The organism is Pseudomonas neuropathica (assembly GCF_015461835.1).
In the GTDB taxonomy this organism is placed as follows: domain Bacteria; phylum Pseudomonadota; class Gammaproteobacteria; order Pseudomonadales; family Pseudomonadaceae; genus Aquipseudomonas; species Aquipseudomonas neuropathica.
The window spans coordinates 114,899-172,569 of the sequence record NZ_JACOPX010000015.1 but is presented as its reverse complement, the minus strand read 5'-3'; the positions used below and the strand labels follow the sequence as shown (position 1 = coordinate 172,569).

Annotated in this window: 51 protein-coding genes and 2 pseudogenes (2 of these 53 running past the window's edge); 15 read left to right on the top strand and 38 right to left on the bottom strand. The window is 60.4% G+C overall.

All coding sequences use genetic code 11. The features are described from left to right. The 23 genes and pseudogenes from H8F23_RS22080 to H8F23_RS21970 all read right to left on the bottom strand — a co-directional run. Positions 1-358, bottom strand: the beginning of a protein-coding gene (locus tag H8F23_RS22080; protein WP_228759326.1) for a type VI secretion system Vgr family protein. The gene continues 2,123 nt to the left of window position 1, outside the view; 358 of the gene's 2,481 nt are visible here — the first part of the coding sequence; it begins with the start codon at positions 356-358; its stop codon lies off the left edge, out of view. A gap of 28 nt (positions 359-386) precedes the next feature. Beyond that, entirely contained in the window at positions 387-1,388 is a 1,002-nt protein-coding gene (locus H8F23_RS22075) for a serine/threonine-protein kinase (protein ID WP_095119789.1), read from the bottom strand. After that, positions 1,385-2,113 carry a PP2C family protein-serine/threonine phosphatase gene (locus tag H8F23_RS22070; protein WP_038359322.1) on the bottom strand — a complete coding sequence of 243 codons (729 nt, stop codon included), beginning with the start codon at positions 2,111-2,113 and terminating at the stop codon, positions 1,385-1,387. Before H8F23_RS22070 ends, H8F23_RS22075 begins: the two co-directional genes overlap by 4 nt. Then, positions 2,113-5,652, bottom strand: coding sequence for a type VI secretion system membrane subunit TssM (tssM, locus tag H8F23_RS22065; RefSeq protein WP_194935769.1), 3,540 nt, complete (start codon positions 5,650-5,652; stop codon positions 2,113-2,115). Before tssM ends, H8F23_RS22070 begins: the two co-directional genes overlap by 1 nt. Positions 5,653-5,665: 13 nt before the next feature. Beyond that, on the bottom strand, positions 5,666-6,541 hold the full coding sequence (gene icmH, locus H8F23_RS22060; protein ID WP_016985783.1) for a type IVB secretion system protein IcmH/DotU: 876 nt from the start codon (positions 6,539-6,541) through the stop codon (positions 5,666-5,668). A gap of 5 nt (positions 6,542-6,546) precedes the next feature. Further along, positions 6,547-7,878, bottom strand: a complete 1,332-nt coding sequence (tssK, locus tag H8F23_RS22055) for a type VI secretion system baseplate subunit TssK (protein ID WP_007920300.1) — start codon at positions 7,876-7,878, stop codon at positions 6,547-6,549. Positions 7,879-7,880: 2 nt separating this feature from the next. Further along, positions 7,881-8,381 carry a type VI secretion system lipoprotein TssJ gene (gene tssJ / locus H8F23_RS22050; RefSeq protein ID WP_095119786.1) on the bottom strand — a complete coding sequence of 167 codons (501 nt, stop codon included), beginning with the start codon at positions 8,379-8,381 and terminating at the stop codon, positions 7,881-7,883. Between the two features lie 5 nt (positions 8,382-8,386). Then, on the bottom strand, positions 8,387-9,583 hold the full coding sequence (tagH, locus tag H8F23_RS22045) for a type VI secretion system-associated FHA domain protein TagH (RefSeq protein WP_007920298.1): 1,197 nt from the start codon (positions 9,581-9,583) through the stop codon (positions 8,387-8,389). A gap of 18 nt (positions 9,584-9,601) precedes the next feature. Continuing rightward, the gene (locus tag H8F23_RS22040) at positions 9,602-9,742 is read right to left on the bottom strand and encodes a type VI secretion protein (RefSeq protein ID WP_194935768.1); all 141 of its coding nucleotides are present in this window, start codon (positions 9,740-9,742) and stop codon (positions 9,602-9,604) included. 93 nt (positions 9,743-9,835) lie between these two features. Then, on the bottom strand, positions 9,836-11,356 hold the full coding sequence (locus H8F23_RS22035) for a sigma-54 interaction domain-containing protein (RefSeq protein WP_016985781.1): 1,521 nt from the start codon (positions 11,354-11,356) through the stop codon (positions 9,836-9,838). Between the two features lie 10 nt (positions 11,357-11,366). Continuing rightward, positions 11,367-14,024, bottom strand: a complete 2,658-nt coding sequence (gene tssH / locus H8F23_RS22030; protein WP_194935767.1) for a type VI secretion system ATPase TssH — start codon at positions 14,022-14,024, stop codon at positions 11,367-11,369. A gap of 11 nt (positions 14,025-14,035) precedes the next feature. Continuing rightward, complete coding sequence (gene tssG, locus H8F23_RS22025; RefSeq protein ID WP_016985779.1) at positions 14,036-15,043, bottom strand: type VI secretion system baseplate subunit TssG; 1,008 nt, start codon at positions 15,041-15,043, stop codon at positions 14,036-14,038. Beyond that, on the bottom strand, positions 15,007-16,794 hold the full coding sequence (tssF, locus tag H8F23_RS22020; RefSeq protein WP_194935766.1) for a type VI secretion system baseplate subunit TssF: 1,788 nt from the start codon (positions 16,792-16,794) through the stop codon (positions 15,007-15,009). The genes tssG and tssF overlap by 37 nt, the downstream gene beginning before the upstream one ends. Before the next feature lie 27 nt (positions 16,795-16,821). Beyond that, complete coding sequence (locus H8F23_RS22015; protein ID WP_194935765.1) at positions 16,822-17,274, bottom strand: hypothetical protein; 453 nt, start codon at positions 17,272-17,274, stop codon at positions 16,822-16,824. 40 nt (positions 17,275-17,314) lie between these two features. Then, positions 17,315-17,692, bottom strand: a complete 378-nt coding sequence (locus H8F23_RS22010) for a hypothetical protein (RefSeq protein ID WP_194935764.1) — start codon at positions 17,690-17,692, stop codon at positions 17,315-17,317. Positions 17,693-17,797: 105 nt separating this feature from the next. Then, a pseudogene (locus H8F23_RS22005) lies at positions 17,798-18,073 on the bottom strand (PAAR domain-containing protein); the annotation flags it as partial. A gap of 11 nt (positions 18,074-18,084) precedes the next feature. After that, positions 18,085-18,492 (bottom strand): type VI secretion system baseplate subunit TssE, encoded by a 408-nt coding sequence (gene tssE, locus H8F23_RS22000; protein ID WP_007920274.1) that lies wholly within the window; start codon positions 18,490-18,492, stop codon positions 18,085-18,087. A 9-nt stretch (positions 18,493-18,501) separates the two neighbouring features. Next, the gene (gene tssC, locus H8F23_RS21995; protein ID WP_016772499.1) at positions 18,502-19,977 is read right to left on the bottom strand and encodes a type VI secretion system contractile sheath large subunit; all 1,476 of its coding nucleotides are present in this window, start codon (positions 19,975-19,977) and stop codon (positions 18,502-18,504) included. A gap of 25 nt (positions 19,978-20,002) precedes the next feature. Continuing rightward, positions 20,003-20,506: a type VI secretion system contractile sheath small subunit gene (gene tssB / locus H8F23_RS21990; protein ID WP_003229587.1), complete on the bottom strand. Its 504-nt coding sequence runs from the start codon at positions 20,504-20,506 to the stop codon at positions 20,003-20,005. Positions 20,507-20,538: 32 nt separating this feature from the next. Continuing rightward, positions 20,539-22,101 (bottom strand): type VI secretion system protein TssA, encoded by a 1,563-nt coding sequence (tssA, locus tag H8F23_RS21985; protein WP_007920270.1) that lies wholly within the window; start codon positions 22,099-22,101, stop codon positions 20,539-20,541. A 639-nt stretch (positions 22,102-22,740) separates the two neighbouring features. Next, entirely contained in the window at positions 22,741-23,016 is a 276-nt protein-coding gene (locus H8F23_RS21980) for an HU family DNA-binding protein (protein ID WP_003213368.1), read from the bottom strand. 190 nt (positions 23,017-23,206) lie between these two features. After that, entirely contained in the window at positions 23,207-24,355 is a 1,149-nt protein-coding gene (locus H8F23_RS21975) for an NAD(P)/FAD-dependent oxidoreductase (RefSeq protein ID WP_194935763.1), read from the bottom strand. Positions 24,356-24,376: 21 nt separating this feature from the next. Beyond that, positions 24,377-24,544, bottom strand: a complete 168-nt coding sequence (locus H8F23_RS21970) for a rubredoxin (protein ID WP_003177199.1) — start codon at positions 24,542-24,544, stop codon at positions 24,377-24,379. Positions 24,545-24,745: 201 nt separating this feature from the next. Here H8F23_RS21970 and H8F23_RS21965 point away from each other — a divergent pair, with 201 nt between their 5' ends. Both H8F23_RS21965 and ubiA read left to right on the top strand, forming a co-directional pair. Further along, positions 24,746-25,306: a chorismate--pyruvate lyase family protein gene (locus tag H8F23_RS21965; protein WP_194935762.1), complete on the top strand. Its 561-nt coding sequence runs from the start codon at positions 24,746-24,748 to the stop codon at positions 25,304-25,306. Then, on the top strand, positions 25,306-26,196 hold the full coding sequence (gene ubiA / locus H8F23_RS21960) for a 4-hydroxybenzoate octaprenyltransferase (protein ID WP_194935761.1): 891 nt from the start codon (positions 25,306-25,308) through the stop codon (positions 26,194-26,196). Before H8F23_RS21965 ends, ubiA begins: the two co-directional genes overlap by 1 nt. Before the next feature lie 8 nt (positions 26,197-26,204). On the opposite strand, the pseudogene H8F23_RS29335 reads toward ubiA, so the two are convergent. Together H8F23_RS29335 and H8F23_RS21955 are read right to left on the bottom strand one after the other, a co-directional pair. Beyond that, a pseudogene (locus H8F23_RS29335) lies at positions 26,205-26,297 on the bottom strand (metal ABC transporter ATP-binding protein); the annotation flags it as partial. A gap of 14 nt (positions 26,298-26,311) precedes the next feature. Then, complete coding sequence (locus H8F23_RS21955; RefSeq protein WP_077575084.1) at positions 26,312-26,695, bottom strand: COG4315 family predicted lipoprotein; 384 nt, start codon at positions 26,693-26,695, stop codon at positions 26,312-26,314. A 151-nt stretch (positions 26,696-26,846) separates the two neighbouring features. Between H8F23_RS21955 and phoB the strand changes: the two genes are divergently transcribed. The 3 genes from phoB (at position 26,847) to H8F23_RS21940 (ending at position 30,360) form a co-directional block, all read left to right on the top strand. Beyond that, positions 26,847-27,536, top strand: a complete 690-nt coding sequence (phoB, locus tag H8F23_RS21950) for a phosphate regulon transcriptional regulator PhoB (protein ID WP_007896474.1) — start codon at positions 26,847-26,849, stop codon at positions 27,534-27,536. Between the two features lie 74 nt (positions 27,537-27,610). Beyond that, positions 27,611-28,897, top strand: coding sequence for a phosphate regulon sensor histidine kinase PhoR (gene phoR / locus H8F23_RS21945; RefSeq protein WP_267464111.1), 1,287 nt, complete (start codon positions 27,611-27,613; stop codon positions 28,895-28,897). Between the two features lie 122 nt (positions 28,898-29,019). Then, a complete protein-coding gene (locus tag H8F23_RS21940; protein WP_007920256.1) occupies positions 29,020-30,360 on the top strand; it encodes a hemolysin family protein in 1,341 nt (446 codons plus the stop codon). Between the two features lie 116 nt (positions 30,361-30,476). Here H8F23_RS21940 and H8F23_RS21935 read toward each other — a convergent pair whose 3' ends face one another. The 7 genes from H8F23_RS21935 to H8F23_RS21905 all read right to left on the bottom strand — a co-directional run bounded on the left by H8F23_RS21935 (position 30,477) and on the right by H8F23_RS21905 (position 39,608). Beyond that, a complete protein-coding gene (locus tag H8F23_RS21935; RefSeq protein ID WP_194935759.1) occupies positions 30,477-31,373 on the bottom strand; it encodes a peptidoglycan DD-metalloendopeptidase family protein in 897 nt (298 codons plus the stop codon). Positions 31,374-31,560: 187 nt separating this feature from the next. Continuing rightward, entirely contained in the window at positions 31,561-32,520 is a 960-nt protein-coding gene (locus H8F23_RS21930; RefSeq protein ID WP_186620216.1) for a response regulator, read from the bottom strand. 177 nt (positions 32,521-32,697) lie between these two features. Continuing rightward, entirely contained in the window at positions 32,698-33,459 is a 762-nt protein-coding gene (phoU, locus tag H8F23_RS21925) for a phosphate signaling complex protein PhoU (protein WP_007954334.1), read from the bottom strand. Between the two features lie 70 nt (positions 33,460-33,529). After that, positions 33,530-34,363, bottom strand: a complete 834-nt coding sequence (gene pstB / locus H8F23_RS21920) for a phosphate ABC transporter ATP-binding protein PstB (RefSeq protein WP_097089455.1) — start codon at positions 34,361-34,363, stop codon at positions 33,530-33,532. A 100-nt stretch (positions 34,364-34,463) separates the two neighbouring features. Beyond that, positions 34,464-36,134, bottom strand: a complete 1,671-nt coding sequence (pstA, locus tag H8F23_RS21915; RefSeq protein ID WP_194935758.1) for a phosphate ABC transporter permease PstA — start codon at positions 36,132-36,134, stop codon at positions 34,464-34,466. Positions 36,135-36,150: 16 nt separating this feature from the next. Continuing rightward, positions 36,151-38,184: an ABC transporter permease subunit gene (locus H8F23_RS21910; protein WP_175559543.1), complete on the bottom strand. Its 2,034-nt coding sequence runs from the start codon at positions 38,182-38,184 to the stop codon at positions 36,151-36,153. Positions 38,185-38,606: 422 nt separating this feature from the next. Continuing rightward, positions 38,607-39,608, bottom strand: a complete 1,002-nt coding sequence (locus H8F23_RS21905; protein WP_194935757.1) for a phosphate ABC transporter substrate-binding protein PstS — start codon at positions 39,606-39,608, stop codon at positions 38,607-38,609. Positions 39,609-39,796: 188 nt separating this feature from the next. Here H8F23_RS21905 and H8F23_RS21900 point away from each other — a divergent pair, with 188 nt between their 5' ends. Then, positions 39,797-40,855 carry a helix-turn-helix domain-containing protein gene (locus tag H8F23_RS21900; protein WP_194935756.1) on the top strand — a complete coding sequence of 353 codons (1,059 nt, stop codon included), beginning with the start codon at positions 39,797-39,799 and terminating at the stop codon, positions 40,853-40,855. Further along, entirely contained in the window at positions 40,852-41,337 is a 486-nt protein-coding gene (locus tag H8F23_RS21895) for a PIN domain-containing protein (RefSeq protein WP_194935755.1), read from the top strand. The genes H8F23_RS21900 and H8F23_RS21895 overlap by 4 nt, the downstream gene beginning before the upstream one ends. Before the next feature lie 12 nt (positions 41,338-41,349). On the opposite strand, the gene H8F23_RS21890 is transcribed toward H8F23_RS21895, so the two are convergent. Further along, a complete protein-coding gene (locus H8F23_RS21890) occupies positions 41,350-42,648 on the bottom strand; it encodes an MFS transporter (protein ID WP_194935754.1) in 1,299 nt (432 codons plus the stop codon). Positions 42,649-43,024: 376 nt separating this feature from the next. Here H8F23_RS21890 and H8F23_RS21885 point away from each other — a divergent pair, with 376 nt between their 5' ends. Then, the gene (locus tag H8F23_RS21885; RefSeq protein ID WP_003229628.1) at positions 43,025-43,429 is read left to right on the top strand and encodes an acyl-CoA thioesterase; all 405 of its coding nucleotides are present in this window, start codon (positions 43,025-43,027) and stop codon (positions 43,427-43,429) included. Between the two features lie 57 nt (positions 43,430-43,486). Beyond that, positions 43,487-44,386 carry a D-hexose-6-phosphate mutarotase gene (locus H8F23_RS21880; protein ID WP_194935753.1) on the top strand — a complete coding sequence of 300 codons (900 nt, stop codon included), beginning with the start codon at positions 43,487-43,489 and terminating at the stop codon, positions 44,384-44,386. Between the two features lie 124 nt (positions 44,387-44,510). On the opposite strand, the gene H8F23_RS21875 is transcribed toward H8F23_RS21880, so the two are convergent. From H8F23_RS21875 to H8F23_RS21855, 5 genes are all read right to left on the bottom strand, one after another. Then, positions 44,511-45,047, bottom strand: coding sequence for a DUF3299 domain-containing protein (locus H8F23_RS21875; protein ID WP_007920225.1), 537 nt, complete (start codon positions 45,045-45,047; stop codon positions 44,511-44,513). A 93-nt stretch (positions 45,048-45,140) separates the two neighbouring features. Beyond that, entirely contained in the window at positions 45,141-45,386 is a 246-nt protein-coding gene (locus H8F23_RS21870) for a GlsB/YeaQ/YmgE family stress response membrane protein (protein ID WP_003229635.1), read from the bottom strand. 110 nt (positions 45,387-45,496) lie between these two features. Beyond that, the gene (locus H8F23_RS21865; protein ID WP_194935752.1) at positions 45,497-46,579 is read right to left on the bottom strand and encodes a 5-(carboxyamino)imidazole ribonucleotide synthase; all 1,083 of its coding nucleotides are present in this window, start codon (positions 46,577-46,579) and stop codon (positions 45,497-45,499) included. Positions 46,580-46,589: 10 nt separating this feature from the next. Continuing rightward, entirely contained in the window at positions 46,590-47,081 is a 492-nt protein-coding gene (purE, locus tag H8F23_RS21860) for a 5-(carboxyamino)imidazole ribonucleotide mutase (protein WP_007954291.1), read from the bottom strand. A 331-nt stretch (positions 47,082-47,412) separates the two neighbouring features. Then, positions 47,413-48,321 (bottom strand): LysR substrate-binding domain-containing protein, encoded by a 909-nt coding sequence (locus H8F23_RS21855; RefSeq protein ID WP_194935751.1) that lies wholly within the window; start codon positions 48,319-48,321, stop codon positions 47,413-47,415. 180 nt (positions 48,322-48,501) lie between these two features. On the opposite strand from H8F23_RS21855, the gene aspA reads away from it, so the two are divergent. The 6 genes from aspA to H8F23_RS21825 all read left to right on the top strand — a co-directional run. Continuing rightward, entirely contained in the window at positions 48,502-49,926 is a 1,425-nt protein-coding gene (gene aspA / locus H8F23_RS21850) for an aspartate ammonia-lyase (RefSeq protein ID WP_194935750.1), read from the top strand. A gap of 484 nt (positions 49,927-50,410) precedes the next feature. Then, on the top strand, positions 50,411-51,859 hold the full coding sequence (locus tag H8F23_RS21845) for an alanine/glycine:cation symporter family protein (protein ID WP_194935749.1): 1,449 nt from the start codon (positions 50,411-50,413) through the stop codon (positions 51,857-51,859). Between the two features lie 171 nt (positions 51,860-52,030). Then, on the top strand, positions 52,031-53,035 hold the full coding sequence (locus H8F23_RS21840) for an asparaginase (RefSeq protein ID WP_194935748.1): 1,005 nt from the start codon (positions 52,031-52,033) through the stop codon (positions 53,033-53,035). Positions 53,036-53,202: 167 nt separating this feature from the next. Further along, positions 53,203-54,195 (top strand): AraC family transcriptional regulator, encoded by a 993-nt coding sequence (locus tag H8F23_RS21835; protein ID WP_194935747.1) that lies wholly within the window; start codon positions 53,203-53,205, stop codon positions 54,193-54,195. 127 nt (positions 54,196-54,322) lie between these two features. Beyond that, entirely contained in the window at positions 54,323-55,348 is a 1,026-nt protein-coding gene (locus H8F23_RS21830; RefSeq protein WP_194935746.1) for a histone deacetylase family protein, read from the top strand. Between the two features lie 155 nt (positions 55,349-55,503). Then, positions 55,504-57,671: the beginning of a dermonecrotic toxin domain-containing protein gene (locus H8F23_RS21825; protein WP_194935745.1), read on the top strand. Its footprint extends 2,428 nt past the window's final position; 2,168 of the gene's 4,596 nt are visible here — the first part of the coding sequence; its start codon is at positions 55,504-55,506; its stop codon lies beyond the right edge, outside the window.

Genomic DNA, 57,671 nt, shown 5'->3' with positions numbered 1-57,671 from the left:
GCGCGATGATTTTCGGCGCTGACATCTGCTGGTAGATGCGCTGGTTGGTGCGGTGATGCAGGTATTGCAGTTGCGGCACCATCGACACTTTGTAGCGGGTCAGGCGCTTGCCGGCATCGCCTTGGGCAACGCGGTAGATCTGCCCGTGGATGCCCGAGCCTTGTGGATCAAATGCGAGAAACGCCTGCTTATGCAGGAGCTGTTCGAGGTCCAGATCCGGGTTTTCGCTGACCAATTCCAAGTCGAAACGATACGGCTGGCTGATGCCTTCGGTGCCGGTGAACGACAGCACTTGCAGGTCGCCGACGTAGTCTTCGACCTTGAGGCTGAAGTGGGTTTCGTTAGCTGGGTTGAACATAAAGTGCTCCCTGTTCGAATGTCATCCGTTACGCCCGAAGTCGCAGACGTTGCAGCCAGGACGAAGTGGCGCCCAAGGCGTCACGCAATTGTTGGGCAGTGATGCTGCGTTCTGCCGGGTCGAAGCTCAGCGCGGTTCGCAGCGCTGGCCAGCCGTGTTTCGGTAAGTTCGCCGGTGCTTGCAGCTCGCGCTCCAGATGCTCGTCGCGGGCCTGGGTCGAGGGCAAGCGGCGGAACGGGTGTTTGCCGCCCGCCAGTTCATAGATCACGCAGGCCACGCCGTACACGTCCGCGCTGGCCGACAACGGTTGGCCCTCAAGCAGTTCGGGGGCGGCGTAGCCCGGGGTCCAGGCGTTGAAGCGTTCGCGGCTCAGGTGCGGCAGGCCGGGCATCACGCCCTCCTCTGCCTGACCGAGGCCGAAATCGAACAGGCGCAAGCCGTCTTCGCTGAGCATGACGTTGCTCGGTTTCATGTCACCGTGCAGCACGCCGCGACCGTGGGCGTAGGCCAGCGTGTCGAGCAGCGGCAGGACGATGTCGCGCAGCTCTTGCCACGGCAGGCCGAGGGGCCGCTCGCAGAGCAATTTGTCCAGGGTCAGGCCACGCATGTATTCCATGGTGATGAAGGCCCGCTGGCAATCGGTGTCGACTTCAAAAGTGTGTGCACGCACGACGTTGTCGTGGCGCAGGCGCCGGGTCAGGGCGAACTCGCTGTAGAGCAAGGCACTGGCGTCCGGCGATTCGGCAAATTCTTCGCTGAGGATTTTCAGCGCGATGTAAGGATCGGGATCACCGAACTGTTCGTGCAGCAGATCCCGCGCCCGGTAAACGGCGCCCATGCCACCGGCCCCGAGCAGGCGCTCGAGGTGGTAGCGACCGGCGAGTACGTCCGGCAGTGCACCGATGCTGGCCTTGGTCGGCGCCAGCAAAGGTTCTGCCTTGTTTTCCTTGGCGAAGGCGAAGTAGGTCAGGTTGTTGGCCTGTTCTTCGCTCATCAGCAAGTCATCGACTGAGGATTCGATTTCAGTCATTGGCGGATCACCACGGCTGTCAGGTTGTCGCGCGCGGCGCCACGCAGGGCACCGTCGAACAAACGTTCCAGCGCCACGTGCGGCGCGCTGAGGCTGAGGGCGTTGCCGAGGGCATCGCTGCTCAGGCCCTGATACAAACCATCGCTGCAGAGCAAAAACGCATCACCCGGATAGACCTCAAGTTCGAGGACATCCAGGGTCAGTTGTTCGGCGGCGCCGACGGCTCGGGTCAAGGCCTGAGCCGCCGGGTGTGCCGCCGCTTGTTCGACGCTCATTTGTTGCTCGTCGATCAATTGCTGTTGCAGCGAATGATCCTTGGACAGCTGATACAGCCGCTGCCCGCGCCACATGTAACAACGGCTATCACCGGCCCAGATGCAGGCCGCGCGATTACCTTCCACCAGCAGCGCCACGACGGTGCTGCCCATGATGCTGTCGTGGCGTCCGGCGGTCACCGTCAACTCCTGCCCCAAGCGCCGGTTCAACCAGTGCAGGCACTGGCGAATGGCTTTGAGGCGTTCGTCGAAGTCCTCGTGTTGCGGCAGTTCAGCCAGGCTGGCGACGATCAACTGGCTGGCGATGTCGCCACCCTGATGACCGCCCATGCCGTCCGCGACCACCCACAGCCCCTGCTGTGGCGAGTCGAGGAAGGCATCTTCGTTGCGCGCCCGCACCTTGCCCGGGTCGGTCCGCGCCGCGCTGCGCCAGGCACTGGCCACCAGCATCAGAGCTGCACCGGCATACGGAAGGTGCGCAGTACGCCCATGTCGAACGGGTTCGGCGTGCGCTGGCTGGTCAGCAGGTAGTTGGCGCGCAGGCCACCTACGTCGGCTTTCAGCACCAGCACGTCGCGACCGCTCAGGTACTCGGTCTGCATCAGGTCGAACAGGCGGAACAGCGACCATGGGCCGGAGTTCTTCTCGATGCCGATCGGGCGCCCGGCCATTTTGTCCATGACCAGACTGGTGCGACCGTCTTCAGCATCGGTCGGCCATTTGAACGACATTGGCAGGATCGGACCGTGGCGGTATTCCATGGTCTTGTCGCCGAACTTGAACTCGGAACGGCTGACCGCCGGATCGAGGGTGTACGGCTCCAGTTTGAACTGCACGGTCGGCTCGGCCGGGTTGATCGAGAAGAAGCTCTGCCGAATCGTCAGCGCCGCCGCCATCTGGTCCAGATACATTTTCGACACCGGCAGGCTGTGACCGTCGACGCTGCGCATGCGGTAGTTGCCCGGATCGCCGCTGACGAACGGACGCAGGTAGCTGTCGAAGAAGCGGTCGACGGTACCTTGAGCGCGGAAGAACTCACGGAAATCGCTGATCGCTACGTCGCTGGTGCTGCTGGCGCTGAACGGATAACGCTTGCTGATGGTTTTGCCATACACGCTGTACAGCTCGTTCTGATAACGGCCGTTCAGGTACTGGTAAGCATCGTTAAGCACCAGACGCCACGAGTCTTCGGCCAGCACGTTGAACCACACGCTGAGCGGACGCGGCAGACGACCGGAGGCATTGCGCAGGTTGGTCAGCGCATCACGCTGGCCGCTCATGCGGGTTTTCGCCATTTCGAACGCGGCTTGTTCCGGCGTGCTGGAACGGGCCAGACCGGCCAGTTGCAGTTGCAGGTCGTTGAGCGCGCTCAGTGCAGGCGTGAGGTCCGCCGCCGGGCCGTTGTTGTCATCGAGCAAACGATGCAGCGGTTCGAAGCGGCGTTGCAGCGACTTCTTCGCGGTGTCCGGCAGGGTCTTCGCCACGTTCAGGGCCGAAGCCTTGTCCGCCACGGCAGAGGCCAGTTTGCCGACTTTACCCAGTTTGCCTTTCTGCCCGGCCAGTGCATCAGCAGCGTCGCCAGCTTCTTCGACAGGATCTGCAGCGGCCTGGAAGCGGGTGTTCTCACGCACTTCGGTGAGCAACGCCAGTACCGGCGAGTTGGCCGAAGTCAGGCCCGCCAGTTGCTCAGCGCCTTCACCGGCGTCGCTGATTGGCGGCAGGGCCACCTGGCCTACGGCTTCACTCCAATAGTTGGCGTAGTCGCGGAAGTACAACTGCTCCAGCTCGACCATCAGACGACGCAAGTCCATGTCGCTGATGCCGGCGCCCTCGCCCAGTACCCAGTTGTCACGCAGGATGTCGGTGACCAGCGCCGAACCCTGTACCGAGAAATACTGCTGATAACCGGTTTGCGTGTAGAACCCCGGGATCACGTATTCGGTGCCGATAAACAGCGAGCCTTGTGGGCCGAGGTGTTGGCTGAAACGATAGTCCGGCAGGTTGCGCGCCTGCTCGCGGAGCATGCGGTAAACCACGGTGGCCAGTGATTCGCTGCGCAATACCTGACGCGCCTGAGTGACCAATTGGTCGTTCAGCGGGTAGATAAACGGCTGCTTCAGCAGGCGATCGAGGTGCGCACTCAAACCGTTCTGTACGGCGGTGTTGCCGGTATAGCGCGTCGACCAGTCAGTAGCGACCCAGTCCTTGAGCCACGCGGCATCGCGACGATCCTTCATGTTCAACATCAGGTACGCGCGCAGGCTGTTGAGCAGGCGGTCGCGGTCCTTCATGTTGGCGCGGATCTGCCCTTCGAGCATGGTCGCCACTCGTGGCAGCAGTTGCTTTTCAAGCTCGCGCTCGTAAGCCTCTTTGACCACTGGATTGACGTCTTCACCCTGATACAGACCGCCGCGCTCGTGATACGACACGTCGCCCTTCTTCGGGAACACCTGCGTCGCGGCGTAGCTGGTATCGAGGGTTTTCAGCACGCCCATGGCGTCATCACGCGGCGACAAAGCCGTGCGCTGCTGCGTCCAGTTCTGCGCCAGGTTGCGCAGGTTTTCCAGACGCTCGTAGTTGGCCGAGAAACCGCCCGCCCAAAGCATACCGAACAGTGCCAGCGAGGCCAGTGCACCGACGTACAGCGCACGCTGGCCCCAATGGATGCGGCTGCGTTCGCGCTTGTCCAGACCGGCCAGATCGGCCTCTGGGAAAATCACCTGGCTGAACAAGTGATGGATGAACCGCGAACGACCGCTGCGCAGGGTCGGCAGCACGCCGGCGCTCATGCCGAGGCTGGCGCCGATGCCGGCGGTGGTCGCATCCATCTCTTGAGTCAGGTGCGGCGCGCTGGTCAGGTAGAAACCACGCAGTTGCGTGGCCCGCTGATAGCGGTTGCCGGTGAACGCCATGTCGACGAACAGGCACAGGCGCTCGCCGATCTGCCCCAGTTGATGCGGGAAGTCGAGGATGCGGCCACGGCGCTGAGTGTCGCGCTCGGAGTGCATGCGCATGATCACTTGGCTGTTGAGGCGACGCAGCAGCTCTTCGAACTCGTTGCGCAGCACAGCAACGTCAGTGCCGACCTGATCCTTGCGGAAACTGGTGCCGAGCACTTGATCGCTTTCTTCGCGGGTCAGTTGATCGAAGAACTCGTCGAAGCCGAGCAGCTTGTCAGCCTTGCTCAGGACCAGATACACCGGCACGTCGACGTGCAGTTTCTGATGCACGTCCTGCAGGCGACCACGTACCTGGCGCGCCAGGGTATCGATGTCCTGTTCGCTGCCGCCGAGCAGGGTTTCCACCGGAATGGTCACCAACACGCCGTTCAACGGACGCCCGCGACGACGCTTGCGCAGCAGCTCCAGCAAGGTGGTCCAGGCGCTGCCGTCGACTTCTGCGTCAGGCTGGGTCATGTAGCGCCCGGCGGTGTCGATCAGCACACCGTGGTCGGCGAAGTACCAGTCGCAATGACGGGTGCCGAGGGTGTCGCGGGTCAGCTTGCGGTCGATCTTGTTGATCGGGAATTCCAGACCGGAAAAGTCCAGCAGGCTGGTCTTGCCGGATGCCTGCGGACCGATCAGCAAGTACCACGGCAAGTCACTGCGCCAGCGTTCGCTGCGGCCGCGATACAGGCTCGAGGTCTTCAGGGTTTTCAGCGCGTCTTTGAAGCGCGCCTTCAACTCCTTCTGTTCTTCGTCGATCAGCTCTTCGCGGCGAATGCGGTCCTGGCCGTCCTCGCTTTCTTCCTCGGCTTTCTTGCGGATACCGCTGCGCCAGCTGACGAAGACCATGGTCAGGCCCCAGATCAGGAACAGCACAGCGATGGTCAGCAAGCGAGAGGTCGCGCTCTCCCAGAACTTGTAGTCATCAACCGCCAACAACGGGCCGACGAACCACACCAGCAGCGCCACGAACAGCACCAGCAGCAAGGTCCAGACCCAGGTCTGGCGCAGGAAGGCGCCGACTTTCTTGAAAAACTTTTTCATCACACGTCCCTGTTTACGGCTGCGACTGCGGTTGCACCGCGGCCGGATCAAGCGGCTGATAAGGTTGCAGAACGGTGTCGCGCTGCTCGCCCAAGACCCAGGCGAAGCCCGAATACATCACCACCAGACAGACGAAAGTGAACAACACCACCATCCACGCCGGCACGATGCGCACCAGGTTGCGACGCTGATCGTTCAAGCCTTCCCAGTGCGGCGACAACTCGCGCGGCACGTCGCCACGCAACTGACGGATCTGCCGGTACAAGGCGTCACGGATGCCTTCGAGTTCGAGCATGCCGCGTGCCTGGACGCGGTACTTGCCCTCGAAACCGAGGGACAGGCACAGGTACATCAGCTCGAGCATCGGCAAGTGCTTGACCGGGTTTTTCGACAGTCGATCGAGCAACTGGAAGAACTTCTCGCCACCGAAGGTTTCGTTGTGGAAGCTGCTCAGCAGGCTCATCTGCGACCACTCGCTTTCGTTGCCCCACGGTGTGGTCACGACAGCTTCGTCGACCACGGTGCAGAGCACGTAACGCGCGGCCATCACCTGGCTGCTTTCGGCGCCGTTGTGCAGGGCGCGTACTTCAAACAATTTCAGCCCGGCAGTCAGACGCTCGTTGAGTGCGTACAAGTCTTCGCGGGTTTCGCTGTGCTTGAGGCGCACCACTTCCGAAAGCAGCTCGGACGAGGCCGCCACCAGCGAATTGAGGCTGATATTGAACGCTTCGGCCGGGCGCAGGCGCGCGGCGTAGATCATGCGTTCTTCCAGTTGCTCGAAACGCGGTGGCGCGGCGAAGTCGGTCAGCGGACTCGATGCCGGTCCGTGGCCCTGACGATCGAGCAGGACGGTTTTGTCGTCCTGGTTGTAATCCGTTTCCTTGATCATGTCGGTCAGTTCCTGATGGCCCAGAATTTCAGTTCAAGCTCGGCGAATTCGCCGGACACGTGGAACGCGAACCCGCCGGAGCGCTCGAGTTGTGCCAGGTCTTCGGAACTGAGTTCGAGGATGAAATAGGTTTTGTTCGAGTGGAACGCGATCTGCCGCGGGGCCACCGGCAACGGTTTGACCTTGATCCCCGGCAAGTGCAGGTTGACCAGTTGGCGGATACGCTCCACCGGGCCGACCTTGAGGTGCGCCGGCAAGCGGTGGCGCAGTTCTTCGGAGTCGCAGTTGGCACTGGCTGCCAGCACGAACGACGCCGAGCCGAGCAGTTTGTGGTCGTGCAACGGCGAGACGATGATGCCGTATTGACGTGCTTGCAGGATCAGTTCGATGGCGTGCTGTTCGAGCACCATCGACAGCACCTGACGAATCGCTTCCATCAGTTTGCGGAAGCTGCCGCCCTGATCGGCGTGGGAGTAGCGGCTGTCCAGACGCGGGCGTTTGCTCTCGCCGGAAAAGGTCGCCAGATCGCCGAGCATGGTCAGCAGCGTGCGGTACAACTCTTCCGGGTGCACTTGCTCCAGGCCGAGGTAGTGGCGCAGCAGCAGTTCGGTGCGGTTGATCAGTTGCAGCATCATGAAGTCGCCGACTTCGGCGCCGCCAACCTTGCCGTTGGAGCGAATCCGCTCGGCAATCGTGTCGCCACGGTGGTTGAGCATGCTGATGACTTCTTTCAGGCACGACAGCAGATAGCTGGAAGCGTGGGCCTGAATGTAGGTCGGCACGAAGTCCGGATCGAGGCTGATCACGCCGTCCGGCGTGGTGTCGAGCACGTCGCAGATTTTCAGTTTCACGTAGGCCTGATCGCTCTGCTGCTCGCCGAGCAACAGTTTGAAGTCCGGGCGACCGCAGCTGACCTGGCTGGCGGAATCGTCGCCGGCGTTGGAGTCGGCCACTTCGGCGTCGTACGCGGTGTAACGCGCGAGCACGTCGGACTGCTCCGGACGGCGCGACTCGATGTGGTTGCCGGTGACCAGCGGCAGCGCCAGGTAGATCGGCGTGTTGCCGGTGTTTGGCGGTACGTCCAGCGCCAGCGGCTCAGTGTTGCCACCGAGTTCGAACAGGCTGCCGTCCGGCAGAATCCCCGAGGCTTCACTGATCACCAGTTTGCCCATGTTGAGGAACTGCAAGTCGATCTCCAGATTGAGGAAACCCCAAGTGTAGCCACCGAGCAATTGGGTGCGGGTTTTCATCTGGTGATCGTAATAACGATCGTTGTGCTGGAAGTGCTGCGGACGCAGCAGCATGCCTTCCTGCCAAATGACTTTATGGGTATTCATGATCAGTCATCCGCCTTGGCGAGCACTTGATTGGTGTTGCGGATGCCGGTCTGGTCCAGAGTCAGATCGACTTCGGTGACTTCCAGCGGAGTGATCTGAATGGTGTGGCGCCATTGGGTGTCCGGCAAGTCGCGGTAAGCGGCGAGAACGCCCACATAAAGGCTGCCCTCTTCCACCTTGAGCTTCATCTCCACGGTTTCACCCGGGCGCAGCTCGAGTTCTTCGCTGGCCACCAGATCCGGGTTGAGGGATTCCTTGGCGCGTTCGTAAAGGCTGAAGAAGTCAGCGTTCTCGAAGGTCACCGGGTGCTTGAGTTCGAACAGGCGCACGACGATCGGCGACGGCCGACCGTTGAGGTCCGGGTTGAGCTGATCGCTGCCGGTCAGCTTCAGGTTGATCTTGGTCACTTTCGAGTACGGCGACAGCGACGAGCAACCGGCCAGCAGCACCAGTACGGTGAGCGCAGTCAGCGTCTTGAAAAAAGCGGTCGAGCGGCGAGACATGCGCATCATCCTTGGTGGTCGGTGTGGAGGGTGGAGATCAGGCGGATCTGTTCTTCGTAAGCCTGGGCGAAGTCACGGGCCAGCAGACGCTCGCTCCAGTCATCGTCCTGACGCAGCGCCTGGTGATAGCGGCCGAACGCTCTCCAGCGTCCGCCCGAGGTGGCGATCAACGGCTTGTTGTCACGTTCGAAACGCAGGGTCAGTTGCTCTGGCGAGAAGTGCTCCAGGGTGCCGCGCACGGCGGCGCGGCTGGCGGTCAACAGTGCCACTTGATGCGCCTGCAGATCGCGGAACGCACGGGAGATGGCTTGCTCGGCCGGCAGATGGCCGGGCTTGCTCGGCTGCAACAGAATCTGCAGCGCTTCGCTCGGATCGACGGCGAATTTCAGCGGATTCTTGTTGGTGCCTTGCACGGTGGTCTGGGCCAGACGCAGTTCGTTTTTCAGCTCGGAACGGGTGCGCAGGCTCTGCTGCAATCCGCCGATGCTTTGGCGCAGCAAGCGCGCGGCGTTCAGCGCCAAAGCTTCGCGTTCGTCGTGGCTGAGGCCTTTGACATCGACGCCCAGCGCCGCACCGAAGTGCTCCCAGAAACCTTCGCTTTGACGCTCAACGGCTTTCGGTGCCGGAGCGGGCTCAGGTTCGACCGGAGCGGCAATCAGCTCCGGCACCATCAGGCTTTCCATGTCGATGCGCGCGTAGTCGGCACGCTGACGGGAATCCTCAGGCTTGGTATTCGGCGCCAGCAGTTCGTCGATTTCCGAGTACACACGCTCTTGCTGCTCGAGAGCATTGAGCGGGTCGAGATCGAGGAACGCGTCGTCGGGAATGATGCTGCCGGCGGCACGCGGACGGCCGACTTCACCGTCGAACGTCGCCGGGTCACGGACCAAGCGCGCGCGAATCTCGAAGTCACCCAGCACGTAGGTGCTGCCGTGCTCGATGCGCACCGGTTCGCCTTTGTGCAGGCGTGCGCCGCTCTCGCCGTCCTGGACACCGTTGCTGCTGGTGTCGGTGAGGAAGAACGTGCCCTCGCGGTAGCTGACAATCGCGTGGTGATTGGACAGGTGACGCTTGCGGTCAGGGATGATCCAGTCGCAGTCCTCACCTCGCCCGATCACGCCGCCGGCCTGTTTAAAGGTCTTCTGGCACAACTCGGTGGGCACGAACTGCTTGGTGTTCAGCATTTCGAAAACCAATTCCATGTTTGATGCTCCTTGCGGTCACTTGCCGCGATTGACCGCTTGCGGATCACCCAACGGGCGATAGTCGTTGTCGTTGAATTTGTAATTGCCGCTACAGCCGCCAAGGCCGCATAGAACGACGAGGGTCAGCAGGACAGCGTGCCAGTGACGAAAAGACATCAGAGGGTCTCCAGGTGTAGACAAAGCACAAAGCGCCGACCCTTGCGGGCGGCGCTGAAATTGGTTTTTGTGGGGATTTCGATGACGTTTTGCCTACCCATCGAAATCTCCCAGATTGATATTCAGACGGCCGAGGCGGTACAGCAGCGTGCGTCGCGGCAAGCCCAGTTCGCGGGCGGCGAGGGTCTGGTTGCCGTCGTTTTTGCGCAGGCAATCGAGCAACAAAGTACGTTCGACCTGCTCCAGACGTTCGCGCAGATTCAAGTGGCTGTTGTCTTCCGGCATCGGCTCCATGCGCAGGGAGAAATGCTCGGCGAGCAACTCGCCGCCCTCGCACAACAGCACCGCACGCTCGACCAAGGCCTTGAGTTCACGCACGTTGCCGGGGAAGTTGTAGCCGGACAGGTGTTCCAGCGCGGCGCTCGACCAGCGCACCGGATCGCGTTGCAAATACGTGCAGGTCTTCTCGGCGAAGTGCTGGGCCAGTTCGAGGATGTCGCCTTCACGCTGACGCAGCGCCGGCAGCTCGATCGGGAATTGCGCGAGGCGGTAGTACAAGTCCTCGCGGAACTTACCTTCGCTGACCAACGTCGACAGATCGCGGTGCGTCGCAGCGATGATGCGTACGTCGATTTTGTGGGTGTCATTGGAACCCAACGGACGAATTTCGCCTTCCTGCAACACGCGCAAGATCTTCGCTTGCAATGACAACGGCATGTCGCCGATCTCGTCGAGCAACAGCGTGCCGCCATTGGCCGCATCGAACAGGCCGGCGCGGTCGCGGTCGGCGCCGGTGAAGGCGCCTTTGCGATAGCCGAACAGCTCGCTTTCCAGCAGATTTTCCGGAACCGCCGCGCAGTTCTGCACGATAAACGCCTGGGAACGGCGCGGGCCGCAATCATGAATCGCCCGCGCAACGACTTCCTTACCGGTACCGGTTTCGCCGCGCAACAACACGGTGTACGGGCTGTGCAGGACTTTGCTGATCAGCGAATGGGTCTGGCGCATCGCCGCGCTTTTGCCGATCAAGCCATAACCACTGATGCTCGGCACGCTGCGCGCCACCGTGGCCGATTCCGCCAGCGGCTGACGCAAGCGTTGCAGCAGATGCAACTGGCCAAGCACGAACGAGCCAAGTTGGCCGAGGGAATCAGCGAAGCCTTGCAGGTGGGTACGACGTCGACTGGCGCATAGCAGCAAGCCTTCGACCGCCTTGTGCTGATTGACCAGCGGCACGCACAACAGCGACTGCCACGGCGAAGCCGCCGCCGGCAGAAAACTGGTTTCGTGCAGGCTGCCGCTCAAGTCGTCGAGGCACACCACGCGGTTCTGGCACAGGGCGAATTGCAGCAGTTGCTCACCGTTGTAATCCGCCGGCAGGCTCGCCGCTTCACGCGGTTGCAAGGCTCCGTCTAGGCACTCGGCGTTCATCCCCAGGCACGTGTGGGTGGCGTCGAGCAGATACAGCTGCGTCAGTTCGCAACCGCTCAGCTCGGCCAGACCACGCACGAAGTCACCCAGCAACGCAGCACCGTCCGCCGCCCGCGACAGACTGGCGAACTGCGCCAGCAACGCTTCGGCATAGACCAGTGGCTGCGGCACCTGAGTGAACATCACACCCACCTCAGGCGAACTCGCAGGTCACGCTGGCTTCGCCGTCGAGCGTGGCATGCACGCGCTTGAGGCTTTCACCGGTGGCCATCGCGTCGAGCAGACGATCCGCTACCAGCGGCAGCACGTGCTGATCGAGCAAGTGATCGATCAAGCGCGCACCGCTTTCGCTTTGCGTGCAACGCTCGGACAAATGATCGACGAGGTTCTGGCACCAGCTGAAATCCAGCTGACGACGGTTGAGGCGCTCGCCGAGACGGCCGAGCTTGATCTCGATCAGCTCGCGCAGCACCGGGCCGCCGACCGGGTAGTACGGCACCACTTTCATCCGCGCCAGCAGCGCCGGTTTGAAGTGTTTGCTGAGCACCGGGCGAATGGTTTCTTCGAGCACTTCGGCGGTTGGCCTCGCGCCGTTTTCACAGAGGTCGCTGATGCGGTCGCTGCCGAGGTTCGAGGTCATCAGGATCAACGTATTGCGGAAGTCGATCTCGCGACCCTCGCCGTCGTTGGCCACGCCTTTGTCGAAGATTTGGTAGAACAGGTTGAGCACGTCCGGGTCGGCCTTCTCGACTTCATCGAGCAGCACCACCGAGTACGGCTTTTGGCGCACGGCTTCGGTGAGCATGCCGCCCTCGCCGTAACCGACGTAGCCCGGTGGCGCGCCGATCAGACGAGAAACAGTGTGCTTCTCCTGGAATTCGGACATGTTGATGGTGGTGATGAAACGATCACCGCCGTACAGCAAGTCAGCGAGGGCCAAGGCGGTTTCGGTTTTACCGACGCCGCTTGGGCCGACCAGCAGAAACACGCCCACGGGTGCGTCAGGTTTGTTCAGACCGGCAGCGGTGGCGCGCATCGAGCGATCCAGGGCGTGCACGGCTTGTTCCTGACCTCGGATGCGCGTGCGCAGGTCGGTGGCGAAGCTGGCGACTTTGGCGTTGTGCTCGCGGGCCAGCTGCGCCAATGGCACGCCGGTCCAGGCGCTGATCACTTCGGCGACCAGACGCGGGCACACTTCGAAGCTGACCAGACGCTCTTTGACTTGAGCGGCGGTCAGGGCGCTGTGGGTTTCGTTGAGTTGGGCTTCCAGCGCTTCGACGCTTTGACCTTCTTCGACTTCGGCGGCAACGGTTTCGATTACGGTGCCTTCGGCGTCTTCTTCAACGGTGACCACTGGCTCGACCGCTGCAGCTTCGCGGGCCTTGGCCAGTTGCTGACGCAATTCCAACAGGCGCTCAGCCAGTTGCTTCTGTTCAGTCCACAGGGTTTCCAGCGCGACCATTTCGTCTTCGGCTTCGTCGAGACGCGCTTCCAGTGCGTCCAGTGCTTCGTGGTCGATCAGCAGACCGGCTTCGGCATCGCGGCGCAGGGCCTGACGCTGGCGGCCACCTTCAGCCAATTCGCCACGCAGGCGCTCAAGGCTTTCCGGGGCAGCGGCAAGGCTGATGCGTACGCGGGCGCAAGCGGTGTCGAGAACGTCGACAGCTTTGTCCGGCAGTTGTCGACCGGCCAGATAACGTGCGGACAATTCCGCCGCCGAGACCACCGCGTCATCACGCAGATAGATGCCGTGGCTCTTCTCGTAAACCTGGGCCAGACCACGGAGGATGGTCACCGCTTCACTGACGGTCGGTTCGTGCAGTTGCACAGGCTGGAAACGACGGGCCAGCGCCGGGTCTTTCTCGAAGTATTTCTTGTACTCGGCCCAGGTGGTCGCGGCGATGGTGCGCAGCTCGCCTCGGGCCAGCGCCGGTTTCAGCAGGTTGGCCGCGTCGGAACCGCCGGCATTGCCGCCCGCGCCGATGAGGGTGTGGGCTTCGTCGATAAACAGAATGATCGGTTTTGGCGAGGCTTTGACTTCGTCGATCACGCCTTTGAGGCGACGTTCGAACTCGCCTTTGACGCTCGCGCCAGCCTGCAACAGGCCCATGTCCAGCGACAGCAGTTCAACGCCTTTGAGCACTTGCGGCACTTCACCGGCGGCGATGCGCGACGCCAGGCCTTCGACGATGGCGGTCTTGCCGACACCGGCCTCACCGACGACGATCGGGTTGTTCTTGCGACGACGGGCGAGGATATCGACCATCTGGCGGATCGCGCCGTCACGGCACAGCACAGGGTCGAGCTTGCCGTCGCGGGCCTGTTGGGTCAGGTTGTGGGTGAAACGCTGCAACAGCGATTCGCCCTGCGCGGCCGGTTTGCCATTGGCCGCCGGTTGCTCCTGTTGCGACAGGGCAAATTCCTTCAGGCGATCGATGTTCAGCTTGGCGAGCAGCGGCTGATAACGGCTGCCGGCGTAGCGCATCGGGTTACGCAGTAACGCGAGGATCAGCGCGGCGTCTTCAACCTGGGTCTGACCCAGTTCGAGGTTGGCCACCAGCAGCGCGTCTTGCAGCCACTGCACCAGTTCCGGGGCGAACACCGGGTTGCGCGAAGCGCTGTGTTCGACGCGCGATTGCAACGCGGCACTGAGTTCACCGGCATCGACATCGGCATCTTGCAACGCGCGTGCGAGCAAGCCATTCGGACGCTCGAGCAGGCCGAGCATCAAATCTTCGACGAGGATCTTGCTGCCGCCACGGGCCACGCAACGCTCGGCCGAACGTTCCAGGTCACGACGGGTTTCGGCGTCCAGCGCCTGGATGAGTTGTTGCAGGTCTACGTTGATCATGGCTCACGTCCTTAATGAATTTTGCTGCCCAGGGTCACCACGCCGTCCGCTTTTTCGCGGCCCAGCCAACTGGTCCAACCGAGGCGACAGGCGTTCTGCTCACCGATGCGCAGTTCGCGGATTTCTTCCTGGCGCAGGACCAGGCGGATGTCGTAATCGAGCGGGTCACGCAGGGTGAACCGCACCAGCGCGCAGAGCGGCTGGTAACCGAAACCGATCGGCAGGAATTCATGGAATCGCTGCCAGTCGAGCTCGGTGATGTGAATGCGGAATTTGCCGCTGCGGTCGCGCACATGCTCGCCGAGCACAAGGTCTTCACCGAGCAGGCTGTTGGCGCGGCCCAAACGATTGCGCTGCTCTTCGAGAATTTCCACGCGGCGCTCGATGCACTGCTCGATGACCAGGTCTTCGTGCTTGAAGTAGTAACGCAGCACGGCTTCGATCAACGCCGCCGAGTGCGCCCGCAAGCTGAGCAGACCGAGGTACGGCAGCAGGCGTTTCCAGTTGAGTTCCTTGGCCTTGCGGATCTCTTCGCCACCGAGGCCGATCAGGGCGAACAGCTGCGAGGAGAACGGGTCAATCGCGCCACTCTGGAAGCTTGCGCGGTAGCGGTACTTGCGCCAGATCGGCAGCATCAGCCGTTGCAGGCGATGGTGGAACAGATCGAGGAAGTTGCGTGTCGGGTTACCGTCCTCGCTGTCGCCCAGGGCTTGTTCGCCGTAGAACGCCGGCAGCGGCGAGCCAGAACCGACCAGGCCGATCAGGTTGAAACGCATGCGCGCGCGCATCTGCCCGTGCTCTTCGAAGAACTCCACACGATCGACGTCGCTGCGCGGAAAGCCCAGGCTCGGGTTGGCCTGGAACTCCACGTGGTCGTACAGATCGTCTTCGCTCAGGTGCGGGTGTGCCTCGCGCAGCCGGTCGATCACCAGCAGCACGGCCTGAAACAGCGAGTACTCGCGTATTACCTTGGTCAGCCCGCTTAAAGCAGGGGCTGCAGGCCCATACGTGGTGTCCATTGGTACACCTCTCCCTGTGTGCTTTTTACGCGCAGTTCATGGAATGAATTGAGACTGGCGTAAAGCGCGAAAAACTCGTTAAGAACCGAAGCGAAGACGAACAGGTCGCCTTCGCCGATATACCCTTCCGGGTCGATGGTCAGTTCGGTGCGCAAACCGCGCACCGGCAACCCACGGTGCAAGCGGTCGACGTGGTGATGCTTGATGTGCTTGAGGCCGCCGAGCAGGCGTTTGCTGACCTTCTCCGCGTGCTGGTCGTAGTAGCGCGGCAAGTCGTAGGTTTCGAGAATCACCTTCAACGCATTGACGTCGGCCAGCGACAGATAGTTAAGCGACATGTTGCTGATCAGCTTCCACAGGAAGTCACGGTTCAGCGGCGGCGCGAAGCTGGAAGTGGCCGGGGTGATGTTGCGGAAGCTCAAGAACTCCGGCGTCTCTTCGCAGGCCATGCAGATGTCGCCCAGCTTGAGCTTGCGCGGCAGGTTCTGGTTGGTGCAGATCAGCTCGATCGACAGGGTTTCGTGGGCTTCGGTGTGACGGATGCCGAAGCTCAGGTAGGTGTCGAGGCCGTCGTGCAGCAAGGACGAGCGCTGGCGGATGCTGTAATGCGGACGGCTATTGGGCACGTCGAAACTCGGGTCGTGCTCGAAGGATTCGAACGGCACGTACTCCTGATAACCGAGGCCGCCGGGCTTCCAGCCGGTCACGGTTTCCACCGAGAACACGCCGCAGTTTTCCAGATCGTATTCCGCTGGCAGCAGCAGGTATTCGTCCTGCTTGCCGTCGAGGCGGATCGGCAGCGCGTCGTGGGCGAACAGGTTGGCAATCGGCGTGCAGAACAGCTTCACGTTATCCAGCGTCGGCCGCATGCGCATGATGCCGCTCTTGCGAATATCGAAGCGCAATTCCAGGCCACGCATCTGCTTGAGGGTGTCTTCCGGCAGCGCGTTGAGGATGTCCAGACCATTCACATCGACGAACAGGAACTTGTCCTGGAAGGCGAAGTATTCCTGCAGGTAGCGATAGCCGCGGAAGGTGTTCAGCGGATACGGGATCAACGCTTCTTCTTCGGCAAAGCCCACCGGTTTGACCCGATCACCGGGAATCTTGAACGCCATCGGCTTGCCGCTGACGCCATCGATCGGTTTGCCGGCGCCGTCGAGCGGGATCAGTTCGATGCCCTCGAGGTTGCGCAGCAGGCTCAGGTAGAGCATCTGGCTGATGTAACGCTCGCCAGCAAAGTGCAGACGCAGTTTGCTCAGTTCCAGCTCACCGAGGTGGCCGTCGGCGCTCATTTCCAGACGCAGGCTGAGCAGCGAGCCGTCGCCCTTCACCGAGTAGTTCAGCGCAGCCAGATCCAGCGGCAACACTTCGGTCGGGTAGCAGGTGCGGAAGCGGCAACGCACGTCTTCGATCGGTTTGCTTTCAATCGGCGTATCGCGCTCGACGCGCAACGCCGGTCCGGAACGCTTGAGCGGATCGAACTGCAAAATGCTGAACGCCGGCAGCGGGCGCATGTAGTTCGGCCACAGCAACTGCATCAGCGAATGGCTGAGTTCCGGCAACTCGTCATCGAGCTTCTGGCGCAGCCGCCCGGTCAGAAACGCAAAACCTTCGAGCAACCGCTCCACATCCGGATCCCGCCCGGCCTGCCCCAGATACGGAGCCAACGCCGGACTACGCTCGGCGAAACGGCGACCGAGTTGGCGCAGTGCGGTGAGTTCGCTTTGGTAGTAGTGGTTAAAGGACACGGGTTACCTGCCTGGTAGTGGAACTCATCAAAAAAATATCCTGTAGAGCGCGACTGTCACGCCGGCGCAGACGTAACCGCCAATCAGGAGAAACGGCACAATCGAGATCCAGCCGTACGCCATGTAGGCATCACTGAGCTGACCGACGACCAGACTGAGCAAGCCATACAGCATCCATGGCACGGCATAGAACGGGATGAACTTCACCGGCGCCCACCAAACCATCCGCAATGCCTGCTGCTCGTTTCGGCTCTGCGCCGATCGGGACATCCACAGCGAGAAACCCAGAAGCCCGGGAATTCCCCACCACAACAGGTACTGCCAATAAATCCCGGACGACTCGGGTGTTGAATACTCGCCATTCCACAGGTCATAGGAACTGATCGCCAACACCGCCAGCAGTGGCAGCCACAATGCAGCCATGAAGAAGCTGAGTTGCGCGCGACCCAGCATGAGCATCTCGCTTGACGAGTCGGTCACGCGCCCGTCTCCTGCCCCGGGGTCGCTGGCACGTATTTATTCATCGCTGCGCAACTCCCTGTTTTTGCGGCGTGATCGCGACACCCGTATAGACGTAGAGTTCTTCACCGCCGTAGCCACCAATGGCTGCAGCGCTAAGTGGATGGCTGTCCCTGGTGCCATATCGAACCCAGCCCTCAGTCCACATCCCACCACTTTCGTGGCGAATCTCCACGTAATAATCCGGTGCTTCGGACTTAGTAATCTCGACGAATACCCCACCATCCTCGGCGCCAATCCACAACGCGTGGGGATGAGCGAACAGCTTTGGTTCGGTCGAGCTTTCCATCCGCAACAGCAGCGCGAAGCCGACCAGAATCACCAGCAAACCAACCGAGCTGAGAAAAGCGACAAGACATTGCCAGGCTCTGAGTTTCATTGAGCCGACCCGAACATGTGCGTCATGGACAGAACGCCCCGCTATCGACTGTCCATGAACGAACAACGCCACTCAGGTGTTTCTTAGTCATCAGCTCGACCCTGGCGAATTGCCGATAATCACCGTCCCGGAACCTGCCGTGACCTTGTTGCCGTGAATACCAACCGAACCCACGGTCGCGGCCGCTTTGCCGTTGATCAAAACCGTGGTCGCCAGATCGCCGACCATCGCACCACCACACGCCGAGGCATCGCCTTGGCGGGCGGCCGCGAGGCCGTCGAAGAACACGTCGCCGGAACCGGCGGCGATCGGGTTGGTACCGTGGCCTGGAAGTGGGCAAGCGGTGGGGTCGGATACGCGTGCTGCGGGTTTGCCAGACATCGGGGATCTCCTTAGGTGACCTTCACTTGACCGCTGCCATCCAGGCGCGCGGAAAAACTGACCTGACGCTTGAACCCTTCAACTTCCAGCAGGCCTTCGATGCTGAAGGCCAGGCGAAGTTGATCGTGGTCACGCGGCAGGGAAATGACACGCACGTTGCTCAGGCGCGGCTCGTAGGCTTCGATGAAGTTTTCGATGGCCAGACGGGCCTGACTCAGGGAGTCGTGCAGGCTCAGACGCATGTCATTGAGATCGGGCAACCCGTAGTCGGCCAGCGTTTGCACGCTGCCGGCCCGGGTGCTGAGCATTTTGGCCAGATGGGCAGCCACTGACGCCATGGCACAAGCCTCAAGGCTGTTGCCCTTGCGTAGTTGCGCGTCGCCGTTGAGGCGTTCGAACAGGCTGCCGTATCCGTCCATGAGTCGCTCTTACTCTTTGTCCAGCTTGCCAACCAGCGACAGGGTGAAATCGGCACCCATGTACTTGAAGTGCGGACGCACGTTCAAGCTCACGCGGTACCAGCCCGGCTCGCCTTCAACGTCGCTGACGATCACTTGCGCAGCGCGCAGCGGACGACGGCCACGCACTTCGGCGCTCGGATTTTCCTGGTCGGCAACGTACTGACGGATCCACTTGTTCAGTTCCAGCTCGAGGTCGGTACGTTCTTTCCACGAACCGAGTTGCTCGCGCTGCAGCACTTTCAAGTAGTGAGCCAGGCGGTTGACGATCATCATGTACGGCAGTTGGGTGCCGAGCTTGTAGTTCAGCTCTGCCGCCTTGCCTTCTGCGCTGATGCCGAAGAACTTCGGCTTCTGCACCGAGCTGGCGGAGAAGAACGCCGCGTTGTCGGAGCCTTTACGCATGGTCAGGGAGATGAAGCCTTCCTCGGCCAGTTCGTATTCACGACGGTCGGAAACCAGAACCTCAGTAGGGATCTTGGTTTCGATTTCGCCCATGCTTTCGAAATGGTGCAACGGCAGGTCTTCAACCGCGCCACCGCTCTGCGGGCCGATGATGTTCGGGCACCAGCGGAATTTGGCGAAGCTGTCGGTCAGCTTGGTGCCGAACGCGTAAGCAGTGTTGCCCCACAGGTAGTGCTCGTGGCTGTTGGCAACGGTTTCCTTGTACACGAACGATTTGACCGGGTTTTCTTCCGGATCGTACGGGTTACGCAGCAGGAAACGCGGCACGGTCAGGCCAACGTAGCGGGAGTCTTCCGAGGTACGGAAGCTCTGCCATTTGGCGAATTGCGGGCCTTCGAAGTGGTCTTTCAGATCTTTCAGATCCGGCAGGCCGGTGAAGCTTTCCAGACCGAAGAATTTCGGGCCGGCGGCAGCGATGAACGGTGCGTGCGACATGCACGAAACGCTGGCCACGTACTGCATCAGCTTCACGTCTGGCGAGCTTGGCGACATGTAGTAGTTAGCGATGATCGCGCCCACAGGCTGACCACCGAACTGGCCGTATTCAGCGGTGTAGATGTGCTTGTACAGGCCCGACTGCATGACTTCCGGCGAATCTTCGAAATCGTCCAGCAGGTCTTCTTTGGAGACGTTGAGGATTTCGATCTTGATGTTTTCGCGGAAGTTGGTGCGATCGACCAGCAACTGCAGACCACGCCACGACGACTCCAGGGCCTGGAAGTCCGGGTGGTGCAGGATTTCGTCCATCTGACGGCTGAGCTTGGCATCGATCTCGGCGATCATGCGGTCAACCATGGCCTTCTTGACCGGCTCACCGTTGTTCTGCGGCTTGAGCAGTTCTTCGATGAAGGCCGACACACCGCGCTTGGCGATGTCGTAGGCTTCGTCGTCCGGAGTCAGACGGGTTTCGGCGATGATGCTGTCGAGAATGCTGTATTCGCCGCTGGCGGCGCTCTTCTCTTGTGCTGCGCTAGTGCTCATTGTGTTGGCTTCCTTGGCTGGAGTCTCAGGCGTCCGGGGCTGCGGCGTTCAGGCCCAGCTCACCGAGTACGCGACCGCGGGATTCGTCGTCGGCGAGCACGCCTTCGATCGCTTTACGGAACGCAGGTGCGTTACCCAGCGGGCCTTTGAGGGCCACCAGCGCATCGCGCAGTTCCATCAGTTTTTTCAGCTCAGGCACTTGCTCGACCAGGCTGGCCGGGTTGAAGTCCTTCATCGAATTGACGCGCAGTTGCACAGCCAGCTCGTCGGCCTCGCCATCTTCCTGCAGACGGTTCGGCACGCTCAGCGTCAGACCCAGTTCTTGCTTGGCCAACACTTCGTCGAAGGTCATCTTGTCGATGCTGATCGGCTTGCGATCTTCGATTTTGCGATCGTCCTTGCGGTGGGTGTAGTCACCGATTGCCAGCAGCTTCAGCGGCAGTTCAATCTCTTCCTGAGCACCGCCGGTGGCGGGTTTGAAGGTGACGTTGATGCGTTCCTTGGGGGCTACCGAGCCTTCTTTGGCCATGGCTTTTCTCCTTGCGGTTGTGGCCCTGGGGCCTATTCGAGTACCACTTCGAGGTCGAGGTGGCACAGCCTGCGATAAATCTCTTCCTTGCGTTCACGTACGGCATGGTTCTGCGGCAACAACTCGCAGCAGCTATGCAGTAAATGCAGCACTTCCAATGCAAGATCGGGCTCCCAGGCGTGCAGGCCTGAGTCCTGTAATGTCTGATCGAGGGTTTCCAGCTGGTTCTTGGCCAGTTCGTATTTCTTGGCCATGAAGCACAGGCGCGCGAGGGCGAACTGCCAGAAGAAGCGTTCGCGGCCACCGTGAGCGGATTGCAAACCCTGCTTGAGCGTCTGCACGGCCGGCTTCAGGCCTTCCTTGCGCAGCAGCGGCAGAACTTCTTCGAGGGCCTTTTCCCAGGCCGGCTGGGTTTCGACGTTTTCGCTTTCGACCTTGCGCGGCGCACTGGCGCTTTGCAGGTGCGGCATGACGTTGGCGGCGATCCATGCGCGGGTGGACGGATCGGCAAACGGCGCGCCGTCATGGAAGCGCAACTCGACAATGCCCGGCAGCCGTTGAACCAAAAGCGCGAAGTGGATTTCCACTTCGCGCATTGCCAATTCGGCGTTGAGGTTCTGGAGACACTCCCAGACCATCCTCTGGCCATCGAACCAGAACGGCGCCTTCGCCAGGCTCGCCTCCAGTTCCACCAGCAGGTCGGCGTATTTGCCCTGATCGAAACGGTCCTGATAGAGCTTGAGCTTTTCCAGCGGCAGGCCACGCAGCACGGTGATCTGCTCGGCGTTGCGCTCCGGCACCGCGTCGATGGTCATCCACAGCAGTGTGCGATTGAGGCGCAGGGCGCGCAGGTCGGTGGCCTTCTGCTTGAGCCACCAGGCACACAATGGGCGGGCGCTTTCCTGTTGCGCGCGCAGGGCTTTATGCGCGTCTCGTTCGTTGTCGATCGGCGCGCCGGGGGTGAGCAACTGGCTCGCCGCCTGCTTGACCTGCGCCACCGCCGCACCGACCACACCAGGGGCCGGCTGATTGTCGGCCGCGCGCTGGATCATGGTTTTCAGGCGACGGGAGATCGGCAGCAACAGCGGAGAATCATCGCCCAGATGCTCGGCACACGCGGCTTCAAGGCCGGACAGGTGCTCGGAGAGCTGCCGGAACATCGGCAGCTGCTCTTTGATCGCAATGTTTTCGGTGATGACCTGCTCGAGACGCGGCACCAGCCAGCCGATGGCGGCGGCACGGGTACGGGGTTTGAGCGGGTGAACGTCGGCCCAGTTGTTTTCCGACAGATGGTGCAGCAGACCGAGGCCGGCCAGCAGTCCGGGGAAGGATTCGCGCTGGTACAGCGACCAGGTCAGCCAGGCGCCGACACGCAAATCCTTGGATTGGGTACGCAGTAGATTTTCGCTGTTTTCGCGAATTTTCAGCCAGTCGATCTGCCCGCTTTCGTGCATCGACGAGGCTTTGGCCAGCTCGCTTTCCAGGGCCTCGAATTCGCTCGAAAAACGAACGTCTTCGCCCGCGAAATTCTCTTTGGAAACAGAGACTTTAGCGAGTTCGAGGTAATGGGCGGAAAGTTTGCTTGAGTAGGACATCCATGGCCTTTATTAAGGATTACAGTCAGGCGCCTATTGGAGTTACCGCGGCGCGGGACAGTATCGAAGAGCGGTGAAGCGACTCATCCAATTGAGATGTGCTCTTTCAAGTGGGCGCATCGTAATCACTATGATGGCCACTAGCAAGCATCTGATTAAACAACAAGACGAACTGTTCTTTGTTTGTTGTAGGAGGTTTCCCTATATTTAGTCAGGGAATCCCCGATACCGTTTTCATATATACGCAGCCGCACGAAACACCTGAAAACCCTGATTTAGAGCGATCGTTCCAATCTGCCGTGATCACCGAAAACCGGGGCCGACGACAATGGCGCGGAGCATGACGGGTTTTGAAAAAAACGGATGTAGGATGATTCCGAAAGATTTCAGTGCTGTTTCAACAATTCACAGCGAGACAACCAACAATGACAAAAGTGCCATCAATATGATGGCTTTTATATATAGGGTATTGATTTAAGTGTGAGGCAGATCGATAGCCAACCAATGCAGTTGATTACGTGGCTTTATTATTGCTGCAGGGCATACCAAATAGGCAGGCACAAAAAATGGGCACCCGACCGCAATCGGTGTGCCCATTTTTTCAGCGATTCTCCCCGTTATTCGAGGAGTTCGCCGCAATTAAGGATTTACGCTGTCTTTCAACGATTTGCCTGGCTTGAACGCAACAGTGTTGCTGGCCTTGATTTTAACCGGTTCGCCGGTCTGCGGGTTTTTGCCGGTGCGGGCGCCGCGGTGGCGTTGCAGGAAGGTGCCGAAGCCGACCAGCGTCACGCTGTCCTTGCGGTGCAGAGCGCCGGTGATTTCTTCGAGAACGGCGTTGAGTACGCGGTTGGCCTGTTCTTTGGTCAGATCTGCTTTTTCAGCGATTGCAGCGGCGAGTTCTGGTTTACGCATTAGTGAAGCCCCTTTGACGGTTTTTTGTTGTTATGTCCGTGCTGTTCTCGTTGGAACAGCGCCCAAGGCGCCGCAGGCTCTACTCTGCGGCAGACGGGAGTGAGAATGGCACGCGGATACCGGCGGCGCCAGTCTCCACGCGACCTTTGTAGGGGCAAAAGCGGGGTGATTCCGACAGAACGACCGGTATTTACGCCAGCAGCGCCGGAAGCTGTTTGTTCAGGGCGAGTTTTTCCATCACCGCTGCACCCGTCAGCGCATAACCGAGCAGCTGCCCATCGGCACTGTGGCACAGCGCCTTGATGTCGGCGCCCTGACCTTCGACCGTCCAGACACCTTCGCTGCCCCGAGGTGGCGGCGAAACCACCAGCGGGCACACCGGGGTTTTTACGGTGATCGGCATCGGGCCGTAGCTCACGGTAGTAGGGTTTCCAGCGAGGGTTTGCGCCAGCGCCCGCGCACAACTCATCAGGGGCATCACGTACAGCAGATTCAATCCGTCGACCTCGGCGCAGTCGCCCAGGGCGTAAATATTGGCGTGGGAGGTTTTCAGGTGCCGGTCGACCACGACGCCGCGATTGACCTGCACGCCGGCAGCCGCCGCCAGATCGATACGCGGGCGCAGGCCGATGGCCGAAACCACCACGTCGCAAGGAATGACCTGGCCGTCGGACAGATGCGCTTCCAGGCCGGCGGCGACTTTCTGCAATCGGGTCAGTACCGGGCCGAGATGAAATTTCGCACCGAGGCTTTCCAGCCCGGCCTGCACGGCTGCCGCAGCCGCCGGGTGCAGCAGCATCGGCATGACTTGTTCACAGGGTGCAACCAGTTGCACTTCGTAGCCGCCGAGGATCAGGTCGTTGGCGAATTCGCAGCCAATCAGGCCGGCGCCGAGCAACAGCACCCGGCGCTTGCCGGCCGCCGCTGCGCGAAAGCGTGCGTAGTCTTCAAGATCATTGATCGGAAACACCAGATCGGCGCCATCGCCTTCGATGGGCACACGCACGGTTTCTGCGCCCCAGGCGAGGATCAGGTCGCGGTAATAAACCGCTTCTTCGCCGATCCACAGGCGCTTGTGGCCGGCGTCGATACCGCTGATACGCGTATGAGTGCGCACTTCGGCTTTCAACTGCTCAGCCATGGCCCCGGGTTCAGCCATGCTCAGGCCGTCGGCGTCCTTGTTCTTGCCGAAACCGGTGGAGAGCATCGGTTTGGAGTAAGAGCGGCCGTCATCAGCCGTAATCAACAGCAACGGGGTTTCGCTATCGAGTTTGCGAAACTCGCGGGCCAGGTTATAGCCCGCCAGCCCAGTGCCAACGATGACGACAGGTGCGCTCATGCCTTACTCCTTTCGATTTGCTTAGTTGATTTCGATCATTTCGAAGTCCATTTTGCCAACGCCGCAGTCCGGGCACAGCCAGTCTGCCGGTACATCTTCCCAACGGGTGCCCGGCGCAATGCCGTCATCCGGCCAGCCATCGGCTTCGTTGTAGATCAGGCCACAGACGATGCATTGCCACTTTTTCATTCAGGTACTTCCTCAGGGTTCAGGCGTGGTGCCGGCACGGACGGTCGATGGGTGTTGCGCTGCCATCCGGCTCAGGGCGTTTTGTACTGATGGTGCCGGGCAGATGCAAGCCTGTTCGGCGCAATGGCGACCCGGATCAATCAATATCGGCGGCCACCATGTTAAGCTCGCCGCCTCATTTGCGGCCAATAATGACTCATTGTGCAACATTCAAATGCCTGCCCGGCCCCGCTCTGGCTGACTCAAAGCCGACTGACGCCCCTCCCCGATTCGTTGACCCTCGACTGGCTGTTCGACGAAGGCTCCCTCACCCGCCGACTGACCCGGCTGTCCGATGACGGCTTCAGCGTCACGCCGCTGTTTGAAGGCTGGGACACCTTGCGCGCTGACGAATGTGCGGCGCTGGATCTGGCTGAGGGCAGCGAAGGCTGGGTACGCGAGGTGTATTTGCGCGGTCACGGCGAGGCTTGGGTGTTCGCCCGTAGCGTCGCGTCGCGCGCCGCTTTGCAGGGTGACGGCTTGCACATGGACGAACTGGGCAGCCGCTCTCTGGGTGAATTGCTGTTTTGCGATCAGGCGTTCCAGCGCCGCGCCCTCGAAGTTTGCCACTACCCTGAACAATGGTTGCCGCCAGACGTGAAAGCGCCTGAGCTGTGGGGCCGACGTTCGCGTTTCGACCGTGGCGCGTTGAGCGTGCTGGTCGCAGAAATTTTCCTGCCGAGCCTGTGGCGCGCCGCCCGCGCCCATCCGGAGAACTGCTGATGTATCAGAGCCTGCTCAAGTCGCTGAACCGCTTGAACCCGCGCGCGTGGGACTTCATTCAGTTGACCCGGATGGACAAGCCGATCGGCATTTATCTGCTGCTGTGGCCAACCCTTTGGGCCCTGTGGATTGCCGGCAAAGGCTCGCCGTCGCTGGCCAACGTGGTGATTTTCGTCCTCGGCGTGGTACTGACCCGCGCCGGCGGTTGCGTGATCAACGACTGGGCCGACCGCAAGGTCGACGGCCACGTCAAACGCACCGCACAACGGCCGCTGGCCAGCGGCAAGATCAGTTCGAAAGAAGCGCTGGTGTTCTTTGCGCTGTTGATGGGCGTGAGTTTTCTGCTGGTGCTGTGCACCAATGCGCCGACCATTTGGTTGTCGCTGGGCGGTCTGGCGCTGGCGTTCACTTACCCGTTCATGAAGCGCTACACCTATTACCCGCAAGTGGTGCTCGGCGCGGCGTTTTCGTGGGGGATGCCGATGGCGTTCACCGCCGAGACCGGCGAGCTGCCGGCGGCAGCGTGGCTGCTATGGATCGCCAACCTGCTGTGGACGGTGGGTTACGACACCTATTACGCGATGACCGATCGCGATGACGATTTGAAGATTGGCGTGAAATCCACGGCAATTCTGTTTGGCGAGGCGGACCGGCTGATCATCCTGAGCTTGCAGGCATTGTCGCTGGGTTGCCTGATGCTGGCGGGATCCAAGTTTGAGCTGGGCATCTGGTTCCATCTTGGCTTGCTGGTGGCTGCCGGGTGTTATGCGTGGGAATTCTGGTACACGCGGGATCGCGACCGGATGCGCTGCTTCAAGGCGTTTTTGCACAACCACTGGGCCGGGTTGGCGATTTTCGTCGGGATCGTGCTGGATTACGCGTTGCGCTGATCCGCAAAAACCTGTGGGAGCGAGCTTGCTCGCGAATGCGTCGTCTCAGTCAGCCTATGTGGCAACTGACCCAACGCTTTCGCGAGCAAGCTCGCTCCCACAGGGGGATTTGCGTTTACTTATGCTCGTGCACCACGTGCCACACTTCCTTCATGCCATCGCCTTTCATTTCTCCAGGCTTCTCGTCCTTCATGAAGGTGTACAGCGGTTTGCCGTCATAGGCGTACTGCATCATGCCGTCATCGCGCTTGATGACCGTCCATTTGCCTTCAGCCTTGGCACCCGCCGGCGCCATCATCGGCGGCCAGTTTTTCGCGCAATCGCCGTTGCACATCGATTTGCCGCCAGCGTCCTTGTCGAACGTATAAACGGTCATGCCTTTGTGATCGACCATCATGCCGTCCTTCATCATGGCCGGCTCGGCAGCCATGGCAAATCCAGGCAGAGTCAGGGCAGCAGCCATCAGCAGGGCTTTGAAAGAAACAGTCATTTGAGTCATGGAAACCTTCTTTTGTGGTTGTCAGGATTCGGACTTAGAGCTTAGTTGAGGATTTGCACAATCGCCGCCGGACTAAAATACTGTCACACGACTGCAATAATTCCGTTATCTAATGCGGCGCAAGACAGTTAAATGACAAGAGGATTAAGGCATGGTTGGCAGGAGCATTCTGATCGTCGACGACGAAGCGCCCATTCGCGAAATGATCGCCGTTGCGTTGGAAATGGCCGGCTATGACTGCCTCGAGGCAGAGAACTCGCAGCAGGCCCACGCCATCATCGTCGACCGCAAGCCGGACCTGATCCTGCTCGACTGGATGCTGCCCGGCACCTCCGGCATCGAACTGGCCCGTCGTCTGAAGCGTGACGAGCTGACCGGGGACATCCCGATCATCATGCTCACCGCCAAGGGCGAAGAGGACAACAAGATCCAGGGTCTGGAAGTCGGCGCCGACGACTACATCACCAAACCGTTTTCCCCGCGCGAACTGGTCGCCCGCCTCAAAGCCGTGCTGCGTCGCGCTGGCCCGACCGACGGCGAAGCGCCGATCGAAGTCGGCGGCCTGCTGCTTGATCCGATCAGCCACCGCGTGACCATCGACGGCAAACCGGCCGAGATGGGCCCGACCGAATACCGTCTGCTGCAATTCTTCATGACCCACCAGGAACGCGCCTACACCCGTGGCCAGTTGCTGGATCAGGTCTGGGGCGGCAACGTCTATGTTGAAGAGCGCACCGTCGACGTGCACATCCGGCGCTTGCGCAAGGCCCTCGGCGACGCCTACGAAAATCTGGTACAAACCGTGCGCGGCACCGGCTACCGGTTCTCCACCAAGGCCTGATCCGACCGCCAGACTCGCTGACAAGGACCGTATTTTCCGTGAATCAAAACTGGCATGGCACCCTGATTCGCCACATGCTGCTGTTGGTCACCGCCTGCCTGGTGATCGGCCTGATCACCGGCTATTACGGCTGGAGCCTTGCGGCGGGCCTGGGGATTTATCTGGCCTGGACACTCAAGCAATTGCTGCGTCTGCACGAGTGGCTGCGCCAGCACCAACCCGACGAAGCACCGCCCGACGGCTATGGCCTGTGGGGTGAAGTGTTCGACAGCATCTACCACCTGCAACGCCGCGACCAACGCGTGCGCGGGCGTCTGCAAGCGGTGATCGACCGGGTGCAGGAATCCACCGCCGCGCTGAAAGACGCGGTGATCATGCTCGACAGCGACGGCAACCTGGAATGGTGGAACCGCGCCGCCGAAACCCTGCTTGGCCTCAAGACCCCGCAGGACAGCGGCCAGCCGGTGACCAACCTGGTGCGCCATCCGCGTTTCAAGGAGTACTTCGAGCAGGAAAGCTACGCCGAGCCGCTGGAAATCCCCTCGCCGACCAACGATCGCGTGCGCATTCAGCTGTACCTGACCCGCTACGGCAACAACGAACACTTGATGCTGGTGCGCGACGTCACGCGTATCCATCAGCTGGAACAGATGCGCAAAGACTTCATCGCCAACGTCTCCCACGAGTTGCGCACGCCGCTGACAGTGATCTGCGGCTACCTGGAAACCCTGCTCGACAACGTCGAGGAAGTGAATCCGCGCTGGAGTCGCGCGCTGCAGCAGATGCAACAACAGGGCGGGCGCATGCAGACGCTGCTCAACGATTTGTTGTTGCTGGCGAAACTGGAGGCCACCGATTACCCGTCAGACAACCATCCGGTGCAGATCGACACTCTGCTGCAATCGATCAAGAGCGATGCCCAGCAATTGTCGGGCGCGAAGAACCAGCGCATCACCCTCGAAGCCGATGCCGGCCTGCTGCTCAAGGGCAGCGAGGCGGAATTGCGCAGCGCGTTCTCCAATCTGGTGTTCAACGCCGTGAAGTACACCCCGGCCGAGGGCAACATCCGTATTCGCTGGTGGGGTGACGCTCAGGGCGCGCACCTGAGCGTGCAGGATTCCGGCATCGGCATCGACAGCAAACACCTGCCGCGCCTGACCGAACGTTTCTACCGCGTCGACTCCAGCCGCAACTCCAACACCGGCGGCACCGGGCTCGGCCTGGCCATCGTCAAACACGTGTTGCTGCGCCACCGCGCACGCATGGAAATCAGCAGCGTGCCCGGTCACGGCAGCACGTTCACCTGCCATTTCGCCCCAGCTCAGGTGGCTCAGGCACGGGCCATCAGCGCCGCCGAGTAAGACCGACCAGCACTCGCCACTAGGCAATCGCCATGTCAGCCGCTACATTGGCTGACTTGTGCCTGCCTTTCAGGCGCGATTTTTCTCTCTCTTGAATCACACGGAACCCGCAAAACTCCATCATGGACCCTTCCCCTGGCTTGTCCCTCGCTACAATTTTCGCCGATTTCGGCATGATCCTTTTTGCTCTGATCCTGGTTTTGCTCAACGGCTTTTTCGTTGCGGCGGAATTTGCCATGGTCAAACTGCGCTCGACCCGAGTCGAGGCCATCGCTGATCAGAACGGCTGGCGCGGGCACATCCTGCGCACGGTACACAGTCAGCTCGATGCGTACCTCTCGGCCTGTCAGCTCGGTATCACGCTCGCCTCCCTTGGCCTTGGCTGGGTCGGTGAGCCGGCGTTCGCACACATCCTCGAACCGCTGCTGAGCGCGGTTGGCGTGCAGTCGCCGGAGATCGTCAAAGGTGTGTCGTTCTTCACCGCGTTCTTCATCATTTCGTACTTGCACATCGTGGTTGGTGAGCTGGCCCCGAAATCCTGGGCGATCCGCAAACCCGAGCTGCTGTCGCTATGGACGGCGGTGCCGCTGTACCTGTTCTACTGGGCGATGTACCCGGCGATTTACCTGCTCAACGCCAGCGCCAACGCCATTCTGCGTATCGCAGGGCAAGGCGAACCCGGTCCGCACCATGAGCACCATTACAGCCGCGAAGAACTGAAACTGATCCTGCACTCCAGCCGTGGCCAGGATCCGAGCGATCAGGGCATGCGCGTTCTGGCCTCGGCGGTGGAAATGGGCGAGCTGGAAGTGGTCGACTGGGCCAACTCCCGCGAAGACCTGATCACGCTCGAATTCAACGCTCCACTGAAAGAAATCCTCGCGATGTTTCGTCGCCACAAGTTCAGCCGTTATCCGGTGTACGACAGTGAGCGCCAAGAGTTCGTCGGCCTGCTGCACATCAAGGATCTGCTGCTGGAACTGGCGGCGCTGGACCACATTCCCGAGTCGTTCAACCTGGCTGAGCTGACCCGTCCCCTGGAGCGCGTGTCGCGGCACATGCCGCTGTCGCAGTTGCTGGAGCAGTTCCGCAAGGGCGGCTCGCACTTCGCCGTGGTCGAGGAGGCTGACGGCAACATCATCGGCTACCTGACCATGGAAGACGTGCTGGAAGTGCTGGTCGGCGATATTCAGGACGAACACCGCAAGGCTGAGCGCGGGATCCTCGCCTATCAGCCGGGCAAGCTCTTGGTGCGTGGCGACACGCCGCTGTTCAAGGTGGAACGCCTGCTGGGCATCGACCTCGACCACATCGAAGCCGAGACCCTCGCCGGGCTGGTCTACGAAACCCTGAAACGGGTGCCGGAAGAGGAAGAAGTGCTGGAAGTCGAAGGCCTGCGGATCATCATCAAGAAGATGAAAGGGCCGAAGATTGTACTGGCGAAGGTGTTGATGCTGGATTGAGTGCAATGCGGGAAACCGCGTTGCCTGCTAAAAGATCGCAGCCTGCGGCAGCTCCTACAGAGATCGCATTCCCATGTAGGAGCTGCCGCAGGCTGCGATCTTTTGCTTTTAGAAGCTTACTGCTTGCCCAACGCAAAGTTGGGCAACGCCCCCAGCGGCTGGTTGAACTGATACGGAATCGACACCAGCCCCTCACCGGTATTGCGCTGCACCACAAAGTGCAGGTGCGGACCGCTGCTGTTGCCGGTGTTGCCTGACAGCGCCAACGGACTGCCCACCGTCACCCTTTGCCCCTCGCGCACGCTCACCGAACCTTGTTTGAGGTGCAGGTACACGCCCATCGTGCCGTCGTCGTGCAGCACCCGCACGAAATTACCGGACGCATCATTACCGCGCCCGCTCTGGGAGTTCTCGGTCTTCACCACCACCCCGGCCCGCGCGGCAATGATCGGCGTGCCCACCGGCATGGCAATGTCCATCGCATAGCGATTCTTCGGCCCATAGTGACTGTACTGACCGTTGGCGCCCTGACTCAGACGAAACGGTCCACCGCGCCACGGCAGCGGATAGCGATAGCCCTGCGCGATACCAGTGGGGTCACCGAGGGAATAGTGGAACTGCGGCGTATACACCAGCGGCTGCTTGCCGGATATCGCCGTCAGCAACGCCAACCGCGTGTTGCTGCGCGCCGGCAGCACCCGGTGGATGGTTTGCGCCGGCGCACCGCGCACATTGCTCAGCCCGGTGAATGCCAAGGCAATTTTGACCGGCGCATACAAATCGTTGCGCACGAAGACCACGTCTGTGCCCTTCTGCTTCTTGATATCGAGGTAAACCTGCCGTTCCAGGCGCTCGACCATGCGGTCCTGAAACACGAACACCTGCGAGCCTTTGCTCGGCCGGTCGCTGTACGACACCACGCCGTTGGCATCAGTGGATTTGTAGATGGTCATGGCCACAGCCGAAGTGGATGCCATGAAAAGACCATAGAAGAACAGCAGGCGCGCGAGCATGGGCAAAAGTCTGTCGAAGTGAGGCCTGGGAATGAGCCTAGCAGGTGAAGCAGACCAGGCTAGTCGACAGATGTTTCAATTTGCCCAGCGCACAAAGCAAAGGATCGCAGCCTTCGGCAGCTCCTACAGGGAAAATGCATTCCAATGTAGGAGCTGCCGAAGGCTGCGATCTTTTCACAGACGAAGATCACGCGCCTGGAACGAAGTGCTTCTGCGCCGTACCGCGAGCGATCAGCCGGGAGATGTAGTCGAGCTTCTGCGCGTCCTGATCGACGAAACGGAAGGTCAGTTGCAACCAGTCGCTGTCCGGTTTTTGTTCAAAGGCAACGACGGCGTGCAGGTAGCCGTTGAGGCGGGCAATCTCGGCGTTGTCGCCCTGCTCCAGATCGAGCACAGCGCTGTCGAGGATCTGCGGCAGGGTCTCGGTGCGCTTAACCACCAGCAACGCTTCCTTGATGCTCAGGGCCTTGATTACGCATTGCTGAGTACCGCTTGGCAGGCGCAACTGACCCTGACCCCGACCACTGGCGGGAGCCGACGCGGCGGCTGGCGCCTTGACCGGTGGGCTGTTGAGCAAACCACGCGATGGCGCAGCGGCGGGCGCTGGCGCGGCAGCAGCCGGTTTGGCAAACGGATTGACCGCAGCAGCGGCTGCCGGAGCACCACCGACCACGGCAGGCTTGCCGCCAGTCAAGGCGCTCAGGGAATCGTTGCCGAACGCCGAGTTCATCTTGGTCGGCGCGCTGTTCATCAGGGTGTCGAGCTTGCCGACCTTGTTCAGCGCCTGCTTGACCTTGGTCAGCAGCTGCTCGTTGGTAAACGGTTTGCTGACGTAGCCGGAAACGCCGGCCTGAATCGCCTGCACGACGTTTTCCTTGTCGCCACGGCTGGTGACCATGACGAACGGCATGGTCTTGAGATTGTCTTGCTCGCGGCACCAGGTCAGCAGCTCGAGGCCGGACATTTCCGGCATTTCCCAGTCGCACAGCACCAGGTCGAAGGCTTCCCTGGCCAGCATGGCCTGGGCCTTTTTACCGTTGACGGCGTCCTCGGTGCGGATCCCCGGGAAGTAATTACGCAGGCACTTTTTCACCAGGTCACGAATGAACGAAGCATCGTCCACGACCAACACACTGATCTTGCTCATCCAACACCCCTATTAAAATCCCGGCAAGCATAACGCTGGCTGATGGCACATTGCCAAAACTCTTCAGTCACGCCGGGACTTTTCGTTCGCGGGTGCTGCTTTTTAATTCGAATCTGCCCATGAAAAGCACAAACAAAAACGCCCGGCCAAAGGGCCGGGCGCTTTTCTCAGGCAATCTTACTTATCGTCAGCATCGCCCGGAACATTAGCGGTTTCGCCGCTTGTGCCTTCAACTTCTTCTTTCATGCGCTTGAGGCCCATGTGGCGCACGTCGGTGCCGCGCACCAGGTAGATGACCAGTTCGGAGATGTTGCGCGCGTGATCGCCGATGCGTTCCAGCGAACGCAGCACCCAGATAATGCTCAAGACCCGCGAGATAGAGCGCGGGTCTTCCATCATGTAGGTCGCCAGCTCGCGCAGCGCGGTCTTGTATTCGCGGTCGATGATCTTGTCGTACTGCGCCACCGACAACGCCAGATCGGCGTCGAAACGGGCAAACGCGTCCAGCGCATCACGGACCATGTTGCGTACCTGGTCGCCGATGTGGCGAACCTCGACGTAACCGCGCGGCGCTTCGCCTTCTTCGCACAGCTGAATCGCTCGACGAGCGATCTTGGTCGCTTCGTCACCGATGCGCTCCAGGTCGATCACCGACTTGGAAATGCTGATGATCAAACGCAAATCGGACGCCGCCGGCTGACGGCGGGCGAGAATGCGCAGGCATTCTTCGTCGATGTTGCGTTCCATCTGGTTGATCTGGTCATCAATCTCACGCACCTGCTGAGCCAGGCCGGAGTCGGCTTCGATCAGCGCGGTGACCGCGTCGTTGACCTGCTTCTCGACCAGCCCGCCCATGGCCAGGAGGTGGCTGCGCACTTCCTCGAGCTCGGCGTTGAACTGCGCGGAGATGTGGTGGGTAAGGCCTTCTTTACTAATCATGTTGGCGTCCTTGGAGCGTCCGGTAAGGTGCGGTGGGCCGCAGCGTCAATCTGTGAATAAACCGCAACTGTCAGCCATAACGACCGGTGATGTAGTCTTCGGTCTGCTTCTTCGCCGGATTGGTGAACAAGGTATCGGTGTCGCCGAATTCCACCAGTTTGCCCATGTACATGAACGCCGTGTAGTCGGACACCCGCGCGGCCTGTTGCATGTTGTGGGTCACGATGACGATGGTGAACTTGGACTTCAGCTCGTAGATCAGCTCTTCGACTTTCAGCGTCGAGATCGGGTCGAGGGCCGAGCACGGTTCGTCGAGCAGCAGCACTTCCGGCTCAACCGCGATGGTACGGGCGATCACCAGACGCTGTTGCTGACCACCGGACAGGCCGAGTGCCGAGTCATGCAGACGGTCTTTGACTTCGTCCCACAACGCCGCGCCTTTCAACGCCCACTCAACGGCTTCGTCGAGAATGCGCTTCTTGTTGATGCCCTGGATGCGCAGGCCGTAGACCACGTTTTCGTAGATGGTCTTCGGGAACGGGTTGGGCTTCTGGAACACCATGCCGACGCGACGACGCAACTCGGCAACGTCTTCGCCCTTGCGATAGATGTTGTTGCCGTACAGGTTGATCGCGCCTTCTACGCGGCAGCCGTCAACCAGGTCGTTCATGCGGTTGAAGGTGCGCAGCAGCGTGGATTTACCGCAGCCGGACGGGCCGATGAAGGCGGTCACGCGCTGTTTCGGGATGTTCATGCTGACGTCGAACAGCGCTTGTTTCTCACCGTAATACAGGCTCAGGCCCGGCACTTCGATGGCAACGGTTTCCTGCTCGAGGCTGAGGCTTTGCTTGTCGCGACCCAGGGCCGACATGTTGATGCCGTGGGTATGTGTTTCGTGCTGCATGGGAGGCTCCCTGTGCTAACAAAATTCGGTTCGGAACACTGCTTGTTGCAGCTTCCATCAATATTCCAGTGGACGCGCTCCCACAGGGTTCGTGTCGTCCTTAGCTATCCAGTGCTTTGTATTTTTCGCGCAGGTGGTTGCGGATATACACCGCCGACAGGTTCAACGTCGCGATCACCAGTACCAGCAACAGCGCCGTGGCATACACCAGCGGACGCGCCGCTTCGACGTTCGGGCTCTGGAAGCCGACGTCATAGATGTGGAAGCCCAAGTGCATGATTTTCTGATCCAGGTGCAGGTACGGGTAGTTGCCGTCCACTGGCAGCGACGGCGCCAGTTTCACCACCCCCACCAGCATCAGCGGCGCCACTTCACCGGCGGCGCGGGCCACGGCGAGGATCATGCCGGTCATCATCGCCGGGCTGGCCATCGGGATCACAATCTTCCACAAGGTTTCAGCCTTGGTCGCGCCGAGCGCCAACGAGCCTTCACGCACGGTCCGCGGAATACGCGCCAGACCTTCCTCGGTCGCCACGATCACCACCGGCACCGCCAGCAGCGCCAGGGTCAGCGAGGCCCAGAGCAGACCCGGTGTACCGAAGGTCGGCGCCGGCAGTGCTTCGGGGAAGAACAAACGGTCGACCGAACCACCGAGTACGTAAACGAAGAAGCCCAGACCGAACACGCCGTAAACGATCGCCGGAACGCCGGCGAGGTTGTTCACCGCGATACGGATGATCCGCGTCAGGGTGTTCTGCTTGGCGTATTCACGCAGGTACACCGCCGCCAGTACGCCGAACGGGGTAACGATCATCGCCATGATCAGGGTCATCATCACGGTGCCGAAGATCGCCGGGAAGATCCCGCCTTCGGTGTTCGCTTCACGCGGGTCGTCGGAGAGGAATTCCCAGATCTTGCTGAAGTAGAAACCGAGCTTGGTGAAGGTACTCATCGCGTTCGGCTGGTAGGCGTGAACCACTTTGCCCAGGCCGATTTCGATTTCTTTGCCGTTGGCATCGCGAGCAGTCAAGGCATCGCGGTTGAACTGCGCATGCAGATCAGCCAGACGCGCTTCGATGTCCTGATAACGCGCATTCAACTCGGCACGCTCGGATTCCATGTCCGCTTGCGCGGTGGCGTCGAGCTTGCCTTCCAGTTCCAGTTTGCGGCCGTGCAGACGGATGCGTTCCAGCCCGGCGTTGATTGCACCAATGTCAGTCTTTTCCAGCGACTTCAGTTGCGCCGCCAGACCGTTCACACGGTTGATCCGCGCTTGCAGCTCAGGCCATGCAGCCTCACCTTCGGCGATGACCTTGCCGTCCTGTTTGACGTTGACCAGGTAGCCGTAGAAGTTGCCCCACTCGCGACGCTCGATCGCCATCAGTTCTGGCGGCGTGGTCTGGTTGGTCAGCCACTCACCGACGATCCAGGTAAAGTCGTTGCCGTTCAGGTCACGGTTGCCGACCTTGATCAGCTCGCGGGTCATGAATTCCGGGCCTTCATCGGGCACCGGCAAACCGGCGCTCTTCAGACGGGCGCGGGGCACTTCTTCTTTCTGCACCACTTCACCGATGACCAGGTGATTAGCCTGGCCCGGTACATCGTAGTTGGCGTGGACCAGGTCGGCCGGCCAGAAGTGACCCAGACCACGCACGGCAATCACCGCCAGCAGACCAATGGTCATGATGACCGCGATGGACACCGCGCCACCGCTGATCCAGACGCCCGGGGCGCCGCTCTTGAACCATCCTTTCAGGGAGTTCTGTTTCACAGACTTCTACCTTTGCTTAAAGCGACGAGTATTTCTTGCGCAGACGCTGACGAATCAGTTCTGCCAGGGTGTTCATGACGAAGGTGAACAACAGCAGCACCAGCGCCGAGAGGAACAGCACGCGGTAGTGGCTGCCGCCGACTTCCGACTCGGGCATTTCCACCGCGACGTTGGCAGCCAGAGTGCGCAGGCCTTCGAACAGGTTCATTTCCATGACCGGGGTGTTACCGGTGGCCATCAACACGATCATGGTTTCGCCGACTGCACGGCCCATGCCGATCATCAGCGCCGAGAAGATCCCCGGGCTGGCAGTCAGGATCACCACGCGAGTCATGGTCTGCCACGGCGTGGCACCCAGCGCCAGCGAGCCGAGGGTCAGGCCGCGCGGCACACTGAACACGGCGTCTTCAGCGATCGAGTAGATGTTCGGGATCACCGCAAAACCCATGGCCAGACCGACCACCAGAGCGTTGCGCTGGTCGTAGGTGATGCCCAGGTCGTGGGAGATCCACATGCGCATGTCACCGCCGAAGAACCAGTTCTCCATGAACGGGCTCATGTACAGCGACAACCAGCCCACAAACAGAATCACCGGGATCAACAGCGCACTTTCCCAGCCATCCGGGACTTTCAGGCGGATCGATTCAGGCAGGCGGCTGAAGGTGAAACCGGCGACCAGAATGCCAATCGGCAGCAACATCAGCAGGCTGAAGATGCCCGGCAGATGCCCTTCGACATATGGCGCGAGGAACAGGCCGGCGAAGAAACCGAGGATCACCGTCGGCATCGCTTCCATCAGCTCGATCACTGGTTTGACCTTGCGGCGCATGCCCGGGGCCATGAAGTACGCGGTGTAGATCGCAGCGGCAACAGCCAGTGGAGCAGCGAGCAGCATGGCGTAGAACGCAGCTTTCAGGGTGCCGAAGGTCAGTGGCGAGAGGCTCAGTTTCGGTTCGAAATCGGTGTTGGCTGCGGTCGATTGCCAGACGTATTTAGGCTCGTCGTAGTTCTCGTACCAGACCTTGCTCCACAGCGCGCTCCAGGAAACTTCCGGGTGCGGGTTGTCGAGCAGCAATGGTTGCAGCTTGCCGCCGGCTTCGACGATCACGCGGTTGGCACGCGGCGACAGACCGAACAGGCCTTGACCTTCTACCACTTGATCGACCAGCAAGGTGCGATGCGCGGTACTGTGGAACACGCCAAGCTTGCCGCTAGCATCCAGAGCAAGGAAGCCCTTGCGACGCTCTTCGGCGGTGATTTCAACGATCGGCGTGGTGCCCATCTGGAAAGTGCGGATCTGCTTCAGGCGCAGCTCACCATCGGTGTCACGGGCCATGAACCACTGGGCCAGACCACCCTTGGAGTCGCCGACGATCAGCGAGATACCACCGACCAGTTGCGTGGTCGCAGTGACTTCGGCGTCAGCGTTTTCCAGCAGTTTGTAGCGACCGTTGAGGCTCTTGTCGCGCAGGCTGAACACATCGGCCTGGGCGCGACCGTTGACCACGTACAGCCATTGCTGGCGCGGGTCGACGAAGATGTTTTTCACCGGCTCAGTCATCTGCGGCAGATCGATACGCTTCTGCTCGTTGGTGACTTCGCCGGTCATCATGTTTTCTTCGCTGGTCAGCGACAGCACATTGAGTTGCGAACCGGTCGAACCGACCAGCATCAGCGTCGTGTCGGTGGCATTCAGGCTGACATGCTCCAGCGCACCGCCGGCTTCGTTCAGCGCGATCGGCGTCTCGCCGTACGGATACTCGATGGCCGGGCTGATGGTTTTCTTGCCATCGGGGTAGCTGACTTTATAGGTGTGACGGAACACCAGCGCCTGACCGTTGGACAGACCCACGGCCACCAGCGGATGGCCCGGCTGGTCTTCACCAATCGAGGTCACGGTTGCGCCCGCTGGCACTGGCAGATCGACGCGCTTCAGTTCAGCGCCACTGTCGATATCAAAGAACAATGCCTGGCCCTTGTCGGAAACGCGCATGGCCACCTGATTCTGCTCTTCGAGCGAAATCATCAGCGGCTTGCCGGCGTCCTGCATCCAGGCCGGGGTGATCGAGTCTTTCGCGGTCAGGTCGGCACCCTGGAACAGCGGCGCCACCACGTAGGCGAGGAAGAAGAAGATCAGGGTGATGGCTGCCAGCACCGCGAGACCGCCAACGAGGACGTACCAGCGGGTGAAGCGATCCTTGAGCGCGCGAATGCGGCGCTTGCGTTGCAGCTCAGGCGTATTGAAATCAATGCGCTTGGGAGGATTAGTAGTCATGTGGGAATTGGCCAGATCATTCATGCGCTCACCCTAGCGATCCTGTATGACAGAAAGATGACAATGCAGTGACGCAGCAAATCCACCGCCAGCGGGACTGGCAGAGGATCAAAAATTTGAGGTGTGGAAAAGGCCGGTCTGCGCGCAGATCCGGCCTTTTACCTGAGTCCGGCGGGGTTCACCCCGGACTCAATTTGTTACTTCTTTGCGACTTCAGCGCCGCCTTCCTGCAGACCCAGGTCAGCCAGTGCTTTTGCAGCAACCTTGGCTGGCAGTGGGATGTAGCCGTCTTTCACTACCACTTCCTGGCCCTGCTTCGACAGCACCAGTTTCACGAACTCAGCTTCCAGCGGAGCCAGAGGCTTGTTCGGGGCTTTGTTGACGTACACGTAGAGGAAACGCGACAGCGGGTACTTGCCGTTCAGGGCGTTTTCTTCGGTGTCTTCGATGAAGTCAGTGCTGCCCTTCTTCGACAGAGCAACGGTCTTCACGCTAGCGGTCTTGTAGCCGATGCCCGAGTAACCGATGCCGTTCAGCGAGGAGCTGATCGACTGCACCACCGACGCCGAACCTGGTTGTTCGTTGACGTTTGGTTTGTAGTCGCCTTTGCACAGGGCTTCTTCTTTGAAGTAGCCGTAGGTGCCGGATACCGAGTTACGGCCGAACAGTTGCACTGGCTTGTTGGCCAGGTCGCCGGTCACGCCCAGATCGCCCCAGGTTTTCACGTCGGTTTTGGCGCCGCACAGGCGGGTGGACGAGAAAATCGCGTCAACCTGTTCCATGGTCAGGTGCTGGATCGGGTTGTCTTTGTGCACGAACACAGCCAGGGCATCCACAGCAACCGGGATAGCGGTTGGCTTGTAGCCATACTTCTGCTCGAAGGCCGCCAGTTCGGTGTCCTTCATCTTGCGGCTCATCGGGCCCAGGTTGGAGGTGCCTTCAGTCAGCGCAGGTGGCGCAGTGGCGGAGCCCGCGGCCTGAATCTGGATGTTTACGTTCGGGTATTCTTTTTTGTAGTTCTCAGCCCAGAGGGTCATGAGGTTGGCCAGGGTATCGGAACCGACGCTGGACAGGTTGCCCGACACACCAGTGGTCTTGGTGTAGCTCGGGATAGCAGGGTCAACAGCGGCGAACGCGTTGGCAGTCGCAACGCCAGCAGCGACAAAAGTCATTGCCGCCATCAAACGCTTCAGTTTCATGCCTTACTCCTAGCAGATAGGGTGTGTTAAGTCGGGGCCAAGTATCAGCAGGCCGTGTGAACACTCTATGGCTGAAATATGACAATTGGATGAAAGGCCAGCATGGGCCTCGTCAAAAGAAAACGAAACACTTGTCGAGTTGACAAATCAAACGTAAAAGATAGCCTTGTCAACCACGAGAGGGCCCCATGATAAACGACCGAATTCGTCGCGCGCGCCTGCAAAAAGGCCTCACTCTTGAGGCTTTGGCGATGGAGCTTGGCGACATAACCAAGCAAGCCTTGAGCAAATATGAGAAAGGGTTGAGTACCCCGAACTCAACTCGTCTGCTGCAATTGGCTAAAGCGCTTGAAGTTAGTCCTGAGTATTTCTTCCGAGCGAATGCCATTGCACTGGCACCTCTGGAGTTTCGAAAACTGGCCCGAATGCCTAAATATCGCCAGGCACAAGTGGAAGAGAAAATTCGCGAGCACCTTGAGCGCTACATCGCGCTCGAGGAGTGTTTCAATCCTGCCGACATCCACACTCCCGTCACCCCGGCGCAAATGATCCCGGTTTCCTCTCTCGATGAAGCCGAAGGCGCAGCAGAGGAGCTTCGGCAATTCTGGGGAATTGGTAGCGACCCTATTGCCAACCTGACCGAACAGCTGGAGGAGCACAGCATAAAAGTCGCCATGCTAAACGGCCCGGACGACTTCGACGGCGCTTGCGCTGCCACCGGTAACGGCGAACACGTGTTGATTGCACTGAATGCCGATCGCCCAGGCGAACGAATCAGGTTCACTGCCGCGCATGAACTCGGCCACTGGGTCATGGCATTACCCGAGGATATGCCGGAGAGGGACAAGGAAAACTGCTGCCATCGATTTGCCGGCGCGTTTCTTTACCCGGCGAAAAGTGTAACCGGTGACTTCGGTAGCCATCCTCGCTCCAGAGTTCATCCACGAGAATTGCTGATTGCAAAGCGTCAATACGGTATCTCAATGCATGCCGCGTTGAGACGCCTGAAAGATCTGAAGCTTCTCAGCGAAAGTGGCTACAAGTCCCTCACTATTCAATTCAGCGCCAATGGCTGGCGCAAATCAGAACCTGAGCCGCTACCTTGCAAGCCGCCGCAAAGATTTGAGTCGCTAGCATTCTGGGCGCTGGCAGAAGGACTGATCACCAAGTCTCGGGCTGCCGAACTCCTGCGCAAACCAGTGAGCGCATTGGACCCCAATTTTCTGGGTTCACTGGAGAATGCATGAGTTTGATCTTCATCAGTGATACGAATATCTGGATTGACTTCAGAAACGCCGGATTACTGGAGCAGATGCTTCGCTTGCCATTCACACTTTGCTGCACGGACTTTGTCATGCAGGAGCTTGCGGACTTTCCCCACCAGGAACTGCTTGATCGAGGCCTTAATGTCGAATCGTTCGATGAATCTGGCGTGATCAGACTCTTTGAGCTGAAAGTCGAACACAACAACAGCTCACTGGCGGACGTGTCTTGTTACCTGCTGGCACAGGAAACAGGGCGTCCGTTGCTGACCGGAGATGGCAAGTTGAGGCGCCAGGCACAACGAGATGGACTGGAGGTGCACGGCGCTCTTTGGTTACTTGATCTGATGGTTGAACATCACGTAATCGAAAAGCCGGACGCCGCAGACGCCTTGACCCATATGCTTGAGCATGGCGCTCGACTCCCAACTGGCGAGTGCGAAACAAGGCTCTCACGCTGGCGATAGCAGAATCCTGGATCAGCGCCCCTTCTTCCAGAGCCACGCCCCCACCAGAATCCCCATCGCGCACAGCACTGCCACATAGTACGCAGGCCCCATCGCGCTCTCTTTCAGCAGCAGGCTGACCACCATCGGCGTCAAACCGCCGAAGATCGCGTAAGCCACGTTGTACGAGAACGACAAGCCGCTGAAGCGCACCACCGGCGGGAACGCCTTGACCATCACGTACGGCACCGCACCGATGGTGCCGACCAGAAAACCGGTCAACGCGTACAGCGGGAACAGCCAGTTCGGGTGATCGGCGAGGCTGTGATAGAAGGTCCAGGAGCTGATCAGCAAACCCAGGCAACCGAAGACGAATACCCGGCCGGCCCCAAAGCGATCCGCCAGTGCGCCGGAAATGATGCAGCCGATGCTCAGGAACACGATCGCCAGACTGTTCGACTGCAGCGACTCCGTCGGCGTGAAGTGGTAGACCGTTTGCAGCACGGTCGGCGTCATCAGGATCACCACAACGATGCCGGCCGACAACAACCAGGTCAGCAGCATCGAGATCGCAATAGCCCCTCGATGGTCACGCAGCACAGCACGCAGCGGTACTTCCTCAGCCAGCGCCTTGCGCAGTTGCAGCTCGGCGAACACTGGGGTTTCGTGCAGCCAGCGGCGCAGGTAGACCGAGAACAAACCAAAAACGCCACCGAGCAGGAATGGAATCCGCCAGGCGTAATCGGAAACTTCCGCAGGGGTATAAATGCTGTTGATCGCCGTGGCGACCAGCGAGCCGAGCAAAATGCCGGCGGTCAGGCCGCTGGTGAGGGTGCCGCAGGCGTAACCCATGTGCTTTTGCGGTACGTGTTCGGAAACGAAGACCCACGCGCCCGGTACTTCGCCGCCAATCGCCGCGCCCTGAATGACCCGCATCAATAGAAGAAGGATCGGCGCCCACAGGCCGATCTGCGCGTAGGTTGGCAGCAGACCCATGATCAGGGTCGGCACGGCCATCATGAAAATGCTCAGGGTGAACATCTTCTTGCGCCCCAGCAGGTCGCCGAAGTGCGCCATGACGATGCCGCCCAGCGGCCGCGCGAGATAGCCGGCGGCGAAGATGCCGAAGGTCTGCATCAGGCGCAGCCACTCGGGCATGTCGGCCGGAAAGAACAGCTTGCCGACCACGGTGGCGAAGAAAACGAAGATGATGAAGTCGTAGAATTCCAGCGCACCGCCGAGAGCGGACAGCGACAGAGTCTTGTAGTCATTGCGGGTCAACGGTCGTGCGGGTTGCTCGGGCTGCGCGAGGCTCGAAGGCGCTGTGGTCATGGCAAGGGCTTCTCTTATAGTCGGATCTGCCGCCACAACAACGCTGGCGGTGGCTTGGGCAGGTTCGGCACGATAGCAAATTGTTCGAAAAAGCACATATAGGCGCGTATTTGACGGTCGAAATGAGAACCGGACGGTCGTCGTGGAGTCTACCGACCGATATACTCGCAACCTGCTCCGGTTTGTAGGGGGTTGCTGTGCGAAAACGTCGTTGGCCCGGCCTTTGCTCGGGATTAGCCGGTTTCGCAGAGTTTCTCCTTAGGCGCCTGATGGAAAACGTGACGAACGTAGTATGTTCGGTGCTGAATCGTTTTTCCCGAAGACGGCTACCACCAGCAATACCAACGAAGAGTCACGGGTCAGAGGCACCCCCGGCATGATAGAGCTCGAACAAGAAGATCCGATCCCGCAAGGCGACCTGGCCCTGCAAATCACCGCACTCCCACGCGAAACCAACGGCTTTGGCGATATTTTCGGCGGTTGGCTGGTAGCACAGATGGATTTGGCCGGCACCGCAATGGCCAGCCGTGTCGCTGGCGGACGCGTCGCCACCGTCGCCATCGACCGCATGGCGTTCCTTGTGCCTGTGGCTGTCGGCGCGCAATTGTCCTTTTATACCCAGACCCTGGAAATCGGCCGCAGCTCGATCCAGATGATGGTCGAAGTGTGGAGCGATGACCCGCTGTCCAGCGAGTGGCGTAAAGTCACCGAAGCGGTCTTCGTCTTCGTCGCCATCGACGGCAGCGGCCGCACTCGCTCGGTTCCACCACGCGCACGTTAAACATCGTGGCCGTTTTACGGTCGATAGTTGTCCTTGTTACTGATCGAGAGCTGTCCCATGAACACGCCCAACGTTGAAGCCGTGAAACTGGATGAACTGAATTGCTGGCGTATCCGCCACGGTCAGGCCGAAGTGCTGGTGGCCCAGCAAGGCGCGCACATCCTCAGTTATCAGATCGATGGCCAGCCGCCGATCATCTGGCTCAACGACAAGGCCGAGTTCAAGACCGGCAAAAGCATCCGCGCCGGTGTACCGGTGTGCTGGCCGTGGTTCGGCAAGTTCGAGCGCAACCCGCAGAGCGTGCAGGCCATGTATACCGGTGAGCAACCGGCACCCGCGCACGGTCTGGTGCGGGCGATGGATTGGGAGCTGGGTGGTATTGAATCGGAGGCTGACGGCGTCAAGGTCGAATTCAAGCTGCCCTACCCCGAAGGTGGTTTGCCGGGCTGGCCACATCAGGTCGATCTGACCCTGACCCTGCATTTGTCCGAGCAACTGAGTTTCAGCCTGACCAGCCATAACCGTGGCAGTGAAAGCGTCAGCCTGAGCCAGGCGCTGCACACTTACTTCGCGGTCAGTGACGTGCGCAATGTGCATGTCGATGGCGTGGATGGTTTGAATTACATCGAGACGCTGGATGACTGGAAAACCACCAGTCAGCAAGGCGATCTGCGCTTTGCCGGTGAGACCGACCGCATCTACCTCGATGCTCCGCCACAGCTGAGCATTGTCGATCCAACGTGGGAACGACGCATTGTGCTGACCGCGACCGGTTCACGCACGGCGGTGATCTGGAACCCGTGGATCGATCGCGCGGCGGCGTTGGCGGATATGGACAACGATGGCTGGCAGCGCATGCTGTGCATCGAGACGGCGAATGTGATGGATGACATCGTCACGCTGGCGCCGGGTGCGAGCCATACCATGGGCGTGAGTGTCGCCAGCACACCGCTCTAACCAACACCACCAAACCAATGTAGGAGTGAGCCTGCTCGCGATAGCGGTTTGTCAGATCCATTAAATTGGCTGACACGACGCTATCGCGAGCAGGCTCACTCCTACAGTAGTTTTGTGGCGCCTGTTAGAGATCAGATTCCTGCACCACCCGCACTTTGTCCGCCTCCAGCGCATACGCCGCATCGGCCAGATCATTGCTGACCTTCTCGACCTTCAGCGTGCCGGTCACCCACAGCGGCGTGTAGATATCGTCCAGCTTCAAGCCTTTCGGATAACGCACCAGCACCAGTTGATTCGGTGGCGGTGGCGGCACATGGATGCACGCGCCCGGGTACGGCACGAGGAAGAACAGCGTGCTGCGGCCCTTGGCGTCGGATTCCAGCGGCACCGGATAACCACCGATGCGGATGTGCTTGTCGTTCATCGACGCCACGGTTTTGGTCGAATACATCACTGCCGGCAGACCTTTGGCCTGCTTCATCCCGCCCTTCTCGGTGAAGGTGCCGGTGGCTTCCGGGGAGTTGTGGTCGATTTCCGGCATGGCCTCGAGGGCCTTTTGGTCCGACTTGGGCATCAGTTCGAGCCAGTCGGTTTCCGGCAGTTCGCCGGCGTGGGCCAAACCGCTGCCCAGGAAAAGGAGAGTCAACAAAAGACGGCGCATGAAGGTGCTCGGTATAGAAAGGAAAGAACAGTAAATCGCCGAGCATTCTAGCCCTCCCGGCCACTTTGGCAGAGAGGGCTTTGTCGCTTTGGATCAGTTCTTTTTGATCAGGCCGTAGATCACCAGCAACACGATCGCGCCGACCAGTGCGCCGATGAAGCCGGCGCCCTGACCTGCCTGATAGATGCCCAAGGCCTGGCCGCCGTAAGTGGCTGCCAGCGAACCGCCGATACCGAGCAGGATGGTCATGATCCAGCCCATGCTGTCATCGCCCGGTTTCAGGAACCGCGCCAGCAGGCCGACGATCAAGCCGATAAAGATGGTTCCGATAATTCCCATGGCAATTCCCTCTCAGTAGTAGATATGCGAAGCCTAGTCAGACTTTGGCATCCTGCCATGAGAGAACGGCGGCCCCTGAATGGTTCCGCCGCTGCCACATGAAACTGTCGTTACTCGGCGATCAGCGCTTCGACCTTGACGATCTGCGCCCGCAGCGTGGCCATGTCGGCACAGCGCAGGTTGGCGTGACCGACCTTGCGCCCGGCCTTGAAGGCCTTGCCGTAGTGATGCAAATGGCAGTCTTCGATAGCGATGACTTTCTCAACCGGCGGTACAACACCGATGAAGTTAAGCATCGCGCTCTCGCCGACTTTGGCCGTCGAACCCAGCGGCAGGCCGGCAACGGCGCGCAGATGGTTTTCGAACTGGCTGCACTCGGCGCCTTCGGTGGTCCAGTGCCCGGAGTTGTGCACGCGCGGGGCGATTTCGTTGGCCTTGAGGCCACCGTCGACTTCAAAGAACTCGAACGCCATGACGCCGACGTAGTCGAGTTGCTTGAGCACGCGGCTCGAGTAGTCTTCGGCCAGCGCCTGCAATGGGTGATCGGTACTGGCCACCGACAGCTTGAGGATGCCGCTGTCGTGGGTGTTGTGCACCAGAGGATAGAACTTCGTTTCACCATCGCGGGCACGCACGGCGATCAGCGAAACTTCACCGGTGAACGGCACAAAGCCTTCCAGCAGGCAGGCAACGCTGCCCAGCTCGGCGAAAGTGCCGACCACGTCTTCCGGCTTGCGCAGGACTTTCTGGCCCTTGCCGTCATAACCCAGGGTGCGGGTTTTCAGCACGGCCGGCAGACCGATCGAAGCCACCGCAGCGTCCAGATCGGCTTGCGACTGAATGTCAGCGAAAGCCGGAGTCGGGATGCCCAGGTCCTTGAACATGCTCTTTTCGAACCAACGGTCGCGAGCGATGCGCAGGGCTTCGGCACTCGGGTAGACCGGGACGAATTGCGACAGGAATGCCACGGTTTCGGCCGGGACGCTTTCGAACTCGAAGGTCACCAGATCGACTTCATCGGCGAGTTGGCGCAGATGATCCTGATCGCCGTAATCGGCCCGCAGGTGTTCGCCCAGCGCAGCGGCGCAAGCGTCCGGCGCAGGGTCGAGAAAAGCGAAGTTCATGCCCAGCGGCGTACCCGCCAGAGCCAACATGCGACCCAACTGGCCGCCACCGATTACACCGATCTTCATCTCAACAACCTCAGGCAATACGTGGGTCTGGATTGTCCAGGACGCTGTCTGTCTGCTCGGCACGGAAGGTTTTCAGTACCGCGTGGAACTGCGGATGCTTGGCGCCGAGGATGCTCGCCGAGAGCAGGGCAGCGTTGATCGCGCCGGCCTTGCCGATGGCCAGGGTGGCGACCGGAATGCCCGCTGGCATCTGCACGATCGACAGCAGCGAGTCGACGCCCGAGAGCATGGCCGACTGCACCGGCACACCCAGCACCGGCAGGTGGGTCTTGGCCGCACACATGCCTGGCAGGTGAGCCGCGCCACCGGCTCCGGCGATGATCACCTCGATGCCACGACCTTCAGCCTCTTCGGCGTACTGGAACAGCAGATCCGGGGTGCGGTGGGCAGAGACCACTTTGACCTCGTACGGGATGCCGAGCTTTTCCAGCATATCGGCGGTGTGGCTAAGGGTGGACCAATCGGACTTGGAGCCCATGATCACGCCAACCAGTGCACTCATCGTCGCGCCTCTTCTCTCTGGAGCGCCCGCAGGCGCGTCATAAAACAACAAGCCACGCAGGTTGCGTGGCTTGATTGTACGAAAAATGGCCGGACGTACCGGCCGAAGGCCGCGCAGTATACCGCAAAGAAAGCAATAAACAGCCCCCTGCGCGACCATCTGTCAAATGAGCGAAAGGCCCGGTTTTATTGACTTGAAGGTCAGCGACAGAACACCGCAAATCCCCTGTAGGAGTGAGCCTGCTCGCGATGGCGGTGTATCAGTCACATCATCGTTGAATGTGCAGACGCTATCGCGAGCAGGCTCACTCCCACAAGGGGGCCGCGAAGGGTCAGGAAGCGTGTGCAGCACCGCCTTCGAGTTTTCGCCACAACAGGCGCACGTTGGCTTTGCGCACCAGTGCGCAGCGATACAGGCGAATCTCCAGCGGCACATGCCATTGCGTACCACCGCAGACCACCAACTCACCACGCGCCAGTTCCGCGCGCACGCTCAGTTGCGGTACCCAGGCAATGCCCAGCCCTTCCAGCGCCATGCTTTTCAGGCTGTCCGCCATCGCGGTTTCATAAATGGTGGTGAAACGCAGCTGACGCTGACGCAGCAAACCATTCACCGAACGCCCGAGAAACGCACCGGCGCTATACGCCAGCAACGGCACGCTCGCATCACCTTCGAGATCGAACAGGGGCTTGCCCTCGGCATCCGCCGCACACACAGGGAGCATTTCCGTCTGACCCAAATGCAATGAAGGGAAAATTTCCGGGTCCATCTGCATCGCCGCGTCCGGGTCGTAGAACGCCAGCATCAGATCGCAGCCACCTTCACGCAATGCATGCACCGCATCGCCGACGTTGGTTGCAACCAATCGGGTGGCGATGTTCAACCCTTCATTACGCAACTGCGCGATCCAGCGCGGGAAGAAACCCAGCGCCAAGGAGTGAGCGGCAGCGACCTGCATCACTTCGCCCTGCCCGCCTTCCAGATGATGCAGATGGCGCAGCACTTCGCCGAGCTGTTCGACCACGGTGCGCGCGGTCACCAGAAACAATTGCCCCGCCGCCGTCAGCTCGATCGGCGTGCGCGAGCGATTGACCAGAGTCAGCCCCAGCGCAGCCTCCAGACTGCGGATCCGCCGACTGAACGCCGGCTGGGTCACGAAGCGCCGTTCGGCCGCCTGCGAAAAGCTGCGGGTGGCGGCCAGAGCACTGAAGTCCTCGAGCCATTTGCTTTCCAGATTCATCACGTCCTCCCGGACACGCACCAAAACAGGTCACACGTCTGCCGCGCACGCGGCGTCACACGGGCATTATGCCGAATGTGCATAGGGCAGTGCTGAACAGCATTGGCCCAAAATTTCCCACAAGCCTAGCATTCGCAGCGTTCCGGCACAGACCGGGTCCATATCGAGATGATTTCTATCATGTCCTCCGCTGCATCTTTCCGCACAGAAAACGACCTGCTTGGCGCCCTCGAAGTACCGGCTCAAGCGTATTACGGCATCCAGACCCTGCGAGCGGTGAACAACTTCCGTCTCTCCGGCGTTCCGATTTCGCATTACCCGAAACTGGTTGTCGGCCTGGCGATGGTCAAACAGGCCGCCGCTGACGCCAACCGCGAGTTGGGTCACCTGAGCGAAGCCAAGCACGCTGCCATCAGCGAAGCCTGTGCCCGATTGATCCGCGGTGATTTCCACGAAGAGTTCGTGGTCGACATGATTCAAGGTGGCGCCGGTACTTCCACCAACATGAACGCCAACGAAGTGATCGCCAACATTGCTCTGGAAGCAATGGGTCACCAGAAAGGCGAGTACCAGTACCTGCACCCGAACGACGACGTCAACATGGCGCAGTCGACCAACGACGCCTACCCAACGGCGATCCGTCTGGGTCTGCTGCTCGGTCACGACACCCTGCTGGCCAGCCTCGACAGCCTGATTCAGGCGTTCGCGGCCAAGGGCAAAGAATTCGATCACGTCCTGAAAATGGGCCGTACCCAGCTGCAAGACGCCGTGCCGATGACCCTCGGCCAGGAATTCCGCGCGTTCGCCACCACCATGGGCGAAGACCTGGCGCGTCTGAAGACGCTGGCCCCGGAACTGCTGACTGAAGTGAACCTGGGCGGCACCGCGATCGGTACCGGTATCAACGCCGACCCGCGTTATCAAGCGCTGGCTGTACAGCGTCTGGCCCTGATCAGCGGTCAACCGGTAGTGCCGGCGGCCGACCTGATCGAAGCGACTTCCGACATGGGCGCCTTCGTGCTGTTCTCCGGCATGCTCAAGCGCACCGCGGTGAAGCTGTCGAAGATCTGCAACGACCTGCGTCTGCTGTCCAGCGGCCCACGCACCGGCATCAACGAAATCAACCTGCCAGCGCGTCAGCCAGGCAGCTCGATCATGCCCGGCAAGGTCAACCCGGTAATCCCGGAAGCCGTGAATCAGGTTGCTTTCCAGGTCATCGGTAACGACCTGGCGCTGACCATGGCAGCCGAAGGCGGCCAACTGCAGTTGAACGTGATGGAGCCGCTGATCGCCTTCAAGATCTTCGACTCGATCCGCCTGCTGCAACGCGCCATGGACATGCTGCGCGAGCACTGCATCGTCGGCATCACCGCCAACGAAGCGCGCTGCCGCGAACTGGTCGAGCACTCGATCGGTCTGGTCACCGCACTGAACCCGTACATCGGCTACAAAAACGCCACCCGTATTGCCGGCCTCGCCCTTGAAAGCGGCCGCGGCGTACTGGAACTGGTGCGCGAAGAAGGTCTGCTCGACGAAGCCATGCTCGCCGACATTCTACGCCCGGAAAACATGATTGCTCCGCGTCTGGTTCCGCTTAAAGCCTGAGCCGACGCGTAGTTTGTAGCACCGCTCACCAGGTCGAGGGACTAGACACCTCTCACCTTTTGAGGGCTTGGGGATTTAGTCCCCAAGCCCTTTTTTTTAACTTCTTTGCGGGCAGGACGTTAAATGTTTTGTGTATTTGATACCGCCAAGATCGCAGCCTTCGGCAGCTCCTACATGATGGATGTACACCTGTAGGAGCTGCCGAAGGCTGCGATCTTTTGATCTTGCAGCATCCTCGTTTCGTCGCTTGCACCACAACCGTGCAGACGGGCGCCGCACTGATCGGTATAGTGCCGCCCCTCTTCGCGTGAGCGGTCGTCGGTAACGAGGCCATAACCCATGCGAAACCCGAACTAATAACAAACCCGCGAAATGGAACCGGAGGAAACCTTCGCCTCACCCGTCGTGCCGCGCGCACACCGGTGTAACACGATATTTCTTCCATCCAGCATTTGCTTACACAATAAACAGCGAGGAAAAATCCATGCTCGAAGTCATCAACGACTTCCTCTCAGGGAAAGTACTGATCGTGCTCATTGTCGGGCTCGGTAGCTACTTCACGATTCGCTCGCGTTTCGTTCAATTGCGCCACTTCTTCCACATGTTCGCGGTGTTCCGCGACAGCCTCAAGGGCAGCGCCGGGCAACTCAGCTCGTTCCAGGCCCTGATGCTCAGCCTTGCCGGCCGTGTCGGTGCAGGCAACATCGCCGGTGTCGGCATCGCCGTGACCCTGGGTGGTCCAGGTGCGGTCTTCTGGATGTGGGTGACCGCACTGGTCGGCATGTCCAGCAGCTTCTTCGAATGCACCCTGGCCCAAGTCTACAAGCGCGCCGATGGCGACGGCCTGTACCGTGGCGGTCCGGCTTACTACATCCAGCACGGCCTGAAACTCAAAGGCATGGCGGTGGTGTTCTCGGTCCTGCTGCTGGTCACCTACGGCTTTGCCTTCATTGGCCTGCAGTCCTACACCGTGACCCACTCGCTGCAGAACGCCTTTGAATTCAACCCACAACACACCGGTATTGTCCTGGCGGTGCTGCTGGCCATCACCTTCATCGGCGGCATCAAGCGCATTGCCTCGGTGTCCGACCTGCTCGTACCGATCAAGACCCTGGCCTATATCGGCGTGACCCTGTACGTGATCGGTACTCAGATCGAACACGTACCAGCCATGCTGGAAACCATCTTCAAGAGCGCCTTCGGCCTCGACCCTGCCTTTGGTGGCCTGCTCGGCAGCGCCATTGTCATGGGCGTGAAGCGTGGCGTGTTCGCCAACGAAGCAGGCCTGGGCAGTGCGCCGAACGTCGCCGCCGTGGCTGCCGTGAAGCACCCGGGCGCCCAGGGCGTGGTTCAGGCCTTCAGCGTGTTCCTCGACACCTTCGTGATCTGCACCTGCACCGCGCTGCTGATCCTGCTGTCGGGCTTCTACACCCCAGGCTTCGAAGGTGACGGCATCGTCCTGACCCAGAACTCGCTGGCCGCTGTGGTCGGTGACTGGGGTCGCATGTTCGTCAGCGTCGCGCTGTCGCTGTTCGTCTTCACTTGCATCCTCTACAACTACTACCTGGGCGAAAACAGCCTGCAGTTCCTCACCCGCAACCGCGCCGCGCTGATGATTTTCCGCGGCCTGGTGCTGGCGCTGGTGGTATGGGGTTCAATGCAGGACCTGTCGACCGTGTTCGCCTTCGCTGACATCACCATGACCTGCCTGGCCTTCGTCAACCTGATGGCCCTGGCCATGCTGTTCAAGGTCGGCATGCGTGTAATGCGCGACTACGACGAGCAGCGCCGCGCCGGCGTTACACAGCCCGTGTTCGACTCCAGCAAATTTACCGATCTGGATCTCGACCTGCAGGCCTGGCCGACCAACCCGTCTGCCGCTGCCGGCAAGACCGAAGCCGAGCCGCAAGGCGTGCCTGCAGCGCAACGCTGACAGGTGAATGACGGGCGCATCCCCTGCGCTCGTCAGTTATTGTGATGCAATAACTTGTAGGAGCGAGCCTGCTCGCGATAGCTGTCTGTCAGCCAACACCAATGTTGAATGATGAACCGCTATCGCGAGCAGGCTCACTCCTACAATGTCATCTCTTGTGGAGACCCTCAGATGATTGCCAATTCCTACCCCGCCGCCCAACACGTCATGGTGCTCTACACCGGTGGCACCATCGGCATGCAGGCCAGCGCCAATGGTCTGGCCCCGGCTTCCGGTTTCGAAGTGCGGATGCGCGACTACCTGCACAGTCAGCCTGAGCTCGTTGTGCCGCAGTGGCGCTTCCGGGAAATGTCGCCGCTGATCGACAGCGCCAACATGACCCCGGCCTATTGGCAGCAACTGCGTGAAGCGGTGGTCGATGCCGTGGATGTGCAAGGTTGCGACAGCGTGCTGATCCTGCACGGCACCGACACCCTGGCCTACAGCGCCGCAGCGATGAGCTTCCAGTTGCTGGGGTTGAATGCTCGCGTGTGCTTCACCGGTTCGATGCTGCCGGCCGGCGTTACCGACAGCGATGCCTGGGAAAACCTCGGCGGCGCACTGGTCGCCCTCGGCCAAGGCCTGGCGCCCGGTGTGCATCTGTACTTCCACGGCGAACTGCTGGCGCCGACCCGTTGCGCGAAAGTGCGCAGTTTTGGCCGGCATCCGTTCAAACGACTGGAGCGTCAGGGCGGCGGCGTGAAAGCGCCTTCGATTCCTGCGTCGCTGAACTACAACCAGCCGAAGCAACTGGCCAAGGTTGCCGTGCTGCCACTGTTCCCCGGCATCAGCGCCAAAGTCCTCGATGGTCTGCTCGACAGCGGCATTCAGGGTCTGGTGCTGGAGTGCTACGGCAGCGGTACAGGGCCGAGCGACAACCCTGAGTTTCTGGCAAGCCTTGGCCGTGCGCGGGATAACGGTGTGGTGGTGGTTGCCGTGACGCAATGCCATGAAGGCGGCGTTGAGCTGGATGTGTATGAGGCTGGCAGTCGATTGCGCGGTGTAGGCGTGTTGTCCGGTGGCGGCATGACCCGTGAGGCGGCGTTTGGCAAATTGAACGGATTGCTGGGCGCAGGCCTGGAAACCGCTGAAGTCCGCCGACTGGTCGAACTCGACCTGTGTGGCGAACTGATCTGACACGACACAACTCCCTGTAGGAGTGAGCCTGCTCGCGATAGCGTTCTGTCAGGCGCCATAGAGTTTATTGACAGACCGCTATCGCGAGCAGGCTCACTCCTACAGTTTGATTTTCGCTCGGCACATAACTTGCTGCTGTTCCCAGCATCCCAAGGCTGGAAAATCTTATGCTCCACTCCCACCTCACCACCCTCAACGCCGTCTCGCTAATCCTCAACACCTTCAAAGCCGAAGGCCTGTCGAGCGAAGCGTTGCTGGCCGGCAGCGGCATCAGTGCGGCGGATCTCAGCCGTGCCGACACGCGCATCACCACCAATCAGGAGATGCAGGTCTGCGCCAACGCGGTCGCGCTCAAGCACGATATCGGTCTGGAATTGGGCCGGCGCATGCATGTTTCCTGCTACGGCATCCTCGGTTACGCCCTGCTGACCTGTGCCACCTTCGGTGACGCTCTGCGTCTGGCGATCCGTTATCCGGCGCTGTTGGGAACACTTTTCGAACTGAGTCTGGAAGACGACGGCGAGCGCGTCTGGTTCGTCGCTGCCGATTATCGCGAGAGCCCGGCAATGGCGGTGTTCAATGCCGAGTTCTGCCTGGTGTCGCTGAAAGTCATTTGCGATGACCTGCTCGGGCACCCGCTGCCCTTGCTCGCCACGCGCTTCGAACACGCCGCACCGGATTACCGTGACAGTTATGCCGAGCACTTCGACAGCCCGCTGCACTTCGCCGCCAAGGACAACGCCTTCGCCTTCGACCGTCACTGGCTCGATCAACCGCTGCCGCTGGCCGATCTCATCACCCATCAAGCGATGGCCGAACGTTGCCGCAAGCAGAATCTTGAGTTCACTGGACGTCAGGCATGGCTGGGGCGTATCCGCCAATTGCTCAGCGCCCAACTGAACGCCGCGCCAGGGCTGGAGGGTTTGGCACAACAGATGAAATGCTCGCCGCGCACCTTGCGCCGACATCTCAAGGACATGGGCAGCAGCTATCAGGAACTGCTCGACGAACTGCGCTTCGAGCGAGCCAAGCAGATGTTGTGTGAGGATCAGTTGCCGATCTATCGCATTGCCGAAACGCTCGGGTTCAGCGAGACCGCCAGTTTCCGCCATGCCTTTGTGCGCTGGAGCGGCGTGGCGCCGAGCCAGTTCAGGGCCTGAAGAAGGGGCGAATTGCGGTCAGTGTTTTTGGCCATATCCATCCCCTTTTGGCCTTTCCTGCCGTTTTCCGATTCGTCTTGTCCCGCAACACTGAGAGCAACCGAATCAGCCCTGCGGAGAACAACAAATGCTGACGATCTACTCGGACGATCACCACCTGCACCACGGCCGCTGCGAACTCATCGATGGCCAGCTCAAGCCGTGCTTCGAGATGCCGTCGCGCGCCGACCACGTCCTGCAACGCGTTAAAAACCAGAATCTCGGCCCGGTCGAAGCGCCGAAGGACTTCGGCCTCGAACCTATCGCCCGCATCCACAGCCGTGACTACCTCGACTTCTTCAAAGGCGCGTGGGATCGCTGGACTGAATTCAATACCGATGGCGACTTGCTGCCCTACACCTGGCCGGCGCGCACCCTGCGTGCAATCAAACCGACCAGCCTGCACGGCCAGCTCGGCTATTACAGCTTCGACGGCGGCGCACCGATCACCGCCGGCACCTGGCAAGCGGCGTACAGCGCGGCGCAAGTGGCCCTGACCGCACAAGCGGAAATTCAGCGCGGCGCGCGCGCGGCCTTCGCCTTGTGCCGGCCACCGGGACACCACGCCGCCAGCGATTTGATGGGCGGTTATTGCTACCTCAACAACGCCGCCATCGCCGCGCAAGCGTTCCTCGATCAAGGCCACAAAAAAGTCGCGATCCTCGACGTCGACTATCACCACGGCAACGGCACGCAGTCGATTTTCTATGCGCGCAGCGACGTGCTGTTCACCTCGATCCACGGCCACCCGGAAGCGGAGTTCCCGTTCTTTCTCGGCTACGACGATGAGCGTGGCGAAGGCGCCGGAGAAGGTTTCAACTTCAACTATCCGCTAGCCGCCGGCTCCGGCTGGGACGTGTGGAGTGCGGCGCTGGATCAGGCCTGCGACGAGATCGATCGCTACGGCGCCGACGTCATTGTCGTATCGCTCGGCGTCGACACCTTCAAGGATGACCCGATTTCGCAGTTCAAACTCGACAGCCCCGATTACCTGGCGATGGGCAAGCGTATCGCCGCCCTCGGTAAACCGACGCTGTTCGTCATGGAAGGTGGCTACGCCGTAGAAGAAATCGGCATCAATGCGGTGAATGTACTCGAAGGGTTCGAGCAATAAACGAACTCAATCCGGATATAAACAAAAACAGACCCGCTCAGGCGGGTCTTTTTTTGCCTGCAATATTTATCTACCGCACGGGCCCTGCGGCCCGCCTCTACCTTGCCTGAAACCGCCGCCCTTTCAGCGCGCGCCTATCAGAGCAGGAGTTGCCCATGCCCGAAATCCCCTCGCCCAGCGCCGTCGATGTCGTGACCCAACTGGTGACCGGCCCTTCATTGCGAGAAGTTGCCTCGAAAACACTGCGTCCGGCACTCAAAACGCTGTATCCGAACCTCGATCTCGACCCGCAGTTGGCCATGGTCGTGAGACCGACCTGGGTCATTGAAGGCGATCAAGTCGTCCCCGGTCGCCACCTGATCGAATCGCTGACCGACACGCTGGTCCGTCTGGGCCTCTCCGGTACCACGGTGGCGTATCTCGACGGTGAACATTATCTGACTTTACAGCCTGACTTGCCCTCAGCCATCCAGCTGCCGGTGAAAATCAGCGCGATCGGCAAGCTGCTCAATGAGCTGGCACCATTGCTGTTCATCGCCTACAAGGAACATCAGGTCAATTACTGGGACGATTTCACCTACCCGGGACAACCGCGCTGGCAACAGATGTCGCAAGCCTTGCACAACTTGTGGAAGGTCGACGCGAACACTGACTGGGATGCCGACCAGCGCGCCATGGTCGAGGCGGTCTACAAGCATCCGGACAAAAACCAGCGGCTACCGACCGACAAATACCAGACACGCGCCTGCCTGATCGATCTGGACCGGGGTGAAGGTGATGACCAGAACCACGTGACCCTGCTCGATACCGCAGTACTGATGGGCATCGACGGCGAGCGCAGCCTGATCATGACCCACTCGGTGATTCAGGGGTTCGAGAACTTCGAGTCGCTGGAAAAACTCGGTGAAGCCCTGCCGAATCGTTATTGGAAAGGTGCATCCGGTGCCGGACTGAAATGGCGGCTGGTCGAACCGCAAGGCAACTTCTTCGACTATCAGGCCTGCACGCTGATCGCCCTGGAAGCCGAAGCGCTGGGTGCGATCAATTTTTTCCAGGGCGCCAACGCCAGCGAGCTTTACCCGCACACCGGGACGATTGGCAATCCCGGGGAACCGACACCGCGCCTCAAACCCCATATCGATCGTCTGCGCCCGATGCTGCCAGCCTGGCTCGACAGCGCCGCTCCCGCCGATCAAACCCGTTACAGCCGACATCTGCTGGACCTGACCATGGTGCAGCATACGAACAAGGGAAAATCCTTCCAGAGCGAAGTCATCAGCCTGCAAGCCTTCACCCGTGATGCCTTGAAAAAACAGCTGCTCAAGGATCATCCGCTGGCCTGCGAGGTGAAGATCGATGACATCGAAATCAGCATCACCAGCCTGGTGGTCTGGGGCACGTTCGTCTTGCCGGGCAACACACAGACTCAGACGCTATCGCTTATGGAACTCGCCCTGCAGAACCTCGCGGGGCAGCCAACTGGCAATAAAACCGTACGCTACAAGGATGGCAGCGTGCTGCCTGAGTGGATGACCGTGAGCTACCTGGAACAACTGGTGAGCAGCGTCGATATCGGCAAGAACTACCCGGCGCACCTGCAAAACCTGCTGGTCGACGACAGCGAGCAGGCGGCGGCGTTGCAGGCGCTCTACACCAGCCAGTTACCCATCGAGCTGCCGCTGCTGGCGTTGCAACACAAGATACAAGGCAAGGCCGGCATCACCGAGCAGGGTTACCGCTATGTCGTTGCCGCGCTGGCCAACACCGGCGATGAACGTCATGTCGATCGCGATGAAATCGTCATTCGCCCACTGGCGTTCATGGCCCATCGCAGCCGTTCACAGGCGGACACCGTCAACAACATGTTCGTCATCGGCCCGCGCGAAGTGGATAAAGGGCCCTGCGTGCTTTACCGGCCACTGTTCGAAATGGCGCTGATGCAGTTCCCCTCACACGCCAATCTGCTGTACGAAATCCAGCATTCGCAATATCTGCGCGAGTCGGTGCTGGCCTGGTTGCCGGACGATGTGCGCTTCAGCTACAGCCAGTTCGTCTTCACCGCCCGACTGCCTTCGGTCTGGACGATCCCGCAATCGCTGGTGAACCCCTTCACCGCCCTCGACATGTCCGGCCCCGTCACCCTGGCGACTGCGACGATTGAAGACGATGTACTGGCGACCCTGCATGACAGCAACGTGCAGGCGGTCATTACCCAGGCTGATCGGCAGTCGGTCTCCGACGCAGAAGCACGTTGGGCGACGCTCAAACACGGCGGCTGGATGCTGTTCAATGCAGCATTGCCGTTCCTGGGACGCAGCGTCGG

Excerpts from the sequence above, each read along its gene's own strand:
- H8F23_RS22075 (WP_095119789.1), bottom strand. The coding sequence starts at position 1,388 with ATGACTGAAATCGAATCCTCAGTCGATGACTTGCTGATGAGCGAAGAA.
- H8F23_RS22070 (WP_038359322.1), bottom strand. The coding sequence starts at position 2,113 with ATGCTGGTGGCCAGTGCCTGGCGCAGCGCGGCGCGGACCGACCCGGGC.
- tssM (WP_194935769.1), bottom strand. The coding sequence starts at position 5,652 with ATGAAAAAGTTTTTCAAGAAAGTCGGCGCCTTCCTGCGCCAGACCTGG.
- icmH (WP_016985783.1), bottom strand. The coding sequence starts at position 6,541 with ATGATCAAGGAAACGGATTACAACCAGGACGACAAAACCGTCCTGCTC.
- tssK (WP_007920300.1), bottom strand. The coding sequence starts at position 7,878 with ATGAATACCCATAAAGTCATTTGGCAGGAAGGCATGCTGCTGCGTCCG.
- tssJ (WP_095119786.1), bottom strand. The coding sequence starts at position 8,381 with ATGTCTCGCCGCTCGACCGCTTTTTTCAAGACGCTGACTGCGCTCACC.
- tagH (WP_007920298.1), bottom strand. The coding sequence starts at position 9,583 with ATGGAATTGGTTTTCGAAATGCTGAACACCAAGCAGTTCGTGCCCACC.
- H8F23_RS22040 (WP_194935768.1), bottom strand. The coding sequence starts at position 9,742 with ATGTCTTTTCGTCACTGGCACGCTGTCCTGCTGACCCTCGTCGTTCTA.
- H8F23_RS22035 (WP_016985781.1), bottom strand. The coding sequence starts at position 11,356 with ATGTTCACTCAGGTGCCGCAGCCACTGGTCTATGCCGAAGCGTTGCTG.
- tssH (WP_194935767.1), bottom strand. The coding sequence starts at position 14,024 with ATGATCAACGTAGACCTGCAACAACTCATCCAGGCGCTGGACGCCGAA.
- tssG (WP_016985779.1), bottom strand. The coding sequence starts at position 15,043 with ATGGACACCACGTATGGGCCTGCAGCCCCTGCTTTAAGCGGGCTGACC.
- H8F23_RS22010 (WP_194935764.1), bottom strand. The coding sequence starts at position 17,692 with ATGAAACTCAGAGCCTGGCAATGTCTTGTCGCTTTTCTCAGCTCGGTT.
- tssE (WP_007920274.1), bottom strand. The coding sequence starts at position 18,492 with ATGGACGGATACGGCAGCCTGTTCGAACGCCTCAACGGCGACGCGCAA.
- tssC (WP_016772499.1), bottom strand. The coding sequence starts at position 19,977 with ATGAGCACTAGCGCAGCACAAGAGAAGAGCGCCGCCAGCGGCGAATAC.
- tssB (WP_003229587.1), bottom strand. The coding sequence starts at position 20,506 with ATGGCCAAAGAAGGCTCGGTAGCCCCCAAGGAACGCATCAACGTCACC.
- tssA (WP_007920270.1), bottom strand. The coding sequence starts at position 22,101 with ATGTCCTACTCAAGCAAACTTTCCGCCCATTACCTCGAACTCGCTAAA.
- H8F23_RS21980 (WP_003213368.1), bottom strand. The coding sequence starts at position 23,016 with ATGCGTAAACCAGAACTCGCCGCTGCAATCGCTGAAAAAGCAGATCTG.
- H8F23_RS21975 (WP_194935763.1), bottom strand. The coding sequence starts at position 24,355 with ATGAGCGCACCTGTCGTCATCGTTGGCACTGGGCTGGCGGGCTATAAC.
- H8F23_RS21970 (WP_003177199.1), bottom strand. The coding sequence starts at position 24,544 with ATGAAAAAGTGGCAATGCATCGTCTGTGGCCTGATCTACAACGAAGCC.
- ubiA (WP_194935761.1), top strand. The coding sequence starts at position 25,306 with ATGTATCAGAGCCTGCTCAAGTCGCTGAACCGCTTGAACCCGCGCGCG.
- H8F23_RS21955 (WP_077575084.1), bottom strand. The coding sequence starts at position 26,695 with ATGACTCAAATGACTGTTTCTTTCAAAGCCCTGCTGATGGCTGCTGCC.
- phoB (WP_007896474.1), top strand. The coding sequence starts at position 26,847 with ATGGTTGGCAGGAGCATTCTGATCGTCGACGACGAAGCGCCCATTCGC.
- phoR (WP_267464111.1), top strand. The coding sequence starts at position 27,611 with ATGCTGCTGTTGGTCACCGCCTGCCTGGTGATCGGCCTGATCACCGGC.
- H8F23_RS21940 (WP_007920256.1), top strand. The coding sequence starts at position 29,020 with ATGGACCCTTCCCCTGGCTTGTCCCTCGCTACAATTTTCGCCGATTTC.
- H8F23_RS21935 (WP_194935759.1), bottom strand. The coding sequence starts at position 31,373 with ATGCTCGCGCGCCTGCTGTTCTTCTATGGTCTTTTCATGGCATCCACT.
- H8F23_RS21930 (WP_186620216.1), bottom strand. The coding sequence starts at position 32,520 with ATGAGCAAGATCAGTGTGTTGGTCGTGGACGATGCTTCGTTCATTCGT.
- phoU (WP_007954334.1), bottom strand. The coding sequence starts at position 33,459 with ATGATTAGTAAAGAAGGCCTTACCCACCACATCTCCGCGCAGTTCAAC.
- pstB (WP_097089455.1), bottom strand. The coding sequence starts at position 34,363 with ATGCAGCACGAAACACATACCCACGGCATCAACATGTCGGCCCTGGGT.
- H8F23_RS21910 (WP_175559543.1), bottom strand. The coding sequence starts at position 38,184 with ATGCAGGACGCCGGCAAGCCGCTGATGATTTCGCTCGAAGAGCAGAAT.
- H8F23_RS21905 (WP_194935757.1), bottom strand. The coding sequence starts at position 39,608 with ATGAAACTGAAGCGTTTGATGGCGGCAATGACTTTTGTCGCTGCTGGC.
- H8F23_RS21900 (WP_194935756.1), top strand. The coding sequence starts at position 39,797 with ATGATAAACGACCGAATTCGTCGCGCGCGCCTGCAAAAAGGCCTCACT.
- H8F23_RS21895 (WP_194935755.1), top strand. The coding sequence starts at position 40,852 with ATGAGTTTGATCTTCATCAGTGATACGAATATCTGGATTGACTTCAGA.
- H8F23_RS21890 (WP_194935754.1), bottom strand. The coding sequence starts at position 42,648 with ATGACCACAGCGCCTTCGAGCCTCGCGCAGCCCGAGCAACCCGCACGA.
- H8F23_RS21885 (WP_003229628.1), top strand. The coding sequence starts at position 43,025 with ATGATAGAGCTCGAACAAGAAGATCCGATCCCGCAAGGCGACCTGGCC.
- H8F23_RS21880 (WP_194935753.1), top strand. The coding sequence starts at position 43,487 with ATGAACACGCCCAACGTTGAAGCCGTGAAACTGGATGAACTGAATTGC.
- H8F23_RS21875 (WP_007920225.1), bottom strand. The coding sequence starts at position 45,047 with ATGCGCCGTCTTTTGTTGACTCTCCTTTTCCTGGGCAGCGGTTTGGCC.
- H8F23_RS21870 (WP_003229635.1), bottom strand. The coding sequence starts at position 45,386 with ATGGGAATTATCGGAACCATCTTTATCGGCTTGATCGTCGGCCTGCTG.
- H8F23_RS21865 (WP_194935752.1), bottom strand. The coding sequence starts at position 46,579 with ATGAAGATCGGTGTAATCGGTGGCGGCCAGTTGGGTCGCATGTTGGCT.
- purE (WP_007954291.1), bottom strand. The coding sequence starts at position 47,081 with ATGAGTGCACTGGTTGGCGTGATCATGGGCTCCAAGTCCGATTGGTCC.
- H8F23_RS21855 (WP_194935751.1), bottom strand. The coding sequence starts at position 48,321 with ATGAATCTGGAAAGCAAATGGCTCGAGGACTTCAGTGCTCTGGCCGCC.
- aspA (WP_194935750.1), top strand. The coding sequence starts at position 48,502 with ATGTCCTCCGCTGCATCTTTCCGCACAGAAAACGACCTGCTTGGCGCC.
- H8F23_RS21845 (WP_194935749.1), top strand. The coding sequence starts at position 50,411 with ATGCTCGAAGTCATCAACGACTTCCTCTCAGGGAAAGTACTGATCGTG.
- H8F23_RS21840 (WP_194935748.1), top strand. The coding sequence starts at position 52,031 with ATGATTGCCAATTCCTACCCCGCCGCCCAACACGTCATGGTGCTCTAC.
- H8F23_RS21835 (WP_194935747.1), top strand. The coding sequence starts at position 53,203 with ATGCTCCACTCCCACCTCACCACCCTCAACGCCGTCTCGCTAATCCTC.
- H8F23_RS21830 (WP_194935746.1), top strand. The coding sequence starts at position 54,323 with ATGCTGACGATCTACTCGGACGATCACCACCTGCACCACGGCCGCTGC.